Origin of the sequence: Gilliamella sp. wkB171, assembly GCF_001693755.1 — a bacterium.
GTDB lineage: Bacteria > Pseudomonadota > Gammaproteobacteria > Enterobacterales > Orbaceae > Gilliamella > Gilliamella apicola_F.
The window spans coordinates 1-57671 of sequence record NZ_LYST01000053.1; the positions used below are offsets into that span (position 1 = coordinate 1).

53 protein-coding genes and 1 rRNA gene (1 of these 54 running past the window's edge) are annotated in these 57671 nt (G+C 36.4%); 15 read left to right on the forward strand and 39 right to left on the reverse strand.

The genetic code is table 11. From position 1 onward, the window contains the following. Together A9G03_RS10575 and murI are read right to left on the reverse strand one after the other, a co-directional pair. Positions 1-178: ribosomal RNA gene (locus A9G03_RS10575) — 16S ribosomal RNA — on the reverse strand; the annotation flags it as partial. A 385-nt stretch (positions 179-563) separates the two neighbouring features. Further along, positions 564-1391: a glutamate racemase gene (gene murI, locus A9G03_RS10580; RefSeq protein ID WP_081297507.1), complete on the reverse strand. Its 828-nt coding sequence runs from the start codon at positions 1389-1391 to the stop codon at positions 564-566. Between the two features lie 199 nt (positions 1392-1590). Here murI and metK point away from each other — a divergent pair, with 199 nt between their 5' ends. The 4 genes from metK (at position 1591) to A9G03_RS10600 (ending at position 4691) form a co-directional block, all read left to right on the forward strand. Then, positions 1591-2742: a methionine adenosyltransferase gene (metK, locus tag A9G03_RS10585; protein ID WP_065634150.1), complete on the forward strand. Its 1152-nt coding sequence runs from the start codon at positions 1591-1593 to the stop codon at positions 2740-2742. Beyond that, entirely contained in the window at positions 2726-3229 is a 504-nt protein-coding gene (locus A9G03_RS10590; RefSeq protein WP_065634149.1) for a SprT family zinc-dependent metalloprotease, read from the forward strand. Before metK ends, A9G03_RS10590 begins: the two co-directional genes overlap by 17 nt. 161 nt (positions 3230-3390) lie before the next feature. Beyond that, positions 3391-3855 carry a hypothetical protein gene (locus A9G03_RS12470; RefSeq protein WP_179854760.1) on the forward strand — a complete coding sequence of 155 codons (465 nt, stop codon included), beginning with the start codon at positions 3391-3393 and terminating at the stop codon, positions 3853-3855. Further along, positions 3849-4691, forward strand: coding sequence for a 23S rRNA (adenine(2030)-N(6))-methyltransferase RlmJ (locus A9G03_RS10600; RefSeq protein WP_065634147.1), 843 nt, complete (start codon positions 3849-3851; stop codon positions 4689-4691). The genes A9G03_RS12470 and A9G03_RS10600 overlap by 7 nt, the downstream gene beginning before the upstream one ends. Positions 4692-4766: 75 nt before the next feature. Here the strand turns inward: A9G03_RS10600 and A9G03_RS10605 are convergent, their stop codons facing one another. The 31 genes from A9G03_RS10605 to pgk all read right to left on the reverse strand — a co-directional run bounded on the left by A9G03_RS10605 (position 4767) and on the right by pgk (position 40880). Continuing rightward, positions 4767-5135, reverse strand: a complete 369-nt coding sequence (locus A9G03_RS10605) for a diacylglycerol kinase (protein ID WP_143425855.1) — start codon at positions 5133-5135, stop codon at positions 4767-4769. 21 nt (positions 5136-5156) lie between these two features. Continuing rightward, positions 5157-6116, reverse strand: coding sequence for an acetyl-CoA carboxylase carboxyl transferase subunit alpha (accA, locus tag A9G03_RS10610; RefSeq protein WP_065634145.1), 960 nt, complete (start codon positions 6114-6116; stop codon positions 5157-5159). 235 nt (positions 6117-6351) lie between these two features. Continuing rightward, positions 6352-9831, reverse strand: coding sequence for a DNA polymerase III subunit alpha (dnaE, locus tag A9G03_RS10615; protein ID WP_065799196.1), 3480 nt, complete (start codon positions 9829-9831; stop codon positions 6352-6354). 194 nt (positions 9832-10025) lie between these two features. Further along, entirely contained in the window at positions 10026-11270 is a 1245-nt protein-coding gene (gene fabF, locus A9G03_RS10620; protein ID WP_065799197.1) for a beta-ketoacyl-ACP synthase II, read from the reverse strand. Positions 11271-11425: 155 nt separating this feature from the next. Then, positions 11426-11659 (reverse strand): acyl carrier protein, encoded by a 234-nt coding sequence (gene acpP / locus A9G03_RS10625; RefSeq protein WP_025316503.1) that lies wholly within the window; start codon positions 11657-11659, stop codon positions 11426-11428. 150 nt (positions 11660-11809) lie between these two features. Continuing rightward, positions 11810-12544: a 3-oxoacyl-ACP reductase FabG gene (gene fabG / locus A9G03_RS10630; protein WP_065799198.1), complete on the reverse strand. Its 735-nt coding sequence runs from the start codon at positions 12542-12544 to the stop codon at positions 11810-11812. A gap of 18 nt (positions 12545-12562) precedes the next feature. Beyond that, the gene (fabD, locus tag A9G03_RS10635) at positions 12563-13498 is read right to left on the reverse strand and encodes an ACP S-malonyltransferase (protein ID WP_065799199.1); all 936 of its coding nucleotides are present in this window, start codon (positions 13496-13498) and stop codon (positions 12563-12565) included. Positions 13499-13532: 34 nt separating this feature from the next. Next, positions 13533-14486 carry a beta-ketoacyl-ACP synthase III gene (locus tag A9G03_RS10640; RefSeq protein ID WP_065634140.1) on the reverse strand — a complete coding sequence of 318 codons (954 nt, stop codon included), beginning with the start codon at positions 14484-14486 and terminating at the stop codon, positions 13533-13535. 4 nt (positions 14487-14490) lie between these two features. Continuing rightward, a complete protein-coding gene (plsX, locus tag A9G03_RS10645) occupies positions 14491-15537 on the reverse strand; it encodes a phosphate acyltransferase PlsX (protein ID WP_082209454.1) in 1047 nt (348 codons plus the stop codon). A gap of 33 nt (positions 15538-15570) precedes the next feature. Further along, positions 15571-15738, reverse strand: coding sequence for a 50S ribosomal protein L32 (rpmF, locus tag A9G03_RS10650; RefSeq protein ID WP_065557369.1), 168 nt, complete (start codon positions 15736-15738; stop codon positions 15571-15573). Between the two features lie 4 nt (positions 15739-15742). After that, complete coding sequence (gene yceD / locus A9G03_RS10655) at positions 15743-16252, reverse strand: 23S rRNA accumulation protein YceD (protein ID WP_065799200.1); 510 nt, start codon at positions 16250-16252, stop codon at positions 15743-15745. 229 nt (positions 16253-16481) lie between these two features. After that, on the reverse strand, positions 16482-18401 hold the full coding sequence (locus tag A9G03_RS10660; protein WP_065799201.1) for a BglG family transcription antiterminator: 1920 nt from the start codon (positions 18399-18401) through the stop codon (positions 16482-16484). Between the two features lie 3 nt (positions 18402-18404). After that, positions 18405-19145: a 2-dehydro-3-deoxy-phosphogluconate aldolase gene (dagF, locus tag A9G03_RS10665; RefSeq protein ID WP_065634137.1), complete on the reverse strand. Its 741-nt coding sequence runs from the start codon at positions 19143-19145 to the stop codon at positions 18405-18407. Then, the gene (locus tag A9G03_RS10670; RefSeq protein ID WP_065634136.1) at positions 19145-20284 is read right to left on the reverse strand and encodes a DgaE family pyridoxal phosphate-dependent ammonia lyase; all 1140 of its coding nucleotides are present in this window, start codon (positions 20282-20284) and stop codon (positions 19145-19147) included. The genes dagF and A9G03_RS10670 overlap by 1 nt, the downstream gene beginning before the upstream one ends. Beyond that, positions 20262-21416: an amidohydrolase/deacetylase family metallohydrolase gene (locus A9G03_RS10675; RefSeq protein WP_065799202.1), complete on the reverse strand. Its 1155-nt coding sequence runs from the start codon at positions 21414-21416 to the stop codon at positions 20262-20264. The genes A9G03_RS10670 and A9G03_RS10675 overlap by 23 nt, the downstream gene beginning before the upstream one ends. A 51-nt stretch (positions 21417-21467) precedes the next feature. Then, a complete protein-coding gene (locus A9G03_RS10680) occupies positions 21468-22121 on the reverse strand; it encodes a DUF4310 family protein (protein WP_065634134.1) in 654 nt (217 codons plus the stop codon). An 18-nt stretch (positions 22122-22139) separates the two neighbouring features. Then, on the reverse strand, positions 22140-22892 hold the full coding sequence (locus tag A9G03_RS10685; RefSeq protein WP_065634133.1) for a DUF4311 domain-containing protein: 753 nt from the start codon (positions 22890-22892) through the stop codon (positions 22140-22142). A 20-nt stretch (positions 22893-22912) separates the two neighbouring features. Then, positions 22913-23209, reverse strand: a complete 297-nt coding sequence (locus tag A9G03_RS10690) for a DUF4312 family protein (RefSeq protein ID WP_065634132.1) — start codon at positions 23207-23209, stop codon at positions 22913-22915. A gap of 14 nt (positions 23210-23223) precedes the next feature. Further along, the gene (locus A9G03_RS10695) at positions 23224-23592 is read right to left on the reverse strand and encodes an SFCGS family glycine-rich protein (RefSeq protein WP_065634131.1); all 369 of its coding nucleotides are present in this window, start codon (positions 23590-23592) and stop codon (positions 23224-23226) included. A gap of 45 nt (positions 23593-23637) precedes the next feature. Continuing rightward, positions 23638-23967 (reverse strand): hypothetical protein, encoded by a 330-nt coding sequence (locus A9G03_RS10700; RefSeq protein WP_065634155.1) that lies wholly within the window; start codon positions 23965-23967, stop codon positions 23638-23640. Positions 23968-25160: 1193 nt separating this feature from the next. Further along, positions 25161-26078, reverse strand: a complete 918-nt coding sequence (locus A9G03_RS10710) for a TPM domain-containing protein (RefSeq protein WP_082209455.1) — start codon at positions 26076-26078, stop codon at positions 25161-25163. Between the two features lie 6 nt (positions 26079-26084). Continuing rightward, the gene (locus A9G03_RS10715; protein WP_065634127.1) at positions 26085-26684 is read right to left on the reverse strand and encodes a LemA family protein; all 600 of its coding nucleotides are present in this window, start codon (positions 26682-26684) and stop codon (positions 26085-26087) included. A gap of 416 nt (positions 26685-27100) precedes the next feature. Further along, positions 27101-27412: an antibiotic biosynthesis monooxygenase family protein gene (locus tag A9G03_RS10720; RefSeq protein ID WP_065634126.1), complete on the reverse strand. Its 312-nt coding sequence runs from the start codon at positions 27410-27412 to the stop codon at positions 27101-27103. Positions 27413-27493: 81 nt separating this feature from the next. Beyond that, on the reverse strand, positions 27494-31720 hold the full coding sequence (gene rpoC, locus A9G03_RS10725) for a DNA-directed RNA polymerase subunit beta' (RefSeq protein ID WP_065799205.1): 4227 nt from the start codon (positions 31718-31720) through the stop codon (positions 27494-27496). A 91-nt stretch (positions 31721-31811) separates the two neighbouring features. Next, complete coding sequence (gene rpoB / locus A9G03_RS10730; protein WP_065799206.1) at positions 31812-35840, reverse strand: DNA-directed RNA polymerase subunit beta; 4029 nt, start codon at positions 35838-35840, stop codon at positions 31812-31814. 250 nt (positions 35841-36090) lie between these two features. Then, the gene (gene rplL, locus A9G03_RS10735; RefSeq protein ID WP_034884317.1) at positions 36091-36459 is read right to left on the reverse strand and encodes a 50S ribosomal protein L7/L12; all 369 of its coding nucleotides are present in this window, start codon (positions 36457-36459) and stop codon (positions 36091-36093) included. 59 nt (positions 36460-36518) lie between these two features. Continuing rightward, positions 36519-37016 (reverse strand): 50S ribosomal protein L10, encoded by a 498-nt coding sequence (gene rplJ, locus A9G03_RS10740; RefSeq protein WP_065634123.1) that lies wholly within the window; start codon positions 37014-37016, stop codon positions 36519-36521. A 230-nt stretch (positions 37017-37246) separates the two neighbouring features. Continuing rightward, positions 37247-37948: a 50S ribosomal protein L1 gene (gene rplA / locus A9G03_RS10745; RefSeq protein ID WP_065634122.1), complete on the reverse strand. Its 702-nt coding sequence runs from the start codon at positions 37946-37948 to the stop codon at positions 37247-37249. Between the two features lie 3 nt (positions 37949-37951). After that, the gene (rplK, locus tag A9G03_RS10750; protein WP_034884321.1) at positions 37952-38380 is read right to left on the reverse strand and encodes a 50S ribosomal protein L11; all 429 of its coding nucleotides are present in this window, start codon (positions 38378-38380) and stop codon (positions 37952-37954) included. A gap of 178 nt (positions 38381-38558) precedes the next feature. Further along, positions 38559-39638, reverse strand: coding sequence for a class II fructose-bisphosphate aldolase (gene fbaA / locus A9G03_RS10755; protein WP_065634121.1), 1080 nt, complete (start codon positions 39636-39638; stop codon positions 38559-38561). Between the two features lie 78 nt (positions 39639-39716). Then, positions 39717-40880 (reverse strand): phosphoglycerate kinase, encoded by a 1164-nt coding sequence (pgk, locus tag A9G03_RS10760; RefSeq protein WP_065634120.1) that lies wholly within the window; start codon positions 40878-40880, stop codon positions 39717-39719. A 226-nt stretch (positions 40881-41106) separates the two neighbouring features. Here pgk and rpsT point away from each other — a divergent pair, with 226 nt between their 5' ends. The 4 genes from rpsT to dtd all read left to right on the forward strand — a co-directional run bounded on the left by rpsT (position 41107) and on the right by dtd (position 43429). Further along, a complete protein-coding gene (rpsT, locus tag A9G03_RS10765) occupies positions 41107-41370 on the forward strand; it encodes a 30S ribosomal protein S20 (protein WP_065634119.1) in 264 nt (87 codons plus the stop codon). Between the two features lie 120 nt (positions 41371-41490). Then, positions 41491-42138, forward strand: a complete 648-nt coding sequence (locus tag A9G03_RS10770; RefSeq protein WP_065799207.1) for an SPOR domain-containing protein — start codon at positions 41491-41493, stop codon at positions 42136-42138. Between the two features lie 2 nt (positions 42139-42140). Continuing rightward, complete coding sequence (locus A9G03_RS10775; protein ID WP_065634117.1) at positions 42141-42986, forward strand: virulence factor BrkB family protein; 846 nt, start codon at positions 42141-42143, stop codon at positions 42984-42986. Positions 42987-42994: 8 nt separating this feature from the next. Next, positions 42995-43429 carry a D-aminoacyl-tRNA deacylase gene (gene dtd / locus A9G03_RS10780; protein WP_065799208.1) on the forward strand — a complete coding sequence of 145 codons (435 nt, stop codon included), beginning with the start codon at positions 42995-42997 and terminating at the stop codon, positions 43427-43429. 105 nt (positions 43430-43534) lie between these two features. Here dtd and A9G03_RS10785 read toward each other — a convergent pair whose 3' ends face one another. Beyond that, positions 43535-44893, reverse strand: a complete 1359-nt coding sequence (locus A9G03_RS10785; protein ID WP_065799209.1) for a histidine-type phosphatase — start codon at positions 44891-44893, stop codon at positions 43535-43537. Between the two features lie 279 nt (positions 44894-45172). Here A9G03_RS10785 and dauA point away from each other — a divergent pair, with 279 nt between their 5' ends. Further along, positions 45173-46846, forward strand: coding sequence for a C4-dicarboxylic acid transporter DauA (dauA, locus tag A9G03_RS10790; protein ID WP_065799210.1), 1674 nt, complete (start codon positions 45173-45175; stop codon positions 46844-46846). Between the two features lie 173 nt (positions 46847-47019). Then, a complete protein-coding gene (locus A9G03_RS10795; protein WP_176700960.1) occupies positions 47020-47565 on the forward strand; it encodes an HdeD family acid-resistance protein in 546 nt (181 codons plus the stop codon). Positions 47566-47676: 111 nt separating this feature from the next. Here A9G03_RS10795 and rsgA read toward each other — a convergent pair whose 3' ends face one another. Then, positions 47677-48705, reverse strand: a complete 1029-nt coding sequence (gene rsgA / locus A9G03_RS10800; RefSeq protein ID WP_065799241.1) for a small ribosomal subunit biogenesis GTPase RsgA — start codon at positions 48703-48705, stop codon at positions 47677-47679. Between the two features lie 79 nt (positions 48706-48784). On the opposite strand from rsgA, the gene orn reads away from it, so the two are divergent. From orn to A9G03_RS10825, 5 genes are all read left to right on the forward strand, one after another. Continuing rightward, a complete protein-coding gene (gene orn / locus A9G03_RS10805) occupies positions 48785-49348 on the forward strand; it encodes an oligoribonuclease (protein WP_065799211.1) in 564 nt (187 codons plus the stop codon). A 22-nt stretch (positions 49349-49370) separates the two neighbouring features. Beyond that, on the forward strand, positions 49371-50636 hold the full coding sequence (waaA, locus tag A9G03_RS10810; protein ID WP_065634111.1) for a lipid IV(A) 3-deoxy-D-manno-octulosonic acid transferase: 1266 nt from the start codon (positions 49371-49373) through the stop codon (positions 50634-50636). Positions 50637-50650: 14 nt separating this feature from the next. Then, on the forward strand, positions 50651-51628 hold the full coding sequence (gene hemH / locus A9G03_RS10815) for a ferrochelatase (RefSeq protein ID WP_065799212.1): 978 nt from the start codon (positions 50651-50653) through the stop codon (positions 51626-51628). Positions 51629-51820: 192 nt separating this feature from the next. Beyond that, on the forward strand, positions 51821-53152 hold the full coding sequence (locus A9G03_RS10820) for a CoA-disulfide reductase (protein WP_065799213.1): 1332 nt from the start codon (positions 51821-51823) through the stop codon (positions 53150-53152). Positions 53153-53342: 190 nt separating this feature from the next. Then, positions 53343-54764 carry a cation:dicarboxylate symporter family transporter gene (locus A9G03_RS10825; protein WP_065799214.1) on the forward strand — a complete coding sequence of 474 codons (1422 nt, stop codon included), beginning with the start codon at positions 53343-53345 and terminating at the stop codon, positions 54762-54764. A gap of 212 nt (positions 54765-54976) precedes the next feature. Here the strand turns inward: A9G03_RS10825 and galU are convergent, their stop codons facing one another. The 4 genes from galU to A9G03_RS10845 all read right to left on the reverse strand — a co-directional run. Continuing rightward, positions 54977-55891: a UTP--glucose-1-phosphate uridylyltransferase GalU gene (galU, locus tag A9G03_RS10830; protein WP_065634107.1), complete on the reverse strand. Its 915-nt coding sequence runs from the start codon at positions 55889-55891 to the stop codon at positions 54977-54979. A 496-nt stretch (positions 55892-56387) separates the two neighbouring features. Beyond that, on the reverse strand, positions 56388-56891 hold the full coding sequence (locus A9G03_RS10835; RefSeq protein WP_065799215.1) for a hypothetical protein: 504 nt from the start codon (positions 56889-56891) through the stop codon (positions 56388-56390). 69 nt (positions 56892-56960) lie between these two features. Then, positions 56961-57110, reverse strand: coding sequence for an entericidin A/B family lipoprotein (locus A9G03_RS10840; RefSeq protein ID WP_081297505.1), 150 nt, complete (start codon positions 57108-57110; stop codon positions 56961-56963). 27 nt (positions 57111-57137) lie between these two features. Then, positions 57138-57671, reverse strand: partial view of an amino acid aminotransferase gene (locus tag A9G03_RS10845; protein ID WP_065634105.1) — the 3' end only. It continues 660 nt past the right edge of the window; the window shows 534 of its 1194 coding nt (coding positions 661-1194); the start codon falls outside the window, past its right edge — the gene reads right to left on this strand; its stop codon occupies positions 57138-57140.

A 57671-nucleotide genomic window follows, 5' to 3' on the forward strand; every position in this document is an offset into this window, starting at 1 on the left:
TTATGCGGTATTAGCAGTCGTTTCCAACTGTTGTCCCCCTCCATTCGGCAGATCCCCATACTTTACTCACCCGTCCGCCACTCGTCATCAAGTGCAAGCACTCATGTTACCGTTCGACTTGCATGTGTTAAGCCTGCCGCCAGCGTTCAATCTGAGCCATGATCAAACTCTTCAATTTAAAGTTTGATGCTCAATAACTGTCTCTGACATAATTCAAATGAATCTTCAGTGTCACTTATCAAGACTTAATTTTTTGAGTCCGTAGACTTTTAATCTTTCGTCTCGCAAGTGCCCACACAGATTGTCTGTTTCTTCTTTTTAAAGAGCTGACAGCTTTAAATTTAACTAAACATTTTGTTGTTTCAGTTTGCTGTCTCAAGGGCTGCGTATACTACGCTACACCTTTTTATTCGTCAAGATCTTTTTTCAATATTTTTGATCTTGCTCTCTAACACCTTCTTCGTTTGTTTTTCACTAACGCCGTGTCAGTGGATGCGCATTATAGGCACTTCATTTTTTTTATCAAGCAAAAAAACACGATCTTTTAATTGTTCGAATAAGCTTTAAACACTCAAAACATTAATGCATTGATATCTTTGAAGATTATATTGAGCTAATTTGCTAGTTAATTTTTCGACATACTGGTTAAGTGCTGTGCTAACAATAATATTCTCTTTATTTAGTGATAAATTACTATCAATCAATTTACCTTCTTTATGAAGTAATTCATAAACACGCACAGCAATTGCATTACCAGAATCAATAAAAGTAGCGTGAGGAAATATTACCTGCAACTCTTCTTTGATAAAAGGATAATGTGTGCACCCCAATACAATAGTATCAGGACAAACCGATAAACTTAGCCAAGGTTGTAATAACTGTTTAAGTTGCAGCATATTAACTACCACTCCTTGCAGTTTATTCTCTGCAATCTGTGCTAGTTCAGATAGTCCAAGTAATTCGACTTTACAATCAGGTGCAAACTGTTTAATCAAATTGTTTGTATAGGCTCTTTGAACAGTTGCTTTAGTTGCTAACAGCCCTATACATTTATTTTTAGTCATTTTACTAGCTGGTTTAATAGCTGGCACAACACCAACAATCGGAAAAGAAAATTTAGCACGTAAACTAGGTAAACAGATAGTACTTGCGGTATTACAAGCAATAACCGCTAAATCAATAGAATATAATTTGCTAATGTTATCAATAACATTAATTACTCTATCAATGAGAAACTGTTCTGATTTATCTCCGTAAGGAAACATTTCATTATCAAATGCATAGATATAGTGTAGATTAGGCATCTTTTTGCAGATTTCATTATAGACAGATAACCCACCGATACCCGAATCAAATATTAATATTGTTGGAGATTGTCTCGCTATGCTCATATTAAATAAAGATTAGGAAATTAAATCGACATTATCCTAAATTGAATAAAAATTTATGCAAGTAATTTTATTTAAGGTAATACTGGCTTTTTTACTCATAAATTATTAAAATAGACGTCTAGATGGTAAAACTGCTAAATCAGAATACATCTCATCGCATATCAAGTATTGCATTTAATAAGTTAAAAGAAGGTATATCATGTCAGAATTTTTATTTACTTCAGAATCTGTTTCAGAAGGTCATCCAGATAAAATCGCCGATCAAATATCTGATGCAGTGCTTGATGCTATTTTAAAACAAGATCCCAAAGCAAGAGTAGCTTGTGAAACTTACGTAAAGACAGGTATGGCACTCGTTGGTGGAGAAATTACAACATCTGCTTGGGTAGATATTGAAGAGTTGACCCGTAAAACTATTCATGACATAGGATATACCAGTTCAGAAATGGGTTTTGATGCCAATTCATGTGCGGTACTTAATGCTATTGGTAAACAATCGCCAGACATAAATCAAGGTGTCGATCGAAAAGATCCTCTTGAACAAGGTGCAGGCGATCAAGGCATTATGTTCGGCTATGCTACCAATGAAATGCCAAATCTAATGCCAGCAGCAATTAGTTATGCACATGATTTAATGCGTCGTCAGGCAGAAGTCAGAAAAAATGGCACGCTGCCTTGGTTGCGTCCTGATGCTAAAAGCCAAGTCACATTAATTTATCAAGATGGGCAGATAAAAGGAGTTGATACAGTAGTTTTATCAACCCAGCATTCCGAAGGTATTGAACAAAAAACAATACAAGAAGCAGTAATGGAAGAAATCATTAAACCAACATTACCTGCCAAATGGTTAACATCAAGAACCAAATATTTTATTAATCCAACAGGCCGATTTGTTATCGGTGGTCCAATGGGTGATTGTGGATTAACTGGTCGTAAGATTATTGTCGATACATATGGTGGAGCTGCACGTCATGGTGGAGGCGCATTTTCAGGAAAAGATCCATCTAAAGTTGACCGTTCAGCTGCATATGCCGCTCGGTACGTTGCTAAAAATATTGTAGCAGCAGGGCTTGCCGATAAGTGTGAATTACAAATATCTTACGCAATAGGCGTTGCAAATCCAACATCGATTTATGTCAATACTTTTGGCACAGAAAAGATTGATCATGATAAAATAGTGAATTTAATCAAAGAATTTTTTGATTTAAGACCTTATGGATTGATTCAAATGCTTGATTTGATTCAGCCAATTTATCAACAAACTGCTAGTTATGGCCATTTTGGTCGTGATATTTTCCCGTGGGAAAAAACAGATAAAGCTACATTACTTCGCGATGCCGCAGGATTATAGACGAATACCCATTTCATTACATAATAAAGTCATGGCTTGTTTAAGAGAAAACCTAAGACAAGCCAGCCTTATTTTACACACCGCATTTCCTGAACCTAAAGTAATTTATAAAGTTAAAGGAAGTATTGCCGGTAGCGCACTGTTGACACGCTGGGAAATACAGCTTAATTCAATAATGTTAACTGACAATGGTGATACATTTATTGATGAAGTCGTCCCTCATGAACTTGCTCATCTACTAGTGTTTAAAACGTTTGGTAAAGTTAAACCTCATGGCACAGAGTGGCAATATATGATGTCTGAAGTATTGGGTAAATTACCCAAAGTAACCCATAATTTTACAATAAAGCGCAATAGCTATATGTACCGTTGTAATTGCCAAATCCACCATTTAACTAAAATCAGACATAATAAAATCCAAAACAATAAAACTAGTTATTTATGCCAAAAATGCGGTAGTATACTTAAACAAGTTATTCCAATTTAGACCATTACATGTGTAAACTCGATTTTCATTTTTATAAAAGTTCATTTTTTATTCTTCTCTTAGGTGTTTTTCTTTATATTTTCGGTAATTTTTATATTCCTCTATATAATGGGTTAACAGTTACACTTATTGAACACCTACAATCTCTCTTTTTATTATTTATGTGTGGTTATACGTTTTATTATGCAAAACGCGTACAACATCATGCTACCTTATATAAATTCTGGATTTGGACAATCTTTTGGTGGATTATGCTTTTTGGACGAGGAATAAGTTGGGGGCGTGATTTTTATCCTGACGTTCCACGTTTTTATTATAAAATCATTGCAGCTATTGTAATGGGTATACCATTACTGACGACTTTCTTACCAACAATCCGCAAAGAAATAGCACGGCGTTATAAATTTGAAAGTATTCCTTTTTGGCATATCTTTTTCGCATTTCTTTTTTTGGGAATTGCAGATATCGCAGAGCACCATCGTATGGGACACGAATTTTTAGTATTAACTCGAGAACGTAAAGATTTGATTGAAGAATTAATGGAGATTCCTTGCCTGCTCTGTATAGCATTAACAACTTTCTATATGCAAACAAATGAACAAAAAAGGTTGAGTAAATCATGTTAAGTTATCGTCATAGCTATCATGCTGGTAATCATGCAGATGTGTTAAAACATGTTGTTTTAACCTTGTGCCTTGAATCGTTAAAAGAAAAAGAAAAATCGATTTTATATTTAGATACGCATTCTGGAGCGGGTCGTTATTTATTACAAAGCGAGCATGCTGAAAAAACGGGTGAATATTTATCAGGAATAAATTTAGTTTGGCAACAAACAGTTATACCAGAGGCTCTTACTCCGTATATTTCAGTGTTAAAACGGTATAATCCTTTTGATACTTTGAAATATTATCCAGGTTCTCCTTTAATTGCTAAACAACTATTAAGAGAACAAGATAAATTGAATTTAACTGAATTACACCCAAGTGACTATCCTTTATTGAAGCAAGAATTTACAAAGGATAAGCGCGCTAAGGTATTACGTGAAGATGGTTTTTTGCAATTAAAATCTAAATTACCACCACAATCACGTCGCGGCATTATTCTAATCGATCCATCTTACGAAATAAAAGAAGACTATCAAAAAATTCCAACAGCAATTTGTGAGGCTTATAAACGTTTTGCAACTGGAGTTTATTTGATTTGGTATCCGGTTGTGTCAAGAACACAAACCCAAAAAATGATAGATGGAATTGTAAATTTAGGAATTAAACGAATATCGCAATTTGAACTAGCATTAAGGCCGGATAACAATCACAAAGGAATGACTGCATCAGGCATGATTGTCATCAATCCACCTTGGAAATTGCATGAGCAAATGCAAACAATCTTACCGTGGCTATCCAATATTCTTGATACAGATAAAACGGGCAATATACTGATTAAAAAATTAGTGACAGAATAAATTGCCGGGTTAATAAACAAAATGCGAGGTTTTCTCGCATTTTAAATAATTATAAAGAAAATGTTAAAACTGAAATTATGGAAAAAAATGGCATGCAAATAAATATATCCATAAAATAATAGTTAATAATAGAGATAAAAATACCGCTGCTGAACCGTAATCTTTAGCTCGACCTGATAACTCATGCCTTTCCTTGCCTATACGATCAACAACACACTCAATTGCACTATTAATCAGTTCAACAATCATGACTACACCAATCGAGCCAAGTAATAAAATACGTTCATAAATTGAAAAATCGATTAGCATTACAATAATATAAGCGACTATTAATAAAATTAATTCTTGCCGAAATGCAGCTTCATACCTAATAGCCGATTTGAAGCCTTTTAAAGAATATTTAGTTGCATTAAAAATACGTTGTATACCTGTCGATTTTTCCATCATAGCATTCCAAATTTAAAATTATCTAACATATCCGTAATTCATTAGCCTTTGAAATCTTCTCTCCAATAAAACAGATACATCCATATTTTCCAGCTCGTCAAGATCACTTAGTAGCTGCTTTTTCAATGAAGTAGCTACTGTACTATAATCACGATGCGCACCACCAAGAGGTTCAGGCACAATAGAATCAATAAGATTTAATTTAAGTAATTTATCAGCTGTCATATTCATGGCTTCAGCAGCAACTGATGCTTTATCTGCGCTTTTCCATAATATAGAAGCACAGCCTTCAGGAGAAATCACAGAATAGGTACTGTACTGTAGCATATTCACTTTATCTGCTACACCAATAGCAAGTGCGCCACCAGATCCACCTTCACCAATTACAGTACAAATTGTTGGCACTTTTAAACGTGACATTTCACGTAGGTTACGCGCTATCGCTTCAGCTTGACCTCGTTCTTCCGCACCAATGCCAGGATAAGCACCAGGCGTATCGATAAAAGTAATAATAGGTAATTTAAAGCGTTCAGCTAATTGCATTAATCTTAGCGCTTTACGATATCCTTCCGGAGCAGGCATACCAAAATTACGATAAATTTTTTGCTTGGTCTCACGACCTTTTTGATGACCAATAACCATAACAGCACGATCATCAATACGTGCAATTCCACCTACAATAGCTTTATCATCAGCATAAGCACGATCACCGGCTAATTCATCAAAATCAGTGAAAATCTCTTTAATATAATCTAAGGTATAAGGTCGGTTTGGATGCCGAGCTAATTGTGCAACATCCCAAGGGGACAAGTTTGCAAATATTTTTTTAGTTAATTCACGACTTTTTTGATTTAACTGTTTAATTTCTTTATCTAAATTGATATCTAATTCAACTTGTTGTGAATCAATATTCTTTAAGGAATTAATTTTTGCTTCTAATTCCGCTATCGGCTTTTCAAATTCCAAAAAATTGCTCATAACGATTATGATTGCCTCTTGTGTTATTTGTATTTCCTAAAAAATACACTACTAAATACAGTATACTGACTATTTCTTAAGATAAAATTAAGCCAATTCTACTATGTAATACGCATTAAAGTCACCAATATTTATTTCAGTAAGCTTTAAGATATATTAAAATCATTTTACCTAATTCTATTGATATAAATTTTATTCTGAGTTGTTGATGAAAAATACATCGCTGATATATGGGCTATTCGAACTCAAATTCAATACGCTCATTTCCAAGTAATGTTTTCAACTCTACGATTAAAGCATCTTCAGGAACTATACGCCAAGTTGTTCCAAATTGGATTCGAACGACCGAATCATCTCGATGATAATAAAGATTAACCGGTACACTACCATGTCGATGAGGCTCTAAAATCTGTTGTAAACGCTGTAATATTGAACGATTAGCTTCGGCTTCAGTTAATGTAATAGCCAAGCCCTTAACATATTTAGCTCGAGCATCTTTCAAATCAACAATATCGCGAACAGACATCTTTAGTCCACCATTAAAATCATCGGGGCTAACTTGACCTGACACTATCAAAATTTTATCTTTAACTAAAAGGTGTCCAAACTTTTCTAAAGAATCGGCAAATAACATGCCATCAATCCGACCAGAACGATCATCTAAAGTAAACAGACCAATTTTATTGCCTTTTTTGGTAATTCTAACTCTCGCATCAGCAACTATTCCTGCGAAGGTTGCTGTCTTTCCCCAACCAGTTGGTGCAGCTTCACTAATGCGTACGCCACCAGCATAACGATTGAGTTCTTTCAAATATTGCGTAACCGGATGGCCGGTTAGATAAAGTCCTAAAGCATCTCTTTCACCATCAAGTAATACTTGAGCTGGTAGCTCTGGTACCGCTGCATAGGCGTGTTCAACTTGTTCAGGCTCTTGAGCTAAGACACCAAACATATCTTCTTGGCCAATATTTTGCGCTTTGGTATATTGCTCAGCTGCCTGCATGGCATCACTAATGCTATGTAAAATTGCTGCCCGATGCGGTCCTAATTTATCAAAAGCACCGGCCATAGTTAGCTTTTCTAGTACACGTCGATTGATTTTTTTCATATCTGTACGTGCACACAGTTCAAAAATATTTTTAAAATAGCCACCACTGTTTCGTGCTTCAACAATTGCTTCAATTGGCCCTTCACCAACGCCTTTTATTGCACCAATACCATAAACAATTTCGCCTTTGTCATTGACATGAAAATGGTACAAACCGCTATTAATATCTGGAGGATTAACTTTTAGTCCCATTCGTAGGCATTCATCAACCAAGCCCACAATTTTATCGGTATTATCCATATCTGCTGTCATAACAGCTGCCATGAATTCAGCTGGATAATGGGTTTTCAGCCATAATGTTTGGTAAGACACCAGTGCATAGGCGGCAGAGTGTGATTTATTAAAACCATAACCAGCAAACTTTTCAACCAAATCAAAAATATGCATTGAAAGTTCACCATCCACGCCTTGTTTCTCCGCTCCTTCTTTAAAAACAGAACGTTGTTTAGCCATCTCTTCTGGTTTCTTTTTACCCATAGCTCGGCGCAGTAGATCGGCACCGCCTAAGGTATAACCGGACAAAGTTTGTGCTATTTGCATGACCTGTTCTTGATATAAAATAATGCCATAAGTTGGCTCTAAAATAGGTTTTAATGACTCATGTTGATATTTTATATCGGGATAAGAAACATCTTCTCGCCCATGTTTACGATCGATAAAATTATCTACCATTCCTGACTGTAAAGGTCCCGGGCGAAATAATGCTACTAAGGCAATCATATCCTCAAAACAGTCTGGTTTTAAGCGCCGAATTAAATCCTTCATGCCACGCGATTCTAGCTGAAATACTGCTGTTGTTTCGGCTTTTAGCAATAAATCAAAAGAGTCTTTATCATCAAGAGGAATGCGCGTAATATCAACAAGTTCTTTCCCTTCTCGAATTTGACGTTCATTAATCATTTTGATAGCCCAATCAATAATGGTTAATGTGCGCAATCCAAGGAAATCAAACTTAACTAAGCCGGCATATTCAACATCATTTTTATCAAATTGAGTAACAGGATGATGCCCTTCGGGGTCACAATAAATAGGTGAAAAATCGGTAATTTTTGTTGGTGAAATCACAACACCACCGGCATGTTTACCAGCATTGCGAGTCACACCTTCTAATTGACGAGCAATATCAATTAGCGACTTAACCTCTTCGTTATTATCATATAATTCTTGTAGTTGTGGTTCGAGTTCAAACGCTTTAGCCAGTGTCATACCTGGATCTAAAGGAATCAATTTAGAAATACGATCGACAAACCCATAAGGATGGCCAAGCACTCGCCCCACATCTCGAATAACTGCTTTAGCCGCCATAGTACCAAATGTAATAATTTGAGATACCGCATCACGACCATACATATCGGCAACATGATCAATAACCAAATCACGTTTTTCCATGCAAAAATCGACATCAAAGTCAGGCATTGATACACGTTCAGGATTTAAAAAACGTTCAAAAAGTAAGTCAAAGGCTAGCGGATCTAGATCTGTTATTTTTAATGCATAAGCCACTAATGAACCTGCGCCCGAACCTCGACCAGGGCCTACTGGGATATCATTATCTTTTGACCATTGAATAAACTCCATCACGATCAAAAAATAACCGGGAAACCCCATTTGATTAATAACATTAAGTTCGGTTTCTAAGCGCTCATCATATTCTGCTCGTTTTTGTGCTCTAATATCTGGATCAGGAAAAAGAAACTCTAGCCGTTCTTCTAGGCCTTCACGAGATTTATAGACTAAAAAATCTTCAGTAGACATATCCCCTGTTGGAAATTTAGGTAAAAAATATTCACCCAAACGTATAGTCACATTGCAGCGCTTAGCTATTTCTACACTATTTTCTAAAGCTTCAGGAATATCTGAAAACAACTCACACATTTCCTGTTCACTACGCAGGTACTGTTCTGGTGAATAGTTTTTAGGACGATTAGGATCTTCAAGAGTATTGCCATCATGTATCGCTACGCGAATTTCATGGGCCTCAAAATCAGAAGGTTGTAAAAAACGAACATCATTGGTCGCAACAACCGGCAACATATATTGTTCAGCAAGTTTTACCGCGCTATGAATAAACAACTCTTCGTTGTTACGTTTAGTACGAACTAACTCAAAATAAAAGTGATCATGAAAATTTTCTTGATAAAAATTAATAGCATTATCGATTATAGACGGATTATTACGAATAATACCTATACCAATATCACTTTCCCGCCCCGCTAAAATTATAAGTCCAGTACGATATTGAGCTAACCACTGTTGATCAACAACTGGCATATCACCAATATATCCTCTTTCATAAGCTTTAGAGATAAGTAATGTCAGATTTTTGTAACCTTCATTATTAGCAGCAAGTAGAGTTAATCGATAAATATCATCCGGTAATTGTGAGCTTCTAATTGCTAAATCAGCACCAATAATCGGCTTAATTCCTTTAGCCATCGCAGATCCATAAAACTTAACCAAACCACAAAGGTTGGTAAAGTCGGTAATAGCAAAAGCAGGCATATGCAATTGATTAACTTCATTAACCAATGCCCCCACTTTAGCGATACCATCAACCATTGAAAAGTCACTATGTAGATGAAGATGAATAAACTTAGGCTCTGTCATATTTATCAGAAATAATTATGCTAAAAAATTGTGAGCGATTATATCACAAGCAATAGTAATATTCTTACTTCTGTTTATAAACATGTTTTGTTTGAATTGAAAAAAATAGAAAGAATCTTTTTGATAACTTTGAACGATGAAAAGAATTAAAACTATACCACCGATAATCTATTTTATCGGTGGATAATCATTAACTAAATTTTCTTAAATAACACTGAACCATTAGTTCCGCCAAAACCAAATGAATTACAAAGTGCATATTCTAAGTTTTTGACCTGACGAGCGGTATGCGGTACATAATCAAGATCACAACCTTCATCAGGATTATCTAAATTAATTGTTGGTGGTACAGCCTGATCGCGTAATGCCAATACCGTAAAAATAGACTCAACAGCACCGGCAGCTCCAAGTAAATGACCAATCATTGATTTAGTCGAACTTACCATTACTTTGTTGGCATTTTCTTTAAAAATACTTTTAACTGCTTGTGTTTCTGCTTTATCACCAGCTGGCGTTGATGTACCATGAGCATTAATATAACCCACTTGCTCAGGTGTTATTCCTGCGTCACGAATCGCACATTTCATGGCTAATGCTGCACCACTACCATCTTCTGGTGGTGAAGTCATATGATAAGCATCTGCGCTCATACCAAAGCCAACAACTTCTGCATAAATTTTTGCACCGCGTTTTTTAGCATGCTCATACTCTTCTAAAAACATAATGCCGGCACCATCACCCAGTACAAAACCATCACGATCTTTATCCCATGGTCTACTTGCCGCTTTAGGATTATCATTATTAGTTGATAATGCGCGCGCTGCACCAAAACCGCCAATACCAAGCGGCGTACTCGCTTTTTCACCACCGCCAGCAAGCATACCATCAGCATCACCATAGGCTATCATACGTGCTGCATGACCAATATTGTGTACACCTGAAGAACAAGCAGTTGCAATTGTAATACTTGGTCCTTTTAATCCATAAATAATCGATAAATGACCAGCTATCATATTAACTATGGTAGAAGGTACAAAAAACGGACTAATTTTACGCGGACCACCATTAATTAAAGCACTATGATTTTCTTCAATTAATCCAAGTCCACCAATACCTGAACCAATAGCACAACCAATACGTTCTGCATTTTCTTCCGAAATTTCAATACCCGCATCTTGCATTGCTTGTATACCAGCAGCAATGCCATATTGGATAAAATAGTCCATTTTACGAGCATCTTTACGTGAAATATTATAATCTTCGCCATTAAAATTTTTAACCATAGCGGCGAAGCGCGTTGCGAAAGGGGCAGTATCAAAGTGTTCTATTAGTTCAACACCACTTTGACCAGCTAAAAGTGCTTGCCAAGTGGATTCAACTGTATTACCTACCGGAGATATCATGCCCATTCCGGTAACAACAACTCTGCGTTTAGACACATTGTCCTCCAGAAAAGGATTGAAATGAAATTTGAATCATTGAAAATTTTATTTTGAGTTTTCAAAACATGAATATTAATTTTTATCTAAAAATTAAAGACACAAATACAAACTAGGCGATCATTTGACCGCCTATTATGAAAACTCTGCTAACCTTATTGATTTGCAGTAATATAATCAATTGCTGATTGTACAGTTGTAATTTTTTCAGCTTCTTCATCAGGAATTTCAGTATCGAATTCTTCTTCTAAAGCCATAACTAATTCAACTGTATCAAGAGAGTCAGCGCCAAGATCTTCAACAAAAGAAGATTCATTCTTAACTTCGTCCTCTTTCACACCAAGTTGCTCAACAATAATTTTCTTAACTCGCTCTTCAATAGTGCTCATACTCTTTTTTTTCCTATAAATATCGCCAAAAGTGGCGGTGAATGTAAGTTTATAAAATGTTGAAAAAGATGCAAATCATTTTTCAACCCAATTGCTTATTTTTCGCTCAAAAAGTCAAAATATTGGCTTATTCTACACTATTCTGATCAATTACACCATATACATGCCACCATTGACATGTAAAGTTTCACCAGTAATATAAGATGCTTCATCAGAAGCCAAGAATGCAACAGCATTGGCTATCTCTGACGGCTCTCCTAATCGTCCAGCTGGCACTTGTGCTAACGTCACGGCTTTTTGCTCATCGGTTAATGCTTCAGTCATATCTGTTGCAATAAATCCAGGCGCTACCACATTAACCGTAATACCTCGAGATGCAACTTCACGAGCTAATGATTTACTAAAACCAATTAATCCTGCTTTAGCTGCCGCATAGTTAGCTTGCCCTGCATTACCCATTGTGCCAACAACAGAACCGATTGTAATAATTCGTCCATAACGTTTTTTCATCATAGATCGCATTAAAGCTTTAGATAGACGGAACACTGAGGTTAAATTGGTATCTAAAATAGATTGCCACTCTTCTTCTTTCATTCGCATTAATAAATTATCACGAGTGATACCTGCATTATTCACTAAAATATCAATATCACCAAATTCAATTTTAATAGCATTAATGACCGATTCAATCGATGCTTCGTCAGTAACATTTAAAGCAAAACCTTTGCCATGTGTACCTAAATATTGACTGATTGCTTCAGCACCTTTTTCTGTTGTTGCAGTACCAATAACGGTTGCACCGCAAGCAACTAACTTTTCAGCAATCGCTTTACCTATCCCGCGACTTGCACCAGTAACTAAAGCAATTTTTCCTGATAGGTTCATAACTACCCCTTTTATCTTCTATTTAGTATTTTCTATTGCAACATCTAATGACGCTTTATCATTTACCGCACATGCTGATAACGAATCAACAATACGTTTAGTCAATCCAGTTAGTACTTTACCTGGTCCTATTTCAACTAACAGTGTTACACCTTGTTTAGCCATTTGCTCAACAGTTTCTGTCCAGCGAACTGGGCTATAAAGCTGCGCAATCAATGCGGCTTTAATTTTTTCTGCTGAGGATTCAATCTTAACATCAACGTTATTAATAACCGCAAATTTTGGCGTGTTGAAAGTAATTTCATTCAAGGCAATAGCTAATTTTTCGGCTGCGGGCTTCATCAATTCACAGTGGGAAGGAACACTAACAGCTAATGGTAAAGCACGTTTAGCACCTGCTTCTTTGCAAAGTACACCAGCACGCTCTACTGCTTCTTTATTACCTGCAATAACAACTTGCCCTGGTGAATTAAAATTGACAGGTGCAACGACTTGACCTTGGGCTGCTTCGTCACAAGCTTTACGGATCGAATCGTTATCTAAACCGATAATGGCATACATCGCACCAGTTCCAGTTGGTACAGCCTCTTGCATAAGTTTGCCACGCAATTCAACTAATTTAATTGCATCTTTAAAATCAATCACGCCAGCACATACCAATGCCGAATATTCACCTAAGCTATGTCCTGCCATAAATTCAGGTTGTGCACCATTAACACTTTGCCAAACTCTAAAAGTAGCAACTGAAGCAGCTAATAAAGCAGGTTGTGTTTGCCATGTTTTGTTAAGTTCCTCAACTGGACCTTGTTGTACCAGATCCCATAAATCGTAACCTAATACTTGTGACGCTTCGTCAAAAGTAGATTTCACAATTGGATAATTGTCAGCAAGATCTTTTAACATACCGACGGCTTGTGAACCTTGTCCTGGAAAAACCATTGCAAATTTGGTCATTTTTAAATCCTTGAATACTCAAAATAATTTTTGTTTAAAATCTAACGAGCGCAGAGCCCCAAACAAAACCGCCACCAAAAGCTTCTAATAAGATTAGTTGGCCTCGCTTAATACGCCCATCTCGCACACCTGTATCTAATGCACAAGGAACTGATGCGGCTGAAGTGTTGCCTTGTTTATCTAAAGTGACAATAACTTTACTTAAATCCATATCTAAACGTTTTGCGGTGGCTGAAATAATTCGTAAATTTGCTTGATGTGGTACTAACCAATCTAAATCGGATTTATTAAAGGAATTTTCTGTTAATAATTCATCGACTAAATTTGAAAGTTCTTTGACAGCAATTTTAAATACATCATTGCCTTGCATAGTCATATAAACGGGATCATTCATATCACGGCGATCAACATAAGGATATTTTAATAACTCGCCGTAACGACCATCAGCATGAAGATGTGAAGCAATAATGCCTGGTTCTTGAGAAGCACCAACCACAACCGCACCGGCACCATCGCCAAAAATGATAATTGTTCCACGATCTGTTGGATCGACACCACGAGTTAGCATGTCCGAACCAACCACTAATGCATATTTAATTGCACCACTTTTTATATATTTATCGGCAATATCAAGTGCATAGACGAACCCCGAACATGCAGCAGAAACATCAAAAGCAATGACATCTCCAATAGCTAATTTTGCTTGCAGTTCGGTGGCTGAGCTAGGAAAGGCATTTACTGAAGTTGCAGTAGCAACAATAATCATACCTATCTCATTTTTATCAATCTTTGCCATTTCAATAGCATTTAAAGACGCTTCATAAGCCATAGAAGTTACTGTTTCGTCTGGTGCTGCAATGCGTCGTTCTTTTATTCCTGTTCGTGTTGTGATCCATTCATCACTAGTATCGACCATTTTTTCAAGATCAGCATTGGTTCTTATCTGTTTCGGAAGATAACTCCCTGTTCCTAATATCTTTGTATACATCTAATTATTCGCTCTTAGGTAGTACGGAAGAAAGGCTGCTTGCAATCTTCTCAGGTATATTGGTTTGGATAGCCAAAATAGCTTGTTCTATTGCTGCAAAGAATGATTTTTGATTAGCACTACCATGACTTTTAATCACAATGCTTTGAAGACCAAGCAAACATGCGCCATTATATCGTCCGGGATCTAAATAACCAAAATTTTTAGAAACCTTTCTTTGTAACCACTTACTTAATAGTTTCATTAATAATGAATTATGACTAATAGATAACTTAAATGAAGACATGAAAATTTTAATTAAACCTTCTACTGTTTTTAATGTCACATTACCCACAAAGCCATCACAGACTAGTACATCGGTTTTACCAGTTAAAAGCTCGTTACCTTCTAAATAGCCGATATAATTAATATTATCATTCGATTTTAAAATCGCTGCTGCAGCGCGTATTTTATCCAAACCTTTTGTATCTTCTTCACCAATATTAAGTAAAGCAACTCTAGGATGATCAATTTTGAGCACTGTTTTGGCTAAGATCTGCCCCATTATGGCAAATTGCACTAACATATCACTATCACACTGAGCATTAGCGCCTAAATCTAATACTACTGTATTTTGATTATTTAATGCAGGAATGATGGCAACTAATGCAGGACGATCAATACCAACAAGTGCATGTAATAATAGCTTAGACAGTCCCATTAATGCACCAGTATTACCAGCGCTAACGCAAGCTTGAGCTTGGTTATTTTTAACCAATTCTAGTGCTATTCTCATTGATGAGCCATGGCTATGCCGAATGGCATAAGCTGGTTTCATATCATTAGCAATCACAGATGTTGATTCGATCAACGTAAGTCGATGGTCTTGTTGATATTGCTTAACAAACTTTGCATTTTCTTTAGATAAAAAAAGACTAATTTCTGTTGGATCACCCACCAGAAAAATAGAGAGATTTGGATAACAATTTAGTGCTTGTATTGCAGCAGGAACAATCACACGAGGACCAAAGTCCCCGCTCATAGCATCTAACGCAATGGTTAGATTATCCAAAATGTCACCTGAAGATTTCTAATGACTAAATAATTATTTAGAAATCACTTTACGACCACGATAATAACCATCAGCGGTTACGTGATGACGTAAATGTGTTTTGCCTGATTCATCAACTGAGATATTAGCAGCAGTTAATGCATCATGAGAACGACGCATACCACGTTTTGCACGAGTTTTACGATTCTGTTGAACAGCCATGGATTTACCCCTTATTCTTTAAACTAACTAAAATTGCAAATGGATTCGGCTTTTCATTCTCAACAGGAATTTCACCAAATACCATATCTGCCTCTGACACTTCGCAGTGTTTACTATCATGTACCGGCGCAATTGGTAACGAGAGAATAATTTCGTCCTCAAGTAACGCTAATATATCTACCTCGCCAAACTCGTTCATAAAAACGGGTTCATAATGTTCCGGTAACGTCTCTGCCTGAGCATCGCTCTTAACAGGACTAAATTTATTCATCACATGAACTTCAGTGATAAAAGGTTTAAAACAACGTTGACAAATAAGCTCCAACGTTACTTTTGCATCAATTGCGATAACACAAAGTTTCTGTTCATCGTAATAAAAAGACAAACTACACTCAATATCGCTTTTCAGACTTTCAACCCTTGTTGCACTTTGCGCTGGATAGTATCCAACATAATCAAGTCGTTTTTGTGCCGCTTTGACAGGGTCAATTGTTAATGGCAATTTATTTTGCATAAGATAAGCTTGCTACCTTGAAAATTATTTTGTGTAGTTAAAAACTACACAATGCCGTAAGGCGCGCATCTTACCTTTAAATGACCATTTCGTCAATGGGCGCAAGTAATATTATTTGTATTAGTTATTGATTATTCCTCTAATATTTTATCAAATATATTTATTCCAATTTCGTGAAAGGTTTAATATAAAAAATACAATTTTGACTATTAAAAATACCCATGACAGTTTAAGACAATCGCCCAAAGCTATCTTTGACGATAGCTTGGAAATCTTCAAAGGTTTTGCTATTTAATAAACGTTTGGTTGAACGCTCCTTCACTAAATTGACAAACAAATTATAAATTCGCATCGCATCCTCATATTCATCCTTACTAATTGCTAATAAAAAAATGACGTGTGCAACTTCATTTTTATCCCATAAGATTCCTTGTGGCGCTAATATGGTTGTCACAACCGTCTTTTTGGCTAACAAACCTACTGAGTGCGGAATAGCAATATTTTCACCTAATAATGTTGAAACAATCGCTTCGCGTTCAATGACAGAATGATAAAAAGATGCATCGACATATCCATGCTTTTCTAAACGATGACAAACCACTTTAAAAAGCTCTGATTGTGTTATTGGTTTATCCATGATAAGAAAAAAATTTTTATCGAAAAAACGCTCGATCAAATGGGGCATTGTTCTATCTATCATAGCCAATCGTCCTAATTGCTCGAGTTGATAGGTAGTTGGAAATGGCGCTATTTTAACAATCGGCTTATCTTTTTCAGTTAAGCGTACGGTTGAGACAATAAAATCTTCCTCAATATTTGTTAACTGCTCATATTCTCGATAGGAAAGTATACGACTAATTTGAATATGTGGAAAATCTCGCTTAATCTTCGATTCAATCATACGTAAAGTTGCATTACCAAGATCGCTCACTAGCAGTATTTGAGCATACCTTTCATGACCTGCACTATAATTACGTTCTAATGCGACACCAATGTGCACAGCCAAATAACTGATCTCATCTTCGGTCATTTTTGATTCGGTATATTTTTCAGTATTTGCTAGTGCTGATAAGGTAATATCATAAGCAAACGGATAATATTGTTTTATTTCTTGCAATAAAGGATTTGTTGTACGAATTTGATATTTCACGCGCGATAGCATCGATGAAACATGAATTGACATATCTTCGAATAATTTTTCATCCTCCAATAAATTATAGTGATAAGTATGATTAATATAAGATAAAATATATTTTACAAGAGCTAAACTTTTTGCTTGATTTGGCGAATCAATAATGGTGCGAGACATGATTTGAACACATAAATAATTCAACTCAGCTTGAGAAAGTACACTACCTAAAAAATAAGAAAACTCTTCAGAAATCTCTTGAGCTGCGCCAATAACAGTACTATTAATCTGATCTATTTGATAATCAATTAACTCATAACCTTGCGTAATTCGGCTAATTGAAACAGCACAACTATAAAGTAAATAGCTTTGTCCTTCAGCGTTTAATTTTAATTCAAAACGCTCAATTTGATCTTGCAATACCTTTGCTAAATAATCCAACTCAATATCATTTAATATATGTTTTTGAAGTCTACCAATTGTTAAAGTATCTTCCGCCATATATCGTTGCCATAAAATATCGGTTAAACATGCTCGAATGGAAGACTCTTCACCAATTAAACGCATACCATAATAGGGACGGTTTTCTAATTGCAAATTATACTTATCTAAATATTGTTTAACTTCAATCACATCATTTTGCAACGTACTACGACTTAAAAACCATTTATCAGCAATATCATCTAATTTGACAGAATTAGATTGTGTGAGAAAAGCGATTATTAATGCAACTATCCTTTCTTTGCTTGTTCTTGGAATATTTTCTATTGAATGCGAATTAGTTAAAGCTGCATAACGTTTAGCATCAGATATTAGCAGTTGATAACCAATATTTTTAGTATAATCAATTTGCGCGCCATAATGACGTAAAATATCATTAAGTGCTGAAATGTCAGTACGAATAGTACGAGTAGATACCGAAAAACGGTTAGCGAGTTCCTGTTGAGGCAGCGTTTCGTTTTTTATGGTATCAAATAAATACGCTAATCGCTGATAAGAAAACAGCACTTTAGATGACATTATTTATCCTACCAATTTTTGTGTAATTGCCAAAAGTTTTTCAACATCAGCAGTGCGCGTTTCTCCTGTCGCTTGATTAATAATAGAACTATAAATATGTGGGATAATCCTTTTCACACCAGCATCTAAAGCTATCTTCAAAATGACTTCATAGTTATCTAAATCGATTCCCCCTGTGGGCTCGAGATAAAAATCTTGTTCAGCACAACACTTTGCCACATATTCAAATTCGGCTCGATGTTTTAATCCACCCATTGGAAAAAATTTGATTGAACTTCCGCCCATATCTTTGAGTAACGCAATTGCTGTTTCAATCGGTACCTCACCCTTGGTAGTTTTACTACTTAACGGGCCAGTAGCAATATTGACCAATCCAATTCTACCCGTTGGTGATACTAAGCCATTAATCACAGTCTCTTTTTGACCTAACAATGCACGGCTAGTCCCTACACCAGTAAATACTTGATTGACATGTTGCGGTTGAAGAACTGCTGATATTTCAGATACCATAGTTGACTGATTTGGATCGCCAGCGCCTAAACCAACTGAAATTGCATTATCAATTGCTTGCGCATATTTTTTCATATCGGTTATTGCTGATTGATTATCACAATAGTTTTTCGATAAAATACCGACTACAACATGAGTTTGTGCTGCTTCATAAACGGCTTTAGCATTATCAATTGAATTAGCCAGAACATTTAAACAGACACGATCATTATAATAATTAGGTGTCAGTTGCATCATTTTACTCCTAGTATAATACGTTTAATTTTATTATAAATAATGTCAAGTTGAGCAGAAGTTACACTACGTACATCAACATCAACTTTACCTTCGTTAGCTTTATATTCGCGAAAATAAACAGCAATTTCACCTTGCTTCATTAATTCAACTATTTCGATAGCGCTTTTACCTATTACAGTGGCATCAAATGCGATTTCTGTTCGAGCAATATCTCGCCCTGCACTATCCCAAACAACTTTGGCTAATACGCCAGGTAAAGCATTAAGATTATCAATAAATGGGGCCATTTTACTCACCATTTGCTGACCAGTTTCTTGCTTAGGATCGTTAACATAAAGTTCAATGGCTTTAGTTAAACCTAAAATACCCTCTTTCCCCACTTTCATTGGGCGTCCAATGCCTTGAGATTGCAGTTTTAACCATTCAATCGCTTGATGACGGCCTATCACTAAACCACTAGTCGGTCCTTCAATTGCTTTTGCACCACTATAAATAACTAAATCAGCACCTTGTTGATAATAGGCTTGCAAATCCTCTTCTGCGGCAGCATCAACAATCAGAGGTATATTATGTTTTTTGGCAATTAAAGCAGTTTGCGCAACCGTTAACATACTTTTTTGTACACAATGATGAGATTTAACATATAAAATGGCTGCTGTATCGGCATTAATTAATGATTCGATATGTTCTGGCTTACATTCATTAGCGTAACCTGCCTCTACTACAATGCCGCCACCTAAAGACACCATTGTACCAATTGGTGCACCAAAATTGACGTTATGCCCTTTAGGAACAATAATTTCACGGGGTACATATTTATCAGACGAATGGAGATTAAATAATAGATCGTGATCATCCTTAATAATAAACCCTGCAACAGCTTGTGCTATACCTGCTGAAGCACATGAAACCACAACCGCACTTTCGACATTGAGTAATTTGGCAATATATTGCCCTGTTTTATCAACTAAATCTTTGATTTCAAAATATTCGCTTAATCCCTGCGATACCGTATCCACTACTTCAGGTCTTGGTGTTGAAACACCTAATATAGTCATACGCCCTGATGCGTTAATGACCTTTTTTAAATGATATTGACTATAAACGTCTTTTTCAGTTTGAGATTCTGAGCGCATTTTTACTACCTTCTTCTGTTATTTCTATGTATAACGAATGTTTTGTCGTATCAGCAACAATCGATGCTAGAGGCACGAATTGTTCATGACTTTGTCTGACTTCACCGTCTGAATCAGCTAACTCAATAGCTTGTTGTTTAATATCAAAAACAGTCAAATCAGCATCATAACCAACAGTTAACTTGCCTTTATTTTTAAGACGCAAAACTTGTGCCGCATTTTGAGTAACACTATCAAGAATTCTTTTTCGGCTATAACCAAGACAAATAAACTTGGTCATTACATTTGCTAAACTAAATACGGGGCCTTGTAAGCGATTTTTGGAATAAATGTCGGAACTAATTGTATTAGGATAAATATCCAAGCACTTGGCACGCTCGGCGACAGCAAAGCTAAAGCTTTCTCCACCATGACCAATATCTAAAATGACGCCACGTTCAATAGCTCGTTTGATTGAATCTCGCAAATTGTTCTGTTTATCAAATATTTGATTTGGCTTACCATTAAAACAGTGAGTAATAATATCGCCTTTAGTTAATAAATCGGCAATTTCATCCAGCTCTGGCGGATTATTCCCGACATGAATCATCAGTGGTAAACCGGTTTTTTTCTGCATCTCTTTCGCTTTGATTAATGGTAAAATACCATTTTCACCCACCACACTCCGGCTCATCCTAACTTTTATTCCAATAATAAAATGTGGGTATTTAGCTAAAGTTTTGTCAAATAACGCGACATCAATATCTTGCATATCGGCAAGTTCATTTTGTCTAATTAAACCAATCTTTGAGATATTCAAAAATGAATAAACATGAGTCTGCGCTTGCTGAGCTAGTTGATAGAACGCATCAACATCAAGTGCGCCAACACTACCTGCATCCACAACAGAAGTTACGCCAGCTTTAACCCCAATTAAATCAGGCTCATCATGATAGATGGGTGAACGCGCAAAGCAATGAGTATGAGAGTCGATCCATCCAGCACTGACATAATATTTCTGTTTTAGGTCTAAAATGCGAATAGTTGGATCTGAAATGACACTGTCTATTTTGACAATTTTTCCTTGATAAATAGCAATGTCGGTTATCGAGTCATCAATTAATATGGCGTTTTTTATAATTAAATCATACATAAGTTGTTCCAAATCCGCTGTAATTTAACTAACTACAGCGGAGAGTTAACATTAGACAATAGGAAATATTCCACCAAAAATCATCGCACCTAAAATTGCACCACCAGTGATTGGTTTTTTCCATACATAAAAGAGTAATGCACCCAGTAAAGAACCTATACCAATAGGAATTGAAGCTACCATAGCTGATAAAATAATCATTGGCCCTAAGAATCGTCCCGATGCATTACCGGCGCCCATCATCACATCAGCACCAAAAGTCGATCCACTGCCACTATTAACAGTAAATTTTCGGATAAGAATAATAATTGCGCCAATCAATGCACCTAAAACTAATCCAGTCGCTAATGCAGCTAAAAAGTTTTCAACAGGAAAGGTATAACCGCCCGCTAGCAATAATGCCGGTACACCTAATCCAATACCTGTTTGTAAAGCGCCACCAATGTCTAATATGCCAACTAATGAACCTTCGATAACGCGAGCAAACAAAAAACTAGCGCCAAATGCTGCAACTGCACCATAATCACCAGTTGTCATTCCTGATTTGAGCATTGCAACAAACGCAATCTCATTAAATGCACCTATACCATATACATAAAAAGTATGCGTTCCAGCAAAAATACCTGCTGATAAAAGTCCACAAATAATCGGGAATGACCAATCGGCATACCAAAAACTTTTATTAATGGTTGTTTGAGTATTCATAATGTGTTATTCCCTATATTATTTAAACCAATAAGACAGACCATCTCGAAATGAATTTATCATCTTCATATCAAAACCGCGAAAATAGCCACTCATTACAAATAGAACAATGACCGCGACTAACATAATCTTCATAACACGATTCCAGCCACTGTCATCGACACCTTTACCAATTAGGATACCTAAAACTAAGCCCGGTACAGCATTACCCATAATCAATTGCGCAAGTCCACCAAATAATGTCCCCCAAAAACCACTGCGACGACCAGCATCTAACGCTGCCAACCAAAAGATCACTGGCATTACTGTTGCCACAAGCAGATTTGCCGCAGGGACTAATACTTTCGTCGCTGTAATTTTTAATGAATCAGGAATAACAGAAGTGGTGGTATTTAAAAATAACACCACTATGACGCCGATAAATGCACAAGCTAATGCCATTTTTTTAGGATCATGTAGCGTTTCGGCAAGATTACGATTTTTTATCATCAATAACGATGCTCCCCAGTTGGGAATAATTCGGTGATCGACATCTTGGGTAAAAGAGCCCGCAGCCACTGATGATGCCCATGCATTAAAAAAGAAACCCAGACCAAATGAGAAATGTGCCGCAGGATCACCTTCACAAGAATTAAGTTCGCCAAGTGTTCGAAAAGCCCCCATGCCTTGATAGGTTGGCGCATGAAACATTCGAGCCGCCCCCGCACCAACGCCAAAACCACAGAGTCCACCAATAATAATAGACTTTAATGCAATAATTAGAATTTCCATCATTTCCCTTATACGTTATGTTATTCAGATTTAAATTCAATATCCGCAAGATCAACGAAACTTACATTAACAGAGACATCAAGAGTGACGTCGTAAAGGGTTCTTTTCCTTGGCAGAAAAACAAACAAAAAGCGCTCAGTGGTTATCATTTGTTTTGCTGATACAACTTGAATATCTTGTGGTTCAATACGTAATACAATATTGCCAATATGGTTAAACACCTCTTTTTGAACCTGACTTAATGCTATTGCAAATGCCCGTTGTTTAGATTCACCTTTACCATTTACCCTGACATACAACTGTTGTGTTTTTTTCATTTTTATCTTCGCACTTATGGACGTGGATATTTTTTCAAAAATGCTTGTGCGATACGCTTGCCAAGCTCTTGTGTATCCATAAAACCAAAACCAAGAACTTTACAACCATCATTAATCGCAGTCTCACCTTCTTCTATTGATCGCATACCATGGCGTTGTGAATAGCCATATTTATTTTGTGCAGTAATCGCACCAGCGCCGCCGCTGCCACAAAACGATAAGCCTAAATCAGCATGCTCGTTATTCATGACATCACCTAACTTCATATCAGCAGCCATACCAGGAATAACAATTGCCCTGCAACCTTCTACAGAGTTAATCCCTTCGGCAATCTTTTGCCCTTTTCCCATTCTATCGCCAATAACAATGACTACTTCAGTCATAATATTTCTCCTATTAATTATTGTTTTTTATCGTCTAGTAATCTTTTAATTCGCTTTAGCCACCTCATAATGCACCGCTAACAAATAGGCCTCTTCCATTGGCAAATTATCAAATAATTTTACTGTTCTACGAGCTAGCGCTAATGATTCCTGTGAAAGTTCATCAAATAAGCTCGGATCAACTTCTGGCAATTTTTCAAGTGTTTTGGCTCGTTGAACCATAGCTTTAACGTGTGAAAGTAACATAGCCTTTTGCACATCATTTTGCGTAATCTGCTGTTCAATCAACCAGCCATTTATAATTTTAATAATTTGTGGTGTAACTAATTCTGGTTCAAGATTATCTTCGATCATGCGAAACTTTATTGCTGACATAACAAACATTATTCTCTTTTTTTTTAAGCATGATTTAAGCGTAAATGAAACCACAATTAACGTGGATAGAGATTTTTTCCGTCAACAACAGGAAATTAATTATCATTTATCACAATAAATGGCATCATCTGTGTTTATGGAGGGAAAAATTAAGTTGAACCAAACTAAACTAATTGTTAATTTTGTGAGTTTGATCATAAAAATGGTACCTAGGGAGGGAAGTGAAGATTTTTTGTTTTTGGGATTTTGTACACAAAGTTTTCGGATTTAAGTGTTTTTGCTTAAATTCAGGATAGGATTCCATACTGAAACGTGATTATTTTCTTAAACTTTTTGATAATGTTTTTTATTCTTTAGGATTTCGGCCGTTAGTAGTTTGGTGATTTTTTCTTTTCAGTGCAAACGCCCGAGTAGGAGGATTTTGTGCTAAATCCCCCAACACCCCCTTGCAGCGTAAGAACAAAACGGTCTGCAACTTCCCTCCGCCTTCGTGCGGTTTTACGCACCGTCGCTGATTTGTTCCTGACAAAACAGCGCCTTCCCAAACGTCCCTGTTTGGCATTCTAACCGCTCTCAGTTATCGGTACTTTGTAATTGCGCAATAACAGTCACTTTCACAGCCCTTGATAAATAAAATTAGATACACTTCTAAATATTTTTTACAAAACATCTTTTATCTTGGTTAAAAAAATGTGTTTTTTGGAGATAAAAATATGTTTTTAATTGAAATTTATTGGCAATAAATTAAATGTTTTATTGATTTAAAACAAAACCTAATCAAGATATCAGTTTCCCGTTTAAATGCTGCCGAGTGAGGGAATTGGCATAGAACATTCGGCAAGACGCCGAATGAGGCGAGGATGTACATGGATGAACGATAGTCGCCGGTTCGTTAAGTGACAATTTGCGAAGCGAGGATAGTCACACAGTGACCAGCATTTGTACGGGTGTGGGGGACAAATTTTTATGGATAAAATTTGAACAGATGATGACCTCAAAGAGGCGAGCATCATGGATGATACGAGTAGTTTATAAAGTGGGGCTCATACCATCCCCTCTTTACTTGGGAGTTTTCACCGAAAAGAAAAAATAACCAAACTACTAACGGCCGAAAACCTAAAGAACAAAAATCAAAAAACATTATCAAAAAGTTTAAGGAAATTGATACGTTTTAGTATCGGATCCCAAAATCTTTACCAACTACCAGAAGCACCACCACCGCCACTGCGTCCGCCGCCTCCACCACCGAATCCGCCAGAGCCGCCAAAACCACCACTACTACCACCAAAACCTCCGCCTCCACCGCGTCGGTTAATCCCCCCTCCATTTCCTTTAGCCATTAAAATACCACTTAAAATGGTACTTGCCACAAAAGCTAAAAATAATAGTGGTAAAGCAATAGATAGTGGATAGCCATGCCATAATGTAAATCCGCTAACGGAGAGTCCATTGAGTAATCCTGTACTTAAACTTCGTTTCGCACTGATTTTGCCTGAATTAGATAAGATGAAGTTAGCAATGACAAAGCAGAAAAAAAATGAGACTAACCCATAATTAAAAACAGTTGCGCCAAAGTCACTTGCTAACAATGAGTTCAGATTCTGTTGTGGGTCATCATCGGTTGTAGTATCTGAATTATCGATTTTTTGACTTAATACGGTTAAAGCATCATATATGCCTTGATAATAGTTATGTTGTTTAAACTGTGGTGCAAGTTGGTCACGAATAATGTGACTAGCAACCAAGTCGGTAATAGTACCTTCAAGTCCATAGCCGACTTCGATACGCATGCGTTTATCATCTTTGACGATCAGTAATAATATGCCGTTATCACGACCTTTTTTACCAATTTTCCAGTTAATAAAAACCCTATCGGCATATTGCTCAATTGTTTCATTATCAAGCTTAGCTATCATCAATACCGCAATTTGTGCACCATCAGTACGTGGTTTTTCAAATGCAATTAAACTTGATTCTAGCTCATCGATTTGTGACGATGTCAGGGTATGCGTGATATCAATAACACGTTGGCTAAAAACGGGGATCTCAGTTAGCCCATAACTGAGCCAACTGATCATCAATAACAAGCTAAATACAAATAACTTTTTCATTTGTATTTACTGGCCAAAATTGACAGCAGGCGCATCAGAGATCTGTTTTTCATTATCGACGGTAAATTGTTGCTTAGGTTGCTGGCCTAAAATATCTGCAACCCATTTAGTTGGTAGCGTACGGATATAACTGTTGAAATTTTTAACCGTTTCAATATAGCGCCCTCTTGCAACTGTAATACGATTTTCTGTACCTTCAAGCTGGCTCATCAAATCTTGGTAAAGGGTATTAGCCTTAAGATCGGGATAATTCTCACTTACTGCAATAAGCCTACTTAATGCTGAACTTAAATCGGATTGTGCTTGTTGGAATTTAGAGAATAAAGCGGGATCCGTTAATTGATCAGCATTAATTTGAACTGATCCAACTTTAGCTCGCGCATCAGTTACTTGTGTTAATACTTCTTTTTCGTGAGTTGCATAACCTTTTACCGTATTAACCAAATTAGGCACTAAATCAGCTCGTCTTTTATATTGGTTAATAACTTCTGACCAAGAAGCTGCAACCGCCTCATCTTGAGTTTGAATACTGTTATAATCTTTAAAAAAGATAAATCCACCAATAATAATGAGTACAAGAATAACTAATAAAGATTTTGATTTCATTATAAACCTCTTATAAAGTACTTAACTTTGGTTAAATGTGAATACTAAGTAATTAAGCAACGATAAAAATACATTATTATGACATTCAGTTACTGCTTTAAATAACCATAATGCACAAACGCAGATGGCGTAAAAACAACAATGGACAACTTAATCGATAAAGAAGAGATTATTAAAGATAAAGACAAAAATTTATGTCGCTAACTGATTGTTATAATTCACTATATTTCAGTTGCATACCACATGGTTTAAATTAACTGTTAAATATTATATCGAGTTTTAGTAAACTTGCGAAGTGTAATCGAAGGAATTTATGCAAAACACTTCATTGCTTTATTAATGGTTGCTCACAAAGCTATTTATTATAAGTATAACAATCTTTTAATTTTTAACGATAATTATAATCAGATTACTGGCTATAAAATCACTTCAAAACATTCAAGCTCTGCTGGTGCAAAATAGATATCACTATTATTTGGCCGATTATTGGTATTTCGGTGAGTATGTTTGAAGTGTTCAGAGTTTACCCAAGCTTCAAAATCCGCTTTAGTTTCCCACTCTGCAAAAGATGAAAATAGTGTATAGTTTTCTTCTGTTTTTCCTTGTAAGAAATAAAAACGATTAAATCCCTTCATCTCTTTCAAATGGCTATCACGATTTCGCCATATATCAATAAAAGTATCTTCGCTACCACGTTTAATTTTAAAACGATTCATTACTATATACATAAATATCTCCTTTTAATTTACTTATGTCCGATAAAAAAATAGCACGTTTACACGTGCTATTTTAAAAATTAAATCAACAAATTATTGATTGTTGTTTTCTTCCGCTGCAGAGTTAAGTAATTCAGCTAAGTTTGCTGTTGCTTCTTCAGCAGAAACAGTTGTTTGAATGTCATCAGTTGATGGCATTGCACGTTTACGTAAACGCTCTTTATGGTAAGCATAACCCGTACCAGCCGGAATTAATCGACCAACGATAACGTTTTCTTTCAAGCCTCGTAACTCATCATTTTTACCAGCAACAGCTGCTTCGGTTAATACGCGAGTTGTTTCTTGGAACGAAGCCGCAGAAATAAACGATTCAGTCGTTAATGATGCTTTAGTAATACCAAGTAAATCGTGCAAGTAAACAATTGGTTCTTTACCTTGTGCTTCAAGTTCACGGTTGATAATCTTCAAGCGTGACACTTCAAGTTGTTCACCGTCAAGTAGACGAGAACCACCCGGATGAATAACCGTTGCTTTACGTAACATCTGACGAACAATAACTTCGATGTGTTTGTCATTGATTTTTACACCTTGTAGGCGATAAACTTCTTGAACTTCGTTAACAATGTAACGAGTTACCGCATTAACACCACGTAAACGTAAAATATCATGTGCTGATTCCGGACCATCTGAAATCACATCACCACGTCCAACTTGTTCACCTTCAAATACGTTAAGTTGACGCCATTTTGGAATCATCTCTTCGTATGGATCACTGCCATCTAGTGGCGTGATAATTAAGCGACGTTTACCTTTGGTCTCTTTACCAAACGAAATAATACCATCGATTTCAGCAAGAATTGCTGGCTCTTTCGGTTTACGCGCTTCAAACAAGTCAGCAACGCGTGGTAAACCACCGGTAATATCTTTGGTACCAACAGACGCTTGTGGAATACGTGCAAGGGTATCACCCACATTGATTTCAGCACCATCTTCTAATTGGACTAATGCTTTACCAGGTAAGAAGTATTGCGCAAGCATTTCAGTGCCAGCAACATAAATATCATTACCTTTTGCATCCACAATCTTAATTGCCGGACGTAAATCTTTACCTACCCCAGTACGTTCAGCCACATCTAAAATTGCAATTGATGATAAACCAGTCAATTCGTCAGTTTGACGAGTAATAGTTTGACCATCAACCATATCTACAAATTTGACAAAGCCTTTTGCTTCAGAGATAACTGGCATTGTATGTGGATCCCAGTTAGCAACTGTTTCACCAGCATCAACCGCTGCACCATTACCTTTTGTTAAAATCGAACCATAAGGAACTTTGTAAGTTTCTTTCATTCGACCCAATTCATCAATAATGGTTAACTCAGCATTACGTGATGTAATAACTAGTTTCTTATCTGGGTTAGTTACAAATTTAGCATTGGTTAATTTAATGCTACCTTTGTTTTTAACTTGAACACTCGATTCTGCTGCCGCTCGTGATGCCGCACCACCGATATGGAACGTACGCATGGTTAACTGTGTACCTGGCTCACCGATTGATTGAGCTGCGATAACACCGATTGCTTCACCTTTGTTAACCAAGTGACCACGGGCAAGATCACGACCATAACACTTCGCACAAACACCAAAATCAGTATCACACGAAACCACAGAACGAACTTTCACACTATCAACAGATTCAGCTTCGAGTAAATCACAGTAGCTTTCATCAAGTAATGTGTTACGTGGAATTAGGATATCTGCGCTACCTGGTTTTAATACATCTTCAGCCGTTACACGACCTAATACACGTTCACGAAGTGGCTCTTTAACATCTCCTCCCTCGATAACTGGTGTCATTACTACGCCTTCTAAGGTGCCACAGTCATCTTCAATAACAACGAGATCTTGTGCCACATCAACTAAACGACGAGTTAAGTAACCTGAGTTCGCTGTTTTTAATGCGGTATCGGCAAGACCTTTACGCGCACCATGGGTCGAGATAAAGTACTGAAGAACGTTCAACCCTTCACGGAAGTTTGCCGTAATTGGAGTTTCGATGATAGAACCATCCGGTTTTGCCATCAAACCACGCATACCTGCTAACTGACGAATCTGAGCTGCAGAACCACGAGCACCTGAGTCGGCCATCATATAAATGCTGTTAAAAGAAGATTGTACTTCTTCTTTGCCTTCACGGTTAGTCACTTTTTCAGTTGATAAGTTATCCATCATCGCTTTTGCAACACGTTCATTGGCTGCTGCCCAAATATCGATAACTTTATTATAACGTTCACCAGCAGTAACTAAACCTGATTGGAACTGTTCTTGAATTTCAGCAACTTCAATTTCAGCTTCATTGATGATTTGCGATTTTTTCGCTGGAATTTCCATATCATCAATACCAACTGATACACCTGAACGAGCAGCATAAGCAAATCCAGTGTACATTATTTGGTCAGCTAAAATGACTGTTTCTTTCATACCTAATTGACGATAACAGATATTCAAGATACGAGAGATCGCTTTTTTACCTAGTGGTTGGTTAATCACAGAGAAGCTCATACCTTTCGGCATAATTAACCATAAGATAGCACGACCAACTGTAGTATCTACCACAGAGGTTGTTTCTTCCCACTCACCAACACTGTTACGTTGACTTTCGGTAATACGGACCTTAACTTTCGCATGTAGCTCAACAAGACCTAAACGATACAGTTTTTCTGCTTCTTTAGGACCAGTTAAAATCATGCCTTCACCTTTCGCATTGACTTTATCACGAGTCATGTAGTAAAGACCTAATACCACGTCCTGAGAAGGAACAATAATAGGCTCACCGCTCGCAGGTGAAAGGATATTGTTGGTTGACATCATCAACGCACGCGCTTCTAATTGTGCTTCTAACGTTAATGGTACGTGAACCGCCATTTGGTCACCATCGAAGTCAGCATTGAATGCCGCACAAACTAATGGGTGTAATTGAATCGCTTTACCTTCAATTAGAATAGGTTCAAATGCCTGAATACCTAATCTATGTAGTGTCGGTGCACGGTTTAGTAGTACCGGATGCTCACGAATAACTTCATCTAAGATATCCCAAACAATTGCATCTTCACGCTCAACCATTTTCTTCGCAGCTTTGATGGTTGTAGCATAGCCACGACGCTCTAATTTACCGTAAATAAATGGTTTGAATAGCTCAAGTGCCATTTTTTTCGGTAAACCACATTGATGTAATCGTAAGTATGGACCTACAGTAATTACAGAACGACCTGAATAGTCAACACGTTTACCTAATAGGTTTTGACGGAAACGACCTTGCTTACCTTTGATCATATCGGCAAGTGATTTTAATGGACGTTTGTTTGAACCGGTAATTGCACGACCACGGCGACCATTATCAAGTAATGCGTCAACAGATTCTTGTAACATACGTTTTTCGTTACGTACAATAATATCCGGTGCAGCTAAGTCTAATAAACGTTTTAAACGGTTATTACGGTTGATCACTCGACGATATAGATCGTTTAAATCTGATGTTGCAAAACGTCCGCCATCTAGTGGCACTAATGGACGTAAATCGGGTGGCAACACAGGTAATACATTTAAGATCATCCATTCTGGTTTATTTTCTGATTGAATGAATGCTTCAATGATCTTGATTCGTTTAGTTAATTTTTTACGTTTAGTTTCTGAATTCGTCGTTTCTAGTTCATCACGTAGTGCTTCACATTCCGCTTGCACATCAATATTACGTAATAATTCTTGAATAGCTTCAGCGCCCATACGAGCATCAAATTCATCGCCAAACTCTTCTAACGCATCTAAATATTGTTCTTCAGTTAGGATTTGACCACGTTCTAAGTTTGTCATTCCGCCGTCAAGAACCATAAATGATTCAAAATAAAGCACACGTTCAATGTCACGAAGTGGCATATCTAATAATAGACCAATACGTGATGGTAATGATTTTAAAAACCAGATATGTGCAGTTGGTGATGCAAGCTCAATATGCCCCATACGCTCACGACGCACTTTAGCTTGTGTGACTTCAACACCACATTTTTCACAAATTACACCACGATGTTTTAAACGTTTATATTTTCCACATAAACATTCATAATCTTTAACGGGTCCAAAAATACGCGCACAAAATAATCCATCACGTTCAGGTTTGAACGTACGATAGTTAATTGTTTCAGGTTTTTTAACTTCACCAAAAGACCATGAACGAATCATATCAGGAGAAGCAAGGCCTATCTTGATAGCATCAAAGTCTTCTGTTTTTGTTTGTGCTTTTAGAAACTTTAGTAAGTCTTTCACAATTGGCTCCTATGGAGTTAAACCAATTAGATAACTTATTATCGCTAATAAGTTATCCCTATAAATAGAAATCATTTTTAGTTAGTTAAGATTACTCTTCATCTAACTCGATATTAATACCTAGCGAACGTATCTCTTTTAACAATACATTAAATGATTCTGGGATCGCAGGTTCCATACGATGATCGCCATCTACAATATTTTTATACATCTTAGTACGACCGTTTACGTCATCTGATTTAACCGTTAACATTTCTTGTAAGGTATAAGCAGCACCATAAGCTTCAAGTGCCCATACTTCCATCTCACCGAAACGTTGACCACCAAATTGAGCTTTACCACCCAATGGTTGTTGAGTAACCAGACTGTATGAACCAGTAGAACGCGCATGCATTTTGTCGTCAACTAAGTGATTTAGTTTCAACATGTACATGTAACCAACCGTTACTGGACGTTCAAATTGTTCACCGGTACGACCATCATACAATGTAATTTGACCAGAGGTTGGTAAATCACCCAGTTCAAGCAAAGATTTAATCTCTTGCTCTTTTGCACCGTCAAATACTGGTGTAGCAAGTGGCATACCATTACGTAAATTTTGCGCTAAAGTCATCACTTCTTGATCGGTAAATTCTGCAACATTAACTTTTTGTGCAGCACCTAAACCAAGGTCATACGCTTTTTGGATAAATTCACGTAATTTGGCTAACTCTTGTTGTTCTTTTAGCATTGCATCGATCTTCTGACCAATACCTTTTGCCGCCATACCTAAGTGAGTTTCGAGAATCTGTCCGATGTTCATACGTGATGGAACCCCTAGTGGATTCAACACGATGTCAACTGGACGACCTTTGTCATCATATGGCATATCTTCAATTGGGTTGATTTTTGAGATAACCCCTTTGTTACCATGACGACCCGCCATCTTATCACCAGGTTGAATTTGACGTTTAACCGCTAAATAAACTTTAACAATTTTGAGTACGCCAGGTTGTAAATCATCACCTTGCGTAATCTTCATGCGTTTAGCTTCAAGCTTTTTGTTAAACTCAACTTTAATTTCTTCGTGCTGCTCGGCAAGTTGCTCTAATTGTGCTTGCTTATCTTCATTAGCAATACCAATAGTTAGCCATTTTTCACGTGGCAGAGCATCTAATTTATCTGCTTTGATACCACCTGAAATTAACACATCACGAATACGTGCAAACAATGCTGCTTCTAAGATTTTAAGTTCTTCAGTCAAATCTTTTCGTGCTTGTTTAAGTTGCATCTCTTCGATTTCAAGTGCACGTTTATCTTTTTGTACACCATCACGAGTAAAGACTTGAACATCAATAACTGTACCTGAAACACCATTTGGCACACGTAAAGACGTATCTTTAACATCTGACGCTTTCTCACCGAAAATAGCACGTAGTAATTTCTCTTCTGGTGTTAACTGTGTTTCGCCTTTAGGCGTTACTTTACCAACCAGAATATCACCACCTTTTACTTCAGCGCCGATATAAACAATACCAGATTCATCAAGTTTAGAAAGCGCTGCTTCACCCACATTTGGAATATCAGCAGTAATCTCTTCAGCACCTAATTTAGTGTCACGAGAGACACAAGATAACTCTTGAATATGAATCGAGGTGAAACGGTCATCTTGTACCACTTTTTCAGAAACTAAAATAGAATCCTCAAAGTTATAACCATTCCATGGCATAAATGCCACGCGCATATTTTGACCAAGTGCTAACTCGCCTAAATCGGTTGATGGACCGTCTGCAAGCACATCGCCACGCTCAACTTTTTCACCTAACTCCACGCATGGAATTTGGTTAATACAAGTATTTTGGTTAGAACGGGTATATTTCGTTAAGTTATAAATATCAATCCCTGTTTCACCGGCATACATTTCGTCAGCATTGACATTGATTACGATACGTGATGCATCAACATATTGAACAGTACCACCACGACGAGCAACAGCCGTTACACCTGAGTCAACCGCAACTGCACGTTCCATACCTGTACCAACAAATGGTTTTTCCGCTTTTAATGTCGGTACTGCTTGACGTTGCATGTTTGCACCCATCAAAGCACGGTTCGCATCGTCATGTTCCAAGAATGGAATTAATGACGCACCAACAGAAACGATTTGTTGTGTCGAAACGTCCATATAATGAACTTGTTCAGGGCTGTATAAACCAGATTCACCATTTAAACGACAAGTCACTAAATCTTCTTTAAAACGACCATCATCATCTAAATTTGAGTTTGCCTGTGCAATAACAAATTCACTTTCATCGATTGCTGATAAATAGTTAATCTCATCAGTTACAATACCGTCAATCACTCGGCGATATGGCGTTTCTAAGAATCCATACTCATTAGTACGAGCATACACCGCCAATGAGTTAATCAAACCAATGTTTGGACCTTCAGGTGTTTCAATCGGACAAACACGACCATAGTGAGTTGGATGTACGTCACGCACCTCAAAGCCAGCACGTTCACGCGTTAAACCACCAGGGCCTAATGCTGAAATACGACGTTTATGCGTAATTTCAGATAATGGATTGTTTTGATCCATAAACTGCGATAATTGGCTAGAACCAAAGAACTCTCGAATTGCCGCTGAAATTGGTTTAGCATTAATCATATCTTGTGGCATTAATGAATCAAGATCGCCTAGCGATAAACGCTCTTTTACGGCTCGCTCAACACGCACTAAACCAATACGGAATTGGTTTTCTGCCATTTCACCAACACTACGAATACGACGATTACCTAAATGGTCGATATCATCCACTTCGCCGTGACCATTACGGATAGCGATAAGTTTCTTCATGACATCAACGATATCGCCTTTGGTTAACACACTTTCGCCTTCGATATCATCTCGTCCTAAAGAACGATTGAACTTCATGCGTCCAACGGCGGATAAGTCATAACGTTCGTCAGAGAAGAATAGATTATCAAATAGTGCTTCGGCTGCTTCTTTTGTTGGTGGCTCACCAGGGCGCATCATACGATAAATTTCAACTAATGCACCTAAACGGTCACGAGTTGAATCAACATTTAATGTTTCAGAAATGAATGCACCATGATCTAAATCATTGGTAAATAATGTTTCAATTTTTTTATGGCCAGCATTGGTTAATTCAAGCAATAGCTCCAACGAAATTGGCGTGTTAGCAAAAGCAATAACTTCACCAGTCTCTTCATTAACATAATTTTTTGCTAATACTTTATTAACGATATATTCAACTGGTACATCAATCTTAGTTACTTTATCTTTTTCTAGTTCACGAATGTGGCGTGCGGTTATACGACGGCCTTTTTCAGCATAAACTTTACCTTTTGATTCAATATCAAACAAGGCTGTTTCACCACGTAAACGCTCGGGAACTAGATCCATTTTTAATTTTGATTTGCCAACTTCAAAAATAGTTTTTTCAAAGAAGATATCTAAAATTTCTTCGGTTTCATAACCAAGCGCTCGTAAAATAATTGTCGCTGGAAGTTTACGACGACGGTCAATACGAGCAAAAAGATTGTCTTTTGGATCAAATTCGAAATCAAGCCAAGAGCCACGATAAGGAATAATCCGCGCATTATATAAAACTTTACCAGAAGAGTGTGTTTTACCTTTATCACTATCAAAGAACACACCCGGACTACGATGTAATTGTGAAACGATAACACGTTCAGTGCCGTTAATCACAAATGTACCATTATCCGTCATTAAAGGAATTTCGCCCATATAGACGTCTTGCTCTTTAATATCTTTAACTGTTCCTTCTGGCGCATCTTTATCATAAATAACTAAACGTAATTTAACGCGCAACGGTGCTGAGTAAGTGATCCCTCTAATTTGACATTCTTTAACATCAAACACAGGTTCGCCCATTTTAAAGCTCACGTATTGTAACTCAGCGTTACCACTATAACTTTTTATCGGAAATATTGAACGAAAAGCGGCTTCTAAGCCATACTGACCTTCTGGATCTTGCTCAATAAATTTCTGGAACGAATCAAGTTGAATAGAAAGAAGATACGGTATATCCAAGACTTGTGGACGTTTACCAAAATTCTTACGAATTCGTTTTTTCTCGGTATAAGAGTAAACCATTAGTTCCTCAACTTGCTTATCTGCTATTTTAGCATGATTAAATATTCATCAGGGGTATTACTATCTATCAAATAAGAACGCCTGACACCTCATCGAAAATATCTATAAATATCAATTGATTAGGCTTAATAAATATACTATTTCTTTATTACTTTTTATTGATAGTCTTCAAATAAAATTCTTTGACTTTTTACAGCGCAAAAAGGCTGGAGGTAAAAACCCCCAGCCACTTAGCTTACAATTGATAAACTTATTTAAGTTCGACAACTGCACCAGATTCTTCAAGTGCCTTTTTAAGTTCATCTGCATCAGCTTTGCTAACGCCTTCTTTAACTGTTGCTGGAGCTGATTCAACAAGATCTTTCGCTTCTTTTAAGCCTAAACCTGTTGCACCACGAACCGCTTTGATAACAGCTACTTTGTTAGCGCCAACATCTTTTAAGATTACATCAAATTCAGTTTTTTCTTCTGCTGCTTCAGCTGGACCAGCTGCTGCAACTGCTACAGCTGCCGCTGCAGAAACGCCAAATTTTTCTTCCATCATTGATACAAGTTCAACAACATCCATTACAGACATTTCAGCAACTGCATCTAAAATTTGTTCTTTAGTGATAGACATAATATAGTTTCCCAAATTTACAATTTTTTAATTAATAATATTCACAATCACACTGCCAATTAAGCAGCTTGTTTTTGATCGCGAACTGCTGCAAGAGTACGAACCAATTTGCCAGCTGCGGCTTCTTTCATGGTTGACATCAAGCGAGCTAATGCTTCTTCATAAGTAGGTAATGTTGCTAAGCGATCAATGTTCGCTGCAGTAATCAACTCACCTTCAAAGGCTGCGGCTTTAATCTCAAATTTTTCATTTTCTTTTGCAAACGCTTTAAAAATACGCGCAGCAGCACCTGGGTGCTCATTTGAAAATGCAATAAGAGTTGGACCAACAAACGCATCTTTTAAGCACTCGTATTGAGTTCCCTCAACAACGCGGCGTAATAGGGTGTTACGAACAACACGCATATAAACACCCGCTTCACGAGCAGATTTACGTAATGCAGTCATTTTTTCTACAGTTACGCCACGAGAATCAGCAACAACTGCAGATAGCGCACCTTTGGCGATTTCATTAACTTCAGCAACAATTTCTTGTTTATTTTGAAGATTTAGTGCCATTGGTATTGCTCCTGGATTATATACTAGGCAAAGCCTAGACTTATTTTAACTAACTACACATGTAGCTAGCACAACCACGATGAGCAGAATCCCTCTATTATATCTTATCAGGTTCTGTCACCGTCTACGTAGGAAGATTAAGTAATTAAATATCAATTACACCTACGGTCTTGGACGGGGTCTGGTTAAGGCCAGACACCAACCGATTTTTTGTTTAATTATCGAAATAATTAAACTGTTGCGTTCAATGTTGCTTGATCGATAGCAACACCTGCGCCCATTGTAGTAGATAGGCTAACTTTCTTCACAAATACACCTTTAGCAGATGCAGGTTTTGCTCGTTTTAACGCAACAAGTAATGCTTCTAAATTTTCTTTAAGTTTATCTGCATCAAAGTCAGCTTTACCGATAGTGGTATGGATAATACCATTTTTATCATTACGGTAACGGATTTGACCAGCTTTAGCATTTTTCACTGCTTCAGCAACGTTAGGCGTTACAGTACCCACTTTAGGGTTTGGCATTAAACCACGAGGCCCTAAAATTTGACCTAATTGACCAACAACACGCATCGCGTCTGGTGATGCGATAACGACGTCAAAATTCATTTCGCCTTTTTTGATTTGATCAGCTAGATCGTCCATACCCACTAATTCAGCACCCGCTTCTTTAGCGGCATCAGCGTTTGCACCTTGAGTAAAGACTGCAACACGAATACTACGGCCAGTTCCGTGTGGAAGTACAATTGCACCACGTACGTTTTGGTCTGATTTACGTGAATCAATACCTAAATTAACTGCAACATCAACGCTTTCTGTAAATTTAGCAGTTGCTAGTTCTTTTAATAAAGCAATTGCTTCGTTGATATCATATTGTTTAGTCGCATTCACTTTTTCGCGGATAAGTTTAGCTTTTTTAGATAGTTTAGCCATGAATTAACCCTCCACTTCCAAGCCCATTGAACGTGCAGTTCCTTCAATAGAACGCATCATCGTTTCAATGGTAGCACCATTCATATCTGCAGCTTTTAATTCAGCGATTTCGCGAATTTGCGCACTTGTTACTTTACCTACTTTTTTCTTGTTAGGTTCGCCAGAACCAGACTTGATTTTAGCAGCTTTCTTTAATAATACTGCCGCAGGTGGAGTTTTAGTAACAAAAGTAAATGAACGATCAGAATAGACTGTAATAACAACAGGAATAGGTAAACCTTTTTCCATGCTTTCTGTTTTAGCGTTGAAAGCTTTACAGAATTCCATAATATTAACACCGTGTTGACCAAGTGCTGGACCAACTGGTGGACTAGGATTTGCTGCACCAGCTGCAACTTGCAACTTGATGTAAGCTTGTACTTTTTTTGCCATTTTTAGTTTCCTTTTCTCGGGTGCAAACGCCTCTATTAATAAATAGACAGCTCCCCTAAGTTAAATGAGGGCAGAATTATCCTACAATCGATTAATAAATGCAAGATTTATTTATTACACATAAAAAGTAGGCGATGTTTACCGCCTACTTTTATTTAATAACAATATTATTTGAGAATTAAAGTACATTAATTGCATTGAGTTCTTTAAACGCAAGTTCTAAACGTGCAACTAATGATTCTTGTCCTTTACGTAACCATACACGTGGATCGTAATATTTTTTATTAGGTGCATCAGGCCCTTCTGGGTTGCCTAATTGACCTTGTAAATATGCTTCGTTGGCTTTGTAATAATCTAAAATACCAGCCCAGTTTGCCCATTGCGTATCAGTATCGATATTCATTTTAACAACACCGTAACTGACTGCTTCAGCAATTTCTTCAGGAGTAGAGCCTGAACCACCATGGAATACAAAATTCAATGATTTTTCAGGTAAACTGAATTTTTCAGAAACATATTTTTGTGAATTATCAAGAATTTTTGGTGTTAACTTAACATTTCCTGGTTTATATACACCATGAACATTACCAAATGATGCTGCAATAGTAAAACGTGGACTAATTGCACTTAGACGCTCATAAGCATAAGCGACATCTTCTGGTTGAGTATAAAGTGCTGAACTATCCATATGGCTATTATCAACACCATCTTCTTCACCACCAGTACAACCAAGTTCCAACTCTAATGTCATTTTCATTGCTGACATACGAGCAAGATATTGGCAACAAATATCAATATTGTCTTTTAAAGTTTCTTCTGATAGATCGATCATGTGAGAAGAAAATAGTGGTTTACCCGTTTTAGCAAAATGCGTTTCGCCAGCATCAAGTAACCCATCAACCCAAGGCAGTAATTTTTTCGCACAGTGATCGGTATGAACAATCACTGGCACACCATATTTTTCAGCCATTAAATGCACATGTTTAGCACCAGATACAGCACCTAACACTGCACATTCTTGACCTTCAAGTTTTAAACCTTTACCCGCAATAAATTGTGCACCGCCATTAGAAAATTGCACAATAACAGGTGAACCAACTTTAGCTGCTGTTTCAATAACCGCATTGATTGTATTAGTGTCAACACAGTTTACAGCTGGTAATGCAAAATTATTTTCACGTGCAATTTGAAATACTTTTTGCACATCATCACCAGTTACAACACCTGGTTTAACAACATCAGAAATCTTTGTAGCCATTTTATTACCTATTAAATTTATTTATATAAAAAGTAAAAGGATGAGTGATTGGCTCATCCTTTTTTATTAAATGTCTTACTATGCTTTAGCTCTCGCTTCTAGCATTGCAACAGCCGGTAATTTTTTACCTTCCACAAATTCAAGGAAAGCACCACCGCCAGTTGAGATATAAGAGATTTTATCTTCAATACCGAATAAATCAATTGCAGCTAATGTATCACCACCGCCTGCAATAGAAAAACCTGCACTATCAGCAATGGCTTTCGCTACAATTTCAGTACCACGACGGAAATTCGGGAATTCAAACACACCAACAGGACCATTCCATAAAATAGTTTTCGCTTTTTTGATGATGTCCGCTAATGCTTCTGCTGATTTATCACCTAAATCAAGAATTTGTTCATTTTCTTTAACATCTTTTACTGATTTTTCAGTTGCAGTTGCAGTTTCACTAAATTCTGTTGCTACGCGAACATCAGTAGGAACTGGAATATGGCAATTTGCCATTAATTTTTTTGCCTCAGGAATTAAATCTGCTTCGTAAAGTGATTTACCAACATTATAACCTTCAGCAGCAATGAAAGTATTAGCAATACCACCACCAACGATAATTTGGTCAGCGATCTTTGATAAAGAATCAAGTACTGTTAACTTAGTTGATACTTTAGAACCTGCAACAATCGCAACCATTGGACGAGCTGGATTATCAAGTGCTTTACCTAATGCATCAAGTTCAGCTGCTAATAATGGGCCTGCACATGCAACTGGCGCAAATTTACCAACGCCATGCGTAGACGCTTGAGCACGATGTGCTGTACCAAATGCATCCATGACATAGATATCACAAAGCGCAGCATATTTTTTTGATAAAGCTTCATCATCTTTACCTTCGCCGACATTAAAACGTACGTTTTCAAGAACAACAAGTTCACCTTCTTTAACGTCAACACCGTTAAGATAATCTTTAACTAGGCGAACAGGAAATGAAACATGTTCTTTTAAATAATCAACAACAGGTTGCAGTGAAAATTCCGGATTATATTCTCCCTCGGTTGGACGCCCAATATGCGAGGTTACCATTACTTTAGCACCTTTTTTAATTGCCTCTTCAATTGTTGGCAATGATGCTTTAATACGTGCATCAGAGGTTACTTTACCATTTTTCACTGGCACATTAAGATCTGAACGAATAAATAGACGTTTTCCTTTTAGATCAAGATCTTGCATTCTAATAATAGACATGAGACATCCTCTTATAAAATATAAATAAAATAAATTTTACATTATTCTAACATAAAAAATAAGATTAGGTTACTCTCATTAACGCTTAAATAGTAAACATTTACGTTAAATACTTAATCGAAAAGCCACAAAATTTTTTTATCTAACAGCATTGACAAAAGAAAGAAAATCAGGCATATTTTGCCGCCTTATTAATATCTAATTTTTCTAAATTTGGGAGTTGACTTTGGCTAATATCAAATCAGCTAAGAAACGTGCGGTTCAATCCGAAAAACGCCGTAAACATAATGCTAGTAACCGTTCAATGATGCGTACTTATATTAAAAAAGTTTACGCAGCTGTTGCAGCTGGTGATAAACAAACAGCTGAAGTAGCATTTAAAGACATGCAAGCAGTTATTGACCGTCAAGCGGCTCGTGGTTTAATCCATAAAAATAAAGCAGCACGTCATAAAGCGAATTTAATCAAACAGATTAAAGCATTGGCTTAATACTTTATTCTGTTAGTTACTATAGTTAATTAAGAACCTAGCAAAAAGTGGTGAAAACCACTTTTTTTATTTATGTGCTAATCATTTATCAATAACAAATAAAAACAAAGAGAGTTTATTGTGGTTCAGCGTGATTATGTGAGAAAAAAGAGCCAATCTAAAAAAAATAAGTCACGAAATATGCCTAATTTAATGATATTATTAGCTATTATCATTATTATTCTATTCTCTGCTATCCTCTACTTTGTTTCAAATAATAAACCTGCGCAAATTACTGAACAGCCTAAAGCGAAAACTCAACCTCCGGCAGTCACGTTACCTGAACAACCCCAAGAAAGATGGACCTATTTAAAAGAGTTAGAAACGCCAAATGCTAGCTCGAACGCTCAAACAAATTCTGTTGCAAGTGAACGACAACAAATTCTTGATAGTTTTGTCAATAATTCACGTCCTGTTGCAAATACACAAAATACCAATAATACGAATAATGCTAACACACAAATAGCAACAACTTCAGCACCATCACAAACAAGTCAAATAGTGAATACTTCAAATAAATGGTCACTACAGTGTGGAGCCTTTAAAGATAAAGCTAATGCTGATACGCTAAGAGCCAAACTTGCTATGACAGGAATAAGTGGTAATATCTCTTCAGGTCAACTGTATCGTGTGACTGTTGGACCTTTTACCAACAAAAATGAGGCAGATAGAACAATGAGCTCGTTACTCAGTAATGGTATTAACAATTGTGTTGTTTCTAACAAATAAAAATGATGAAAACATTTAAGCAGATACAACTTTTCTCAAAAATGTTATGGTGGCGGATCAACCATGATCGTTTAACGACATCATCTGCGGGATTAGCTTATACCACGATACTTGCACTGGTACCGTTGATTACGGTAATTTTTTCTTTACTGTCTGCTTTTCCAATGTTTAGTGAAGTGAGTCGATCATTAAAGCAGTTAATTTATAGTAATTTAGTACCAACAGCCAGTGACACTATTCAAAACTATCTGGAACAGTTTATTGCTAATACAAAAAAAATGACTGTGGTTGGGATAATTGGACTAATTGTCACATCGTTATTATTAATCAATTCAATTAACACGGCTCTCAATCATATTTGGAAAACAAAACGCAAACGCTCATTAATTTATAATATAACCATTTATTGGACAATATTAACTTTAGGGCCTATTTTAGCTGGCAGTAGCGTAGCGATAAGTTCATATATTTTCTCGTTAAAATGGATTTCTACAGCAATCACCAGTAACTTATTAATTAGTATTTTACCATTTCTTATTTCTGTTATTGGTTTTTGGTTACTTTATAGTATTATTCCTACCGAATCTGTCCCTTTTAAAGAGTCATTTATTGGCGCAATCGTCGCTGCCATCTTATTTGAAATAGGCAAACGAGCATTTTCACTCTATGTTAGCTCTTTTCCTACCTATCAATTGATTTATGGTGTGGTATCTTCTATACCTATTATGTTGGTTTGGATTTACTGTTCATGGTGTATTGTACTATTTGGAGCAGAGTTTGCCGCGACATTAACTGACTATAACCGCCAAAAAAAACAATCTATTGAAAATCAGTCTAAAGTGGAATAATAAAATCTATGATTGCCTTAATACAACGCGTTACGCAAGCCAGTGTTACTGTTGATAAACAAATTATTGGACAAATCAACCATGGCCTACTTATTTTATTAGGTGTTGAGCAAGGTGATGATCAACAAAAAGCCACTCGATTATGTGAAAAAGTTCTAGGCTATCGTATTTTCAGCGATAGTGAGGGAAAAATGAATTTGAATGTTCAGCAAGCTAAAGGTGAAGTATTAGTTGTTTCTCAATTTACACTTGCTGCTGATACCCAAAAGGGAATGCGACCTAGTTTTACTAAGGGAGCAAAACCCGACGAAGCCAATAAACTCTACCAATTTTTTGTCGAACAATGTAAAAAGCAAATTAATACCCAAACTGGGCAATTTGCTGCCAATATGCAAGTTGCATTGATTAATGATGGTCCGGTTACTTTTTGGTTACAGACTTAAAATATTATTCAAGCCTCAACAAATAGATTAACTAAAAAGTGAATTATTTTACCGTAAAAGCCTAATAGACAGTTCCAGTAAAATTATTACTTCACACCTTTACAATCATCTTAAATTTTTTAACATATCTATCGCTGATGATTGAGGTGATAAACCTAATTTATTTAGCTTAGTAAGATAAAATTGTTTTACATCGTCCCAATTGTAGTAAGGATAATGTTCAGTTTTGATAGGAAGATGCACTTCCTGCTCATTTAACAGAACCTTCACCAGTATCGGTTGATCTGCTTTTTTACTTTTATAAAAAATCCATTGAATATTTGCCATCATAGGAATAATTTTATCTGCCTGCCAAACCAAAGGATATTGTAGTATCGAGTTTGCAACTGTTGCAGCCCCTTCTATTTCGAGTAAAGTCGCCAAAGGCGATACAGTTTCTGCATGGGCAAAACGCAAATTAGCATCAATATTATTATTCTTTATTGCAATATCTGCTGTATTTAACATATCCCATAGTAAAGGTGCAGCTATTTTAATCTGAATACCATTTGCATCAAAGGCTGGACCTATTTGTAGATAATTTTTTACAGTAACAATATTATTAAATTGTGTTTTTTCATCTTCATGAAAAAATGAATTAAGATCCACATGATGTTCTGCTAATAATTGTGGAGAAAAAGAGAGTGATTCTTGATACAACTGATAAACCGCAATAACAAAATCCATTGATTTTATGGATGAATTTTCTTTAATTTCAAGACCTTTATCTAGATATTTGTGGATAAACTCATCACTGAAAATTCGTTGTAAGAAATGCTGCCCCATTTCCCATGAATCGGGCATGTTCTCGATCGATTTTACAGCATTTTTCACTTTTTTACTTTGCTTAAACTCTTTATAAGCGGGGGAATATTCGAAGAAACGCAATAACGTTTGTTGATCTTCTTGCTGTTGCGTAACGTTGATTTGAGGATATTTTGAATGAAACGCTTCTACAAAAATGTTTGCTGTCTCTTTGGCTCTGGGTGAACTTGAAGAGATAACCTCAATTTTCTGACCTTTAAACACAGTGGGATAATTATCCAACATCCGCTGACTGATTAAACGAATATTTTGCCGTCCCAGATCGGTTAAAGCACCATAATGGCCTTTATTCAATTGTGCAATACGGCTAATTTGGTCAAGCAAATCTTTACCAAGATGCGTCAACTGCCCCTTGCTTTCAGCGATTAATAAAGTTTGGTAGGCAATATCTTCATATTTTGATTTGCTAATATAACGCGATCCATGCCGTCCAACATGATCAATATAAAAAGCATCGTAACCATCAGGCGCTGGTGTGTATGTGTATTTCGAATCAAAATGATATGCAGTTTTAGAACCTGCCGCTATTTGCGGTTCGGCAAATCCCATACAAGAAAAGGCAAATAAACACAGAGCACAAATTTTTTTGGCATAATCCATAAAAATACTCCTGACAATTAAATATCTATTTACCAAACGTATCAGTAAAAAATTAAATTATATAACACAATAAACGTTAAATTATAATTTAGCCAAATTGAATATTTCAGATAGTATTGTGATCAGACGAAATAAATCATTTAATTTTTATTCTACCTATTATAAATAACAAGGTCAAAAAACAGATTATTATTTTAAGTACTCTCTTTTTAATTTTTGTAAAAAGGATTATCTTATTACCCATTAAAAATAACCTTTGCTTAATTGATAAAAAAACTAATGAAATTATATGGATTTACTGGCACTAAAATTTGTTGTGCGTTCATTTCGGCATGTATAACAACCCCTTATAACCTCACTCGCTTTTTTAAAGACCTTATTGCAGGCATTACAGTTGGTATTATTGCAATTCCGCTAGCAATGGCACTAGCTATTGCCAGTGGTGTACCGCCTCAGCATGGACTTTATACGGCAATTATTGCAGGATTAGTCATTGCATTAACTGGCGGATCGCGTTACAGCGTTTCGGGTCCAACTGCTGCTTTCGTTGTGATTTTATACCCAGTTTCGCTACAATATGGATTAGCTGGATTATTAGTATCGACACTATTATCTGGTTTTTTTCTAATTTTAATGGGCGTTGTGAGATTAGGTCGATTAATCGAATATATTCCTCTACCGGTGGTCTTGGGCTTTACATCTGGTATTGCAATAACTATTGCAACCATGCAGATCAAGGATTTTTTTGGTTTAACACTCGAACATATGCCCGAAAATTACGTTACAAAGGTCATCGAATTAGCAAAAACATTACCCACTATCAACATAGCCGATACCCTAGTTGGAATAGTGACATTAATTGTATTAATTGTCTGGCCAAAATTTCGAGTAAAAATATCAGGTCATTTACCTGCCTTAATTGCTGGTATTGCCGTTATGTTTATTTTTAAACAATTTGGCTATCAAATTGAAACCATCGGTTCTCGATTCACTTATACGTTAGCCGATAACAGTATTGGCCATGGTATTCCATCGGTGTTACCTGAATTCATTTTGCCATGGCAATATAGTGATTTTAATTTAGACTGGTCTACGCTCTCCGCGCTGCTTCCTATTTCACTCACTATGGCGATGTTATGTGCTATTGAATCACTGCTTTGCGCTGTAGTATTAGATGAAATGACTCATACCAAACATCATTCCAATAGTGAATTGATCGGTCAAGGATTGGGAAATATCATTGCGCCATTTTTTGGTGGAATTTCTGCAACAGCGGCTATCGCACGTTCTGCCGCCAATGTCAAAGCTGGTGCAACATCTCCTGTTGCGGCAATGCTACATTCAATCATTGTTTTATTAGCGCTTATCTGCTTTGCTCCACTTTTATCTTATATCCCGCTTTCAGCCATGGCAGCACTATTATTAATCGTGGCGTGGAATATGAGCGCAGTACAACGCGTAATTTATATCATTAAACGCGCACCTAAAGATGATATTTTGATTATGCTTATTTGTATGTCTTTAACCGTATTATTTGATATGGTTATTGCTATAACACTTGGCATAGTCTTAGCCTCAATTCTATTTATGCGTCGCATTGCACATATGACACGTTTGGTTGAAATCAATCGAAACAATGAAAAAACATTGGTTCTCCGCATTAATGGACCACTATTTTTTGCCGCTGCTGAGCGCACCTTTTCGGAAATTTATCAGAAAATAAATGGCTATGAGCATATTGTATTACAATGGGATGCGGTGCCTATTCTTGATGCAGGTGGATTAAATGCATTAATTCATTTTATTGATGAATTACCAAAACAAGTTGATTTATCCATTTGTGAATTACAATTTCAGCCGCTAAAAACAATAGCACGAGCTAAAATTGTACCTATTCCAAATAAATTAATGTTTTACTCAACGCTTGATGAAGCACTGAAAGATAAAGAATAATTTTATATTTAGTTTTATTATATTAATGCTATTAAAACTCAACAGTAATCATTGTTGTGTATATCGTATTAGACTGTAACACCTTATCTTTTTTCGCCGATCGTTATTGGCAAAATTATTGATAGGCATATACCCAACAACACAAATTAATCATGACAATATAGGAAATGCATATGATAACTGATTTAAACAATATTAATAATCTCAAACAAAAATCAAACTGGTTTATTTTAGTTGGTATAATTTTAATCGTGTTAGGATGTTTAGCACTAGGCTATCAATTCGTCGCAACTGTCTTTTCAGTGTATTTTATTGGAACATTAATTTTAATTGCAGGTATTGCTCAAGCAGTACACTCTTTTACTATTAAAGGTTTTGGACAATCAGCATTATGGGCAGTAATGGGCGTTTTATATATTTTTATTGGCTTAATGTCATTTTTCCAACCTATCGCTGTATCATCAGCATTAACATTAGTGGTTTCTATTCTTCTCATAATGAGTGGCTTTACCCAAATTTTTGCGGCAATGAATAACCGTCATTTACCACGTTGGGGATGGGTTTTAACCTCAGGAATCATCACATTAATTTTAGGATTTATGATACTTGCGGGTTGGCCATATAATAGCCTTTGGGTGTTAGGCATGTTTTTAGGTATTGATCTTATATTCCAAGGTTGGGCATATGTAGCGATTGGTTTTGCACTTAAAAATCGATAGTTTAAACGCAAAAGTTGCTCACTAACTTAGTGTATAAATTATGTGAGCAACAACTTTCACTACATTGATGTCACACCTTATAATTGATGTTTAACAAATACAACCAAATAACTATTTGTAATTTTTATTCGTTTTTGCTTTGACTTCTTTCATTGATTGTAAAATTCGATGATAGTTATCAAGCCTTGAAGGGGCTATTTTTTTATCAATAACTGCTTGTTGCAATAAACAACCTGGTGTTGTTAAATGATCACAATCACGAAATTGGCATCCCCCTAAATAATCCGCAAATTCTTTAAAACCATTTATAACCTGCTCAGGCTCTAAATGCCACAAACCAAACTCACGAATACCTGGAGAATCAATAATGTCTCCACCATTAGGCAGATGATATAACCTAGTTGACGTGGTAGTATGTTGCCCAAGCCCAGATATTTCCGAAACATCGCCTGTGAGTGCAAATTGCGATTGGTGAGGTAATAATAAGTTAATAATACTTGATTTTCCCACCCCTGACTGCCCAACTAAAATAGATACCTTATTTTGTAAGGCCTGTTGTAACGCTATAATGCCTTGCTGATCTTGGCAAGAAACAAAAAGTACCTGATAACCAATTTGGCGATATATGGCTAATTGACTTTCAACGTCTTTACGTTGTGAATCAGTAAGCAAATCAATTTTATTTAACACAATAATTGGCGTGATGTCTGTTGCCTCACAAGCAACTAAATAGCGATCGATAATATTAAGCGATAATTCGGGCAAAACAGCTGAGATAATTACGATTTGATCGACATTCGCAGCTACCGGCTTAACACCATCATAAAAATCAGGGCGAACCAACTCTGAATGGCGAGGATAAACAGCCTCGATAATGCCATTGGTATTTGGCTCTAAACTTTCACGCCAAACCACTTTATCGCCAGTCACCAATGAAGGTAAAGTTCGACGAATACTACATCGACAAATTTTGCCTAAACTATCCTCCACATCAGCAGACTTACCAAAACGGCTAACAACCACACCATCACTTGGTGACGTGAAGTTGGCTAAGTTTTCATCTGACTTTATGGCTAAACGTTGTTGATGTTTCGCAGCCATGCGTCTTTTTTGGTTTTGAGATAATTGATTTTTTGCCACAGTCAATAATTTTTGCTAAAACAGTTTGACAGTTATGCTACACTAGTCGGCATTAAAAAGAAAATTTCTATGACATATTATGACTACATCACCACAAGTTAATAGTAATAATCTTATCTGGATTGACCTTGAAATGACAGGTCTGAATCCCACAGTTGATCGCATCATCGAAATCGCCACAATTGTGACTGATTCAGATCTCAACATTGTTGCTGAAGGTCCCGTTATTGCCGTACATCAATCCGAGGAACAACTGGCGCTGATGGACGATTGGAACAAAAATACTCATGGAAAATCAGGTTTAATTGAACGCGTTCGTCAGAGTCAAATCAGTGAACAGCAAGCAGAACAACAAACCATCGAATTTTTAAAACAATGGGTACCAGAAAACTGCTCACCCATTTGTGGCAACACTATTGCACAAGATCGCCGTTTTTTATTTAATTACATGCCTAATTTAGAACGTTACTTTCATTATCGTTATTTAGATGTCAGCACTATTAAAGAGTTAGCCAAACGTTGGAAACCTGAGATTTTAAAAGGAATAAGTAAACAAAGTACACACCAAGCGCTTGATGATATACGCGACTCAATTGCTGAACTTACTTATTATCGTAAGTATTTTTTTAACGTAACCCAATAATTAGACATGTTGGATAATTGTTATGCAAATTTTATATAATCTCCTGTTATATATTATCCAACCATTTATATGGATAAAATTACTGTGGCGTAGCCGTAAAGCACCAGCTTATCGCAAACGGTGGTTAGAGCGCTATGGTTTTTGTAAACGCAAAGTCAAACCAAATGGCATTTTAGTTCATGCTGTATCTGTTGGTGAAACCATTGCCGCCATTCCGTTAGTAAAAGCGTTACAGCAGCGATATCCCGATTTACCTATTACCGTTACCACAATGACGCCAACGGGTTCAGAACAAGTAAAAGCATCATTAAAAGATAGTGTCAGTCATGTTTACTTACCTTACGATCTACCTTGTGCATTACATCGTTTTCTTAAAATAGTATCACCTAAATTGGTGATTATTATGGAAACAGAACTTTGGCCCAATTTGATATCTCAGTGCTATAAACGCCATATCCCAGTGATTATCGCCAATGCTAGGTTATCAGAACGATCGGCTAAAAGGTATGCTAAGTTAGGAAAAACCATTAGCCACTTATTGGCTAAAATCAGTACTGTCGCGGTACAAAATCACCAAGATGGCGAGCGTTTTATATCGCTAGGCTTGCCAAAAGAACATCTGGCCATCACCGGTAGTATAAAGTTTGATATCAACTTAACAAATCAACAGCAACAACAAATAATCGCATTAAAACAACAATGGCAATTAAATCGGCCGGTATTAATTGCAGCAAGTACACATACTGGTGAAGATGAAATTATCTTATCTGCTTTTAAACTATTACTGCAAAAACACGCTAATCTTTTATTAATTTTAGTACCACGTCATCCCGAACGTTTTAATACTGTTGAAAAGTTAATTAATGATGAAGGTTTTCATTATATCAAACGCAGTAATCAACAAATACCAACGCCTCAAACACAGATAATTTTAGGCGATACAATGGGAGAGTTAATGGTGCTTTACGGTATTGCCGATATTGCCGTAGTTGGAGGTAGTTTCGTTAAACACGGTGGACATAATCCATTAGAACCCGCTTTACACCACATTCCTATTATCAGCGGAGAGCACTATTTTAATTTCAACGTTATTTGTGAACAGCTCGTTGCTGATAATGCAATGATTATTAGTGATAGTTCAGCCAATAAATTGGCTTCATTGGTTGATAATTTATTAACTAACCCAACTCACAGCAAGCAAATTGGCGAAAAAGCATACCATGTGTTAAAACAAAATCAAGGTGCTTTAGCTAAGTTACTTGATATTATTAACCATTATCTTTGTTAATCGAAGGGTGATTCGTGGATAAAAAACAAGGTTTATTGCTAGTCAACTTAGGTACACCTAGCAAATTAACACCAGATGCAATAAAACAATATTTAACAGAGTTTTTATTGGACAAGCATGTGGTCGATTTGCCTTATTTGTTATGGTATCCCATTTTAAAATATCTAATATTACCCAAACGTGTTCCCTATATTATAAATCACTATAAAAAAATATGGTTCAATAACTGCTCGCCTTTACTCCACTACAGTCAATTATTATCTGACAAATTACAACAAAAGCTGCCAGAAATTCACTGCGAGCTGGCAATGACTTATGCTCAACCCGATATGGAGTCGGCACTCAATAATCTTAAATCATGCAATAAAATTACTGTATTACCCTTGTTCCCACAATACTCTACCACTACAACGCTTGCAGTATTGGATAAATTAAAACAGATTATTAAACGTGATAGTCATTTTAATAATATTAACTATATTCGCGATTATGCTGACAATCCATGTTATATCCACGCGCTTTATACACAAATTGAACAGGCAATTTTAAAAAATGGAAAACCGGAAGTATTACTACTTTCTTATCATGGTATTCCTGAACGTTACCGCAAAAGACGTCAAGAAGATTATATTGAGCGTTGTCAACTCACTACCGAATTATTGATAAAAAAATGTCATCAAAGTGGTCTTGATCTATCAATTCAAATGGCTTATCAATCGAAATTTGGTAAAGGAAAATGGGTCGAACCTAACACCAGTGATATCCTACAAAATCTAGCGAATACTGGTGTCAAACATGTACAAGTAATGTGCCCTGGCTTTTCCGCTGATTGTATTGAAACCCTATACGAAATCGATGATGAAAATCGGCAAATATTTCTACAATCTGGCGGTGAACAATTCTATTATATTCCAGCACTGAATGATTCTCGTTTACATATTGAATTAATAAAAAGTTTGGTTAATTGTGATAAAACCTATCCTTTAACCTAAATTAGTCGGCATAATGTTAAACATTAAGCATAAGCACTAAACAAAAGACTAATCACTTAAAACGCAGATATGCTTCAATTATAAATTCAAAATTGATTACAATTAATGCGAAATAATTAGTGGCTAACAATATTTGATTTAACGTGTGGTAGGATAATAAATATTAATATTATTAGCAGTAAGGAAAAATAGATGAAAATAATTATTATCGGTGCTCAAGCAGCTGGAGCAAGTGCCGCAGCAAAAGCTAAAAGAATCAATCCCGAGGCAACTATCCGTATTTATGAAAAATCCGATATCGTATCGTTTGGTGCTTGTGGTTTACCCTACTTTATTGGTGATCACTTTAGTGATGCTAACGAAATGATATCAAGAACACCCCAACAGTTCGAAAAAGACGGTATTGACATAAAAATTCTTCATGAAGTTGTTGCAATAGATACTCTATCTAAAAAATTGAAGATAAAAGATCTGACTAATGGACACTGTTTTGAAGACACTTACGACAAATTACTTTTAGCGGTAGGTGCAAGTCCGATCATTCCACCATTTTCAAATGATAAACTCAAAAATATTTTTACGCTTCGCGATATCTATGATGGTCAAGCAATTAAAAAAACGCTAAATGATGCTCAAGTTAATAATATTATTGTGGTTGGGGCTGGTTATATTGGACTAGAGCTTGTCGAATCACTTGTTGCATTAAACAAAAAAGTTAAGTTGATTCAATTGGATGATAGAGTATTAGTTGATGCATTCGATGCGCAAATTACCGATATCATAGCTGAAAATATCAAGCAATATTGCGATTTACATTTGCAAGAAAAAGTACTAGGTTTTGATGGACAAGATAAAGTCACCCACGTGATAACCGACAAAGACCAGTACCCAGCGGATATGGTTATTATTGCAACAGGTGTAAAACCCAATAGCAGCATTTATAACAATTTAGGGATTAATACCTTAAAAAATGGTGCGATTATTACTGATGCGTTAGGCCAAACCAATATTCGTGACATCTATGCAGCAGGCGATTGTGCCGCACTTTATCACAAGGTTAGCCATGATATGGTCTATATTCCATTAGCGACCGGAGCAAATAAGCTTGGCAAAGTTGTAGGTGAAAATTTAGCCGGTGGACACTGTCAATTTCCTGGAACCTTAGGTACATCAGCATTAAAAGTGTTTGATATTGAAGCTGGCCGAACAGGTATAACTGAAAATGATGCTAAAAAAGCAGCCATTGCTTATAAAACCGTTGTAGTTAAAGATAAAAACCATAGCAACTATGTTGCTGGACAAACCAGTATAACCGCTAAACTGATTTATCATGCCGATACTCGTATTATTTTAGGCGGACAAATTGCCGGTGGAGTTGGATCAGCGTTAAGAGTCAATGTGTTAGCAACAGCAATATGGGCAAAAATGACCATTGATGAATTAACTATGTTGGATTTTTTATATGCTCCTCCTTTTTCTAGACCATGGGATGTTTTAAATATCGCAGGATCCATCGCAAAATAGCGAATACATAATCAATCATGGGTTATAGAACAAGTATGTTGCAAATTAGCGACTAATATCCAATTAAAGTTAACACAATACTGAAATATACCCATTGATAGATTAATTAAATCAGAAATTTATTTTATAACCGATCTATTAACATTTTTTATTTGATAATTAGATTTATCAGCAAAGGCGAGGTTCAACTATGTCAGATGCCATTTTTCAAGGAACTTTTTTTGAAAAGTTCTTATCCATTACTCATTACCAAACCTTAATTGGAATTGGACTTTTACTTGTCTGCTTTTTTGCTGTAATGAGGCCGTTACAAAACCGAAAAGTCAATTTTTCGATTCGTATGTTAGTCGGATTAATACTTGGCGCAGTACTTGGCTTAGGTATTCAAGCTGCTGCCGGATTTCCTGATACATCAAGTGTTTGGATGCAAGAAACAGCAACATGGTATGGTCTTTTTGGGCGTGCATTTATTGCCTTTATCCGTATGCTAGTTATTCCCCTCATCTTTGTGTCTATCGTTAAAGTCATTATTGATTTTTCCGGAAAAGACAATCTCCCTCAGATTGCTTTTAGAGGTATCTTTTGGTTACTCTTTACTACGGCTATCGCCTGCTTAGTGGGTATTATACTGGCTAACTTATTTTCCCTCGGTGAAATGAGTAAAGCATCGGAACTTCAAGCTCAAGCAAAACAATATACCAATATAATTGATACGTTTATCAACTTAATCCCCAGTAACATTATCGCTTCAATGGTCAAAGAAAATATTGTTGGTTTAGTCATCTTTTCTGCATTGATGGGACTTGCTGCCAATCGAATGGAAAAGAAAAATCCTAAACCAATCGAACTATTTAAAACATTTATCGAAGCGCTATACAAAATTGTCATGTCAATTGCTATGACAGTAATAAAATACATGCCTTACGCGGTAATAGCTTTACTTGCTCGTACCATCATTTCTAATGGTATCCCAGCTATTATTCAAGTTTCCAGTTTTGTCGTTGCCATTTATGTTGCGACCTTAATTATGCTAATAGTGCATGTTGCCATTGTATTAACGCATGGTATATCACCAATGATGTTTATCAAAAAAGCGTTGGGTACATGGCTATTAGCCTTTACCAGCCGGTCATCTGTTGGCACATTGCCTATGACAATCTCCACATTAACCGTCAGAATGGGGGTTAATACCGGTACAGCTAATTTAGTCTGCTCGCTTGGTAGTACAATGGGAATGAACGGCTGTGCTGGCTTCTTTCCGGCATTACTTGCAGTCATGGTTGCACATATGGTTGGTATTGATACTAATATTCAATTTTATATTATGTTAGTGATTGTCGTTGTGATTGGTTCAATCGGTATTGCGGGTATTCCAGGCACAGCGACCGTTGCTGCAACTGTCGTATTATCTGGAATGGGCATGGCTGAGTATTTTCCGTTGATTGGTATGGTCCTTGCTGTTGATCCAATTATTGATATGGCCAGAACTTTAGCCAATGTGTCTGGCGCAATGACCGCTGCAATTGCCACTGATCGTGAAGTGGGTTTAATGGACTTGAACGTATATAACGATCCTAATGCGACACTTGAAAATGAATCAACAGATGCCTAATTAGCTTGCTATTATTAAATAGTAAGCTAAATGTCATCTGAGATAAACACAATCAATATTTTAACAAATTACACTAATGATAAAGTGGATTAGATTACAAATAATCATTTAGATTGAAAATCTACAAATTGTGTACATCTCAATTAATAAAGTCAAAATAAAAAAGGTGCGAAATGCACCTTTCTTATAATCCATTAATGACAGTAAAAACATTAAAGCGTTTTTAGCCAAGCTTTTACATCATTACCTAAACTTTTGTGACGCATTGCGTATTGTACAAAAGTTTGAACATAACCTAATTTATTACCGCAATCATGGCTACGACCTTTTATACAATAAGCATCAACCGGATCTTCTTCTAGTAACATTGCAATAGCGTCGGTTAATTGAATTTCACCACCAGCACCTAAAGGCGTTTTAGCAAGTAATGGCCAGATTTTTTCAGATAATACATAACGTCCGACAACTGATTGATTAGAAGGCGCAGCGTCAATAGTTGGTTTTTCAACTACACTATACATCTGAGCAGTATTGCCAGCTAATAGCGCTTCACCACGACAATCGACAATACCATAAGAAGAGACTAACTCTTTTGGCACTGGTTCAACCATGATTTGACTACGTTTTGTTTCATGATAGTTATTAATCATTGCTGCTAAATTGTCTGTGCTAAGATCACTATCGTATTCATCAATGATTACATCCGGTAACACGACCGCAAATGGCTCATCGCCCACTAAAGGGTAGGCGCATAATACTGCATGGCCAAGCCCTTTAGCTAAACCCTGACGAACACTGGTTATCGTCACATTTTTTGGCAAAATACCTTGCACCTCTTGGAGTAATTGACGTTTAACGCGCGCTTCTAGCATAGCTTCTAATTCAAAACTTGTATCAAAATGATTTTCGATAGAATTTTTTGATGAGTGCGTTACAAAAATAATTTCTGTGATTCCAGCTGAAATACATTCTTTAACGACATATTGAATAAGTGGTCTATCCACAACAGGCAGCATTTCTTTAGGGATGGCTTTAGTCGCAGGCAACATGCGAGTACCAAGCCCTGCAACAGGGATAACTGCTTTTTTTACTTTTCCATTCACTGATGGTTCAAAATTTAGTGTCATTTTATTTCCTTAAAAACAAATTAACTGACAACGCTGTTACAGCTTTAAATTACTATAACGTCGATTAACAAAGGTATTTCTGATTGGTATAAACTTTAGCATACAAGCAATCGAAATACTCAAATAAATTATTGCTACAAAATTTGATATTAGATAAGCCACTTTGGTTTTAGATTGTAATACAAAATTAGTCAGAACGGTATTAGATATCAATAAAACATCTAAGATTAATCTAAAAATATTACACAAAATTAGAAAAGAGTTATTTCGGCTTAAAAAGCAATAAACACCATTATCGTTTATCTTAAATAAGAACAAATCGACATTAAATGCTAGCGAAAAAATCTAGTGGCAACAAATGGGGGAATGAGATGACCAATATAAAGTAAGAGTGCGACTGAATTTCACAAAAATTACCCAAATACGAAAGCATAATGTCAACTATTATCAGCCGATTAACGGATATCGCAATGAATTTTGTTCTCACATATAATGCCTATTTATTTATTGATATCTCATTAGACTCAATTAATAAAGGGTTTTCTTTATCTTTGGCTAAAGAATCAATAGCAATATAAACAATTTGGCAATTCTGTAAAATTGCTTGTCTAACAACAAATTTTGCTTTGCGATCACGTTCTTGTTTTTGTGCTGGGCTAATATAAAGATCATCGTAACCGTCATCATACAAGGTAGCCCTATCTAATAAACTTTGTGTACGCCAAAAAGTTTCTTTAGGATAATCACGTGTAAAAATCTGATCGGTTAGCTTGCCTTTTACACCAGCATAACTTGAAGATAAATGCTTACTAGCACGACTTTGCGCGATATAAATTGATTGGTAACTTTTTTTATTGGAAGGAAGTAAATTTAACGAAAACTCAACGCCTTCGCGAGTTGCATATTGGCAATTATGCATAACTGAGGGTGTAGTTCGAAAATTTAATGAACCACACCCAACAAGTAAAAAAAACACGACGAAAATAATAAGACGTTTCATTTTTACTTAAGTATATTCACAAAATAACCATTCTCACATTTACCTTGCAAATAGACTACTTTGTCTTATTTACATTTTATCGCTAACTTTTTCAGCAGTATTTGAAATAGCTTTACCGCCAGATTGCACATCTTTACCTACACCATTTACTGTATTACATCCAGTAACTAATGTTGTCATTACAAGACCGAACACAATAATTAACATTTTTTGCAACATTTGATACTCCTTTCATTATTTACATTGTTATTTTAGTGTAGCAAATGCTTCTGCCACACGATGAATGTTATGGTGATTTAACCCAGCCACACACATTCTTCCGCTGCCCACCAAATAAACAGCAAAGTTATCTTTTAATTGTGTGACTTGATTTTGGGTAAATCCAGTGTAACTAAACATACCACGTTGTTTAACTAAATAATCAAAATTACGGTCTAACGATTTGTTTTTTAATAATTCAACTAAAGTTGATCGCATTGTCACAATGCGATTACGCATTGATGCCACTTCGTTGAACCATAACGCTTTAAGATCATTATTATTTAAAACATAAGACACAAGATGTGCGCCATAAGCTGCGGGACTTGAATAATTACGACGAACTGTCGCTTGAAGTTGTCCAAGCACATGACTTGCGACTTGGCTATTATCACATAAAACCGACAAACCACCAACTCGCTCACCATAAAGGGAAAATGTTTTAGAAAAAGAGTTACTGATAAGTCCACACAATCCTACTTCTGCGGCCTTTCGAAGCGCATATGCATCATCGTCAATACT

Bases quoted from the DNA above. Each gene is read 5' to 3' on its own strand.
- A9G03_RS10675 (WP_065799202.1), bottom strand. From the start codon at position 21,416: ATGTATGATTTAATTATAAAAAACGCCATATTAATTGATGACTCGATA.
- yceD (WP_065799200.1), bottom strand. From the start codon at position 16,252: ATGCAAAATAAATTGCCATTAACAATTGACCCTGTCAAAGCGGCACAA.
- A9G03_RS10720 (WP_065634126.1), bottom strand. From the start codon at position 27,412: ATGTATATAGTAATGAATCGTTTTAAAATTAAACGTGGTAGCGAAGAT.
- waaA (WP_065634111.1), top strand. From the start codon at position 49,371: ATGCAAATTTTATATAATCTCCTGTTATATATTATCCAACCATTTATA.
- rplJ (WP_065634123.1), bottom strand. From the start codon at position 37,016: ATGGCACTAAATCTTCAAAATAAACAAGAAATTGTTGCTGAAGTTAAT.
- A9G03_RS10600 (WP_065634147.1), top strand. From the start codon at position 3,849: ATGTTAAGTTATCGTCATAGCTATCATGCTGGTAATCATGCAGATGTG.
- fabG (WP_065799198.1), bottom strand. From the start codon at position 12,544: ATGAACCTATCAGGAAAAATTGCTTTAGTTACTGGTGCAAGTCGCGGG.
- A9G03_RS10605 (WP_143425855.1), bottom strand. From the start codon at position 5,135: ATGGAAAAATCGACAGGTATACAACGTATTTTTAATGCAACTAAATAT.
- A9G03_RS10640 (WP_065634140.1), bottom strand. From the start codon at position 14,486: ATGTATACAAAGATATTAGGAACAGGGAGTTATCTTCCGAAACAGATA.
- A9G03_RS10825 (WP_065799214.1), top strand. From the start codon at position 53,343: ATGTCAGATGCCATTTTTCAAGGAACTTTTTTTGAAAAGTTCTTATCC.
- rplK (WP_034884321.1), bottom strand. From the start codon at position 38,380: ATGGCAAAAAAAGTACAAGCTTACATCAAGTTGCAAGTTGCAGCTGGT.
- A9G03_RS10840 (WP_081297505.1), bottom strand. From the start codon at position 57,110: ATGTTGCAAAAAATGTTAATTATTGTGTTCGGTCTTGTAATGACAACA.
- dauA (WP_065799210.1), top strand. From the start codon at position 45,173: ATGAAATTATATGGATTTACTGGCACTAAAATTTGTTGTGCGTTCATT.
- A9G03_RS10835 (WP_065799215.1), bottom strand. From the start codon at position 56,891: ATGAAACGTCTTATTATTTTCGTCGTGTTTTTTTTACTTGTTGGGTGT.
- A9G03_RS10795 (WP_176700960.1), top strand. From the start codon at position 47,020: ATGATAACTGATTTAAACAATATTAATAATCTCAAACAAAAATCAAAC.
- A9G03_RS10680 (WP_065634134.1), bottom strand. From the start codon at position 22,121: ATGAATACTCAAACAACCATTAATAAAAGTTTTTGGTATGCCGATTGG.
- accA (WP_065634145.1), bottom strand. From the start codon at position 6,116: ATGAGCAATTTTTTGGAATTTGAAAAGCCGATAGCGGAATTAGAAGCA.
- metK (WP_065634150.1), top strand. From the start codon at position 1,591: ATGTCAGAATTTTTATTTACTTCAGAATCTGTTTCAGAAGGTCATCCA.
- murI (WP_081297507.1), bottom strand. From the start codon at position 1,391: ATGAGCATAGCGAGACAATCTCCAACAATATTAATATTTGATTCGGGT.
- dnaE (WP_065799196.1), bottom strand. From the start codon at position 9,831: ATGACAGAGCCTAAGTTTATTCATCTTCATCTACATAGTGACTTTTCA.
- orn (WP_065799211.1), top strand. From the start codon at position 48,785: ATGACTACATCACCACAAGTTAATAGTAATAATCTTATCTGGATTGAC.
- rpoB (WP_065799206.1), bottom strand. From the start codon at position 35,840: ATGGTTTACTCTTATACCGAGAAAAAACGAATTCGTAAGAATTTTGGT.
- A9G03_RS10685 (WP_065634133.1), bottom strand. From the start codon at position 22,892: ATGGAAATTCTAATTATTGCATTAAAGTCTATTATTATTGGTGGACTC.
- galU (WP_065634107.1), bottom strand. From the start codon at position 55,891: ATGACACTAAATTTTGAACCATCAGTGAATGGAAAAGTAAAAAAAGCA.
- A9G03_RS10785 (WP_065799209.1), bottom strand. From the start codon at position 44,893: ATGGATTATGCCAAAAAAATTTGTGCTCTGTGTTTATTTGCCTTTTCT.
- pgk (WP_065634120.1), bottom strand. From the start codon at position 40,880: ATGTCTATTATTAGAATGCAAGATCTTGATCTAAAAGGAAAACGTCTA.
- dtd (WP_065799208.1), top strand. From the start codon at position 42,995: ATGATTGCCTTAATACAACGCGTTACGCAAGCCAGTGTTACTGTTGAT.
- A9G03_RS10710 (WP_082209455.1), bottom strand. From the start codon at position 26,078: ATGAAAAAGTTATTTGTATTTAGCTTGTTATTGATGATCAGTTGGCTC.
- A9G03_RS10715 (WP_065634127.1), bottom strand. From the start codon at position 26,684: ATGAAATCAAAATCTTTATTAGTTATTCTTGTACTCATTATTATTGGT.
- acpP (WP_025316503.1), bottom strand. From the start codon at position 11,659: ATGAGCACTATTGAAGAGCGAGTTAAGAAAATTATTGTTGAGCAACTT.
- rplA (WP_065634122.1), bottom strand. From the start codon at position 37,948: ATGGCTAAACTATCTAAAAAAGCTAAACTTATCCGCGAAAAAGTGAAT.
- A9G03_RS10690 (WP_065634132.1), bottom strand. From the start codon at position 23,209: ATGAAAAAAACACAACAGTTGTATGTCAGGGTAAATGGTAAAGGTGAA.
- A9G03_RS10775 (WP_065634117.1), top strand. From the start codon at position 42,141: ATGATGAAAACATTTAAGCAGATACAACTTTTCTCAAAAATGTTATGG.
- A9G03_RS10700 (WP_065634155.1), bottom strand. From the start codon at position 23,967: ATGTCAGCAATAAAGTTTCGCATGATCGAAGATAATCTTGAACCAGAA.
- A9G03_RS12470 (WP_179854760.1), top strand. From the start codon at position 3,391: ATGTGTGGTTATACGTTTTATTATGCAAAACGCGTACAACATCATGCT.
- rplL (WP_034884317.1), bottom strand. From the start codon at position 36,459: ATGTCTATCACTAAAGAACAAATTTTAGATGCAGTTGCTGAAATGTCT.
- fbaA (WP_065634121.1), bottom strand. From the start codon at position 39,638: ATGGCTACAAAGATTTCTGATGTTGTTAAACCAGGTGTTGTAACTGGT.
- dagF (WP_065634137.1), bottom strand. From the start codon at position 19,145: ATGCAACTGACACCTAATTATTATAATGATCGTGTCTGTTTAAATGTT.
- A9G03_RS10670 (WP_065634136.1), bottom strand. From the start codon at position 20,284: ATGCGCTCAGAATCTCAAACTGAAAAAGACGTTTATAGTCAATATCAT.
- A9G03_RS10590 (WP_065634149.1), top strand. From the start codon at position 2,726: ATGCCGCAGGATTATAGACGAATACCCATTTCATTACATAATAAAGTC.
- A9G03_RS10820 (WP_065799213.1), top strand. From the start codon at position 51,821: ATGAAAATAATTATTATCGGTGCTCAAGCAGCTGGAGCAAGTGCCGCA.
- A9G03_RS10660 (WP_065799201.1), bottom strand. From the start codon at position 18,401: ATGTCATCTAAAGTGCTGTTTTCTTATCAGCGATTAGCGTATTTATTT.
- A9G03_RS10695 (WP_065634131.1), bottom strand. From the start codon at position 23,592: ATGACTGAAGTAGTCATTGTTATTGGCGATAGAATGGGAAAAGGGCAA.
- rpmF (WP_065557369.1), bottom strand. From the start codon at position 15,738: ATGGCTGTTCAACAGAATCGTAAAACTCGTGCAAAACGTGGTATGCGT.
- fabD (WP_065799199.1), bottom strand. From the start codon at position 13,498: ATGACCAAATTTGCAATGGTTTTTCCAGGACAAGGTTCACAAGCCGTC.